Here is a 41,320-nt window from a genome sequence, read left to right on the forward strand (position 1 = left end):
GCCGCTTCAGCGTCTCTTCGTCCGCCTCGTAATTGCCTTCGCCGTGAGCCACCGGCACGCGGATCACCTGGCCGGCATTGTAGCCGCGGGTGAACGGCGTGTCGGAACGCTCGACGCGCATATGCACGTCGCGGCAGATGAACTTCAGCCCGGCATTGCGCATCAGCACGCCCGGTAGCAGCCCCGACTCGCAGAGGATCTGGAAGCCGTTGCAGACGCCGAGCACGAGCCCGCCCTTGGCGGCGAAGTCGCGCACCGCGTCCATCACCGGCGCGCGCGCTGCGATCGCGCCGCAGCGCAGGTAATCGCCATAGGAAAAGCCGCCGGGCACCACCACGAGGTCCGTGCCTTTGGGCAGCGCGGTCTCGGCGTGCCAGACCATCGCGGTCTCATTGCCGGATGCGAGCTTGAGCGCGCGCGCCATGTCGCGCTCGCGGTTGATGCCGGGGAAGACGAGGACGGCTGATTTCATGGAGTTGGTACTTCGTTCAATTCGAGACGTGTCTCTATGCGGTCAAGACGGCCTTCGTGGCGAACCAGCGTCGCGTGAATACCGGAAATCTCCTGGAACACGCCGGTAATTTCCTGGCGGATACCATTCTGAGACGTTCGCGATGCCTGCATTTCCTGCTTCAACTCATCGATCTTGCCGTCGACCTGAGCCAAACGCGCCTGGACCGATTTCATCACTTCGAACATCAGCTCCATCGTCACGTCGGCCATTTGCTCGCCCCTTACGCCTTCAGTTCGATGGCATAATTCTCGATCACGGTATTCGCCAACAACTTGTCGGCGGCGGCCTTCAGCGCCGCTTCCGCCTTGGCCTTGTCGGTCGCGGCGAGCTCGATGTCGAACACCTTGCCCTGGCGAACGCTGGCGACGCCGTCGACGCCGAGCGATTTCAGCGCACCCTCGATCGCCTTGCCCTGCGGATCGAGGATGCCCGACTTCAATGTCACTGTCACACGTGCCTTCACGGTCGTCCCTTCAGCTTAGCTCTTCACCAGCACCGGGCCGCTACCGGCCGGCCGCTCGTTTTCAATCAGAATGCCGAGCCGCTTGGCGACCTCGGTGTAGGCCTCGAGCAGGCCACCCAGATCCCTGCGGAAACGGTCCTTGTCGAGCTTCTCGTTCGACTTGATGTCCCACAGCCGGCAGGAGTCCGGCGAGATCTCGTCGGCGACGATGATCCGCATCATCTCGTTCTCGAACAGCCGTCCGCACTCCATCTTGAAGTCGACGAGGCGGATACCGATGCCGAGGAAGAGGCCGGTCAGGAAGTCGTTGACGCGGATGGCCAGCGCCATGATGTCGTCGATCTCCTGCGGCGTCGCCCAGCCGAAGGCGGTGATGTGCTCTTCCGACACCATGGGGTCGTTGAGCTGGTCGTTCTTGTAATAGAACTCGATGATCGAGCGCGGCAGCTGGGTGCCCTCCTCGATCCCGAGCCGCTGCGACAGCGAGCCGGCGGCGACGTTCCGCACCACCACCTCGAGCGGCACGATCTCGACCTCGCGAATCAGCTGCTCGCGCATGTTGAGGCGGCGGATGAAGTGGGTCGGCACCCCGATGTCGTTGAGGTGCTGAAACAGGTACTCCGAAATCCGGTTGTTGAGGACGCCCTTGCCCTCGATCACCTGGTGTTTCTTGGCGTTGAACGCGGTCGCGTCGTCCTTGAAGTGCTGGATCAGGGTTCCCGGCTCGGGGCCTTCGTAAAGCACCTTGGCCTTGCCTTCATAAATACGGCGTCGACGGCTCATTGGGATGTACCGTGTTTTGTTGAAATCCATGGATTTGGGTGCTCCGGATGACTTGGGGTTACGACCCACGACGGAGCTGCCGCGGAGGCCTGGAACCTGGGCAATCCAATTGGAAACAGAACAAGAACCATGCCTGTTGGCAACCTATCCGATTGGCCCATCCAGCACAATCGATAGTGCCCCCTTGAGGGCACTTATACCGCCCTATCATAAAGGGCCGATTCCGCCAGTTTTGCCTGCGGCTTAACGGCTCGTTGTCTTGCCGATTCCTCCCACCTATCTAGGCAGGCACAGGGGTTGCCGCAACGCGCGGCGGCCCTCATTCAGCAAGGGAATTGGAACTTCAGCCATGAGCGAATTCAACAAGCGCGAGGAAGGTTTCGAGAAGAAGTTCGCCCTCGACGAGGAGCAGAAGTTCAAGGCTGAAGCCCGCCGGAACAAGCTGCTCGGCCTGTGGGCGGCCGAGAAGCTCGGCATCACGGGCGATGCCGCCAGCGCCTATGCCAAGGAAGTGGTCGCCGCCGACTTCGAGGAAGCCGGCGACAATGACGTGCTGCACAAGGTTCTGAAGGACCTCACGGCCAAGGGGCAACCCGCCACCGAGCGCGATATCCGCGCCAAGATGGACGAGCTGCTGGCGGTGGCCGCGGCGCAGGTCAAGGCGGGAAGCTGAGTTCCCGGTACACCCTACCAAGTCGACTTTTACGCGCGCCGGACACCGTTCCGGCGCGACGTGTTTGTGCCCCTCGCCTTGGTGAAGTCGGCACGGAGGATGTCGAGCAGACGGCGTGAGGCGGCGCTGAGGAAGCCGCCGTGCCGTGTCACGGCGACGACCTCGTGGCTTGCGGCGAGATCGCCGACGCGGATCGTCGCGATCCTCGAGCTACCCAATTCCTCCGTCGCATTGCTTTGTGACAGCAGCGCGATCCCGAGCCCGGCCTCGACCAGGCGCTTCTGCGCCGTCAGGCTGTCGACCGGCGTCCAGGCGACCTCGCCGAGCCCGTGCGTCAGGAACAGGGCGAAGACGTGCGAGGCGGTGATTTCGCGGCGTCCCGGCACCTCCGGGAAGGCGATCCAGCGCTCATCCCTGAGATCGGCAAGCTTGCCGACCCGGCGTCCCGCCAGCGGATGGTCCGGCGCGCAGACCACCCCGAGCGGCTCGGCAAACAGCACCTCGCAATCGAGGTCGCGCGAGCGGTCGCGGTCGTAACGCAACCCGATCGTCGCCTCGCCGCGCCGGATCAGGTCGCTGACCTCGGCGCTGGTCGCGGTGCGCAGCGTCAGCGCAACGTCCGGGTGCCGGCGGGCAAAGCGCTTCAATACGTTCGAGAGCCGCTCGCCGGCGAGGGTACCGGTCACCGCCAGCGCCACCGGGCCGGAATTGCCGCGCAGCAGCGCGCGCACCGCGTTCTCGGCATCCTGCGCCGCCGCCACCGCCCGTTCGGCATAGGGCACCATCACCCGCCCGGCATCGCTCAGCCGCGTCTTGCCCGCGATCCGCTCGAACAGGGGCACCCCGAGCTCCTGCTCGAGCAGCGCTATGCGCCGCGAAATCGCCGGCTGCGAGCGGTGCAGCGCCTTGGCGGCATGCGAGATCCCGCCGCGCCGATGCACCACCAGGAACGTGTTGAGCGCGTCGCTGTCCATCGCCCTCCCCATGCAAAAAGCTGATGATATCGAGAGAAATAACAAATTTGTCTGATGGGCGAAACCGCCCTATCGCTGCTTTCAGTCGCTTTTGACAACAGCAGGAGTTCACATGCGCACCCAGGCGGACAAGGCAGCACGGTTTCGCGAGCTGCATCAGCGGCCCGGCACCTTCATCATTCCAAATCCGTGGGACGCCGGAACGGCGAAGCTGCTCGCATCCATGGGCTTCGAGGCGCTGGCGACCACCAGCCTCGGGCTCGCCAACACGCTTGGCCGTTCGACCGTCAGCCTCGACGAGATCATCGAGAATTGCCGGGTGATCGCCGAGGCCACCGACCTGCCCGTCAATGCCGATCTGGAAAAATGCGGCGCCGACATGCCGAAGCTCGCGGCCGAGGCGATCCGCTTCGCCGCCGAGGCCGGCGCGGTCGGCGGCTCGATCGAGGATTCGACCGGCGACCCGCAGCGCCCGATCTACGATTTCACGCTCGCCGTGGAGCGGGTCCAGGCCGCGGTCGAGGCCGCACGGGCGCTGCCCTTCCCGTTCACGCTGACGGCGCGGGCGGAAAACTTCCTGCACGGCCGCAAGGACCTCGACGACACCATCAAGCGGCTACAGGCGTTCGAGGCCGCCGGCGCCGACGTGCTGTATTCGCCGGGCCTCTACGATCTCGCCACCATCAAGACCATGGTGTCATCGATCAACAAGCCGTTCAACCTCGTGATGGGCTTTGCCGATCCGACCCTGACCGTCGAGCAACTCGCCGCCGCCGGCGTCAAGCGCATCAGCGTCGGCGGCGCGATGCAGCGCCACGCGCTGGCTGCGTTCCTGCGCTGTGCCCGCGAGATGAAGGACAACGGCGCATTCAGCTTCGTCCGCGACATGGCGCCGGTGAAGGAGGTCCGCGCGGCATTCGCCGCAGCGAAAGGCGAATAGGAAGCAGCGAATGGCGAATCGGAAAGCATCCATTCGCTATTCGCGCTTCTCTCATCTCCTCGAAATCCGTCTCCCGACAAGTCGCCACTCACGTCGCGGCGTGCCTTGAGCGGCCGCGATTCTCAGTCTGCGCACGACATATATGGTCTCCTCCTCCAGGGTGAGTGAACAGCTTCACACAACCATCGGTGAATCGGACGTAGAACACGACGGGCGCAGGCGTACGATCAGTTCATTCCAATCGATCCTGCGCACGTCGATTCAATCTACACCGATGATCAGAGGCGGCGTCTCGTCGCGATGGGGGATTTCCAAAATGAAGAGCTGGTTGTTTTCCCTGCACAAGGGCGTTGGAAACAGTCCGCAATTTCTTACGAACGTCTTCAACGGCGAGGCCTGGAGCGGCGATGTCCCGATGCCGGGGAACACCTGGATCAGCAACACGCCGGCAGCCGTCGTCTTCAACACCAACCTGTATGTGTTCTATCCGATCAACCAGTCCCTCTATTACAGGGTCTATGACGGCGAGCTGTGGACGGCGGCAGCCCAGGTGCCCAACATGGCCGGCGTCGGCGGCGGCGTGGCGGCCGCCGTGTATGACGGCCTGATCTATCTGCTGTACTCGAATCCCGGCCAGTCCGACCTGATGTACAAGACCTACGACGGCACCAGCTTCGGACCCGAGATCAACACATCCGGAACCAACCATCTCATCTCCGTCGCCTACCAGAACGTCGACACCCCGGCCGCGGTCGTGCGCGGCGACACGCTCTACGTGTTCGGCCGCGGGCCCGGCTATAGCGAACCCGGCAACATGAACCGCTTCTGGTACGCGACCTTCGACCGCAGCACCTGGCGAAGCAATCCGGTTGCCGGCACGGAAGGCCTCAGCAACGGTCCGGGCGCAGCTTCCTACAAGGACTGGATCTACCTGTTCTTCAACGACCCCACGGGTCTCTTCTTCTTCAAGCGGTTCGACGGCATTGGCAGCTGGGGAGCCGACCGCCAGGTCCCCGACACGCCGGGCAATTTCGGCAATGCCGCGCCGGTCGTGTTCAACGACACATTGTACGTCCTGCACCAGGGGCCCAACGGCCAGTTCCTGTACAAGACGACCGACGGCGAGGACAACTGGACCAGCGACACGGCCGTGCCGAACACGGCCGGCCTGAGCTGCGGACCCGCCGCAGTGACCTTCTCGCTCTGACGCGGGGCGAAGCATGCCTGCGCCGCCCCGGATTGCCCGAGGCGGCGCCTTCTAGAATCTGGTATGCTGGCGCCAGCACCGCAAGCCCGGCCGAGCGTTACCAGACCTGACGATTCATCGCAGGTCGCGGCTTGCAGCCAGCCTCAGGCAATGCCAAGAGAGCGGGATGTCCCAAGATCACATTTCCAACGTCCTCGCCGAACGTTACGCCTCGCCCGCCATGCGCGCCATCTGGAGTGGCGAAGGCAAGGTCCGCCTCGAACGCGACTACTGGATCGCCGTGCTGAAGGCCCAGCGCGATCTCGGCATCGCGGTGCCGGATGGCGTGATCGAAAGCTACGAGCGCGTCAAGGACCAGATCAACCTGGCCTCCATCATGAAGCGGGAGCGCGTCACCCGCCACGACGTCAAGGCGCGCATCGAGGAGTTCTGCGAGCTCGCCGGTCACGAGCACCTGCACAAGGGCATGACCAGCCGCGACCTCACCGAGAACGTCGAGCAATTGCAGGTCTACCGCGCGCTGCAGCTCATCGAGACCAAGAGCATCGCCGCACTCATCCGCTTTGCCACGCGCGCGAAGCAATTGCGCGACATCCCGTTCACCGCGCGCACCCATAACGTGGCCGCGCAGGTCACGACGCTCGGCAAGCGCATCGCCATGTCCGGCGAGGAGATGCTGCTGGCGCATCAGAGCCTGGTCAATGTGCTGCAGACCTATCCCGCCCGCGGCCTGAAGGGCGCGGTCGGCACCCGTCTCGATCAGATCACCCTGTTCAACGGAGATGCCGGCAAGGCGCGCGCGCTCGAGCAGCGCGTCCTCGTTCACCTCGGCCTGCCGAAGGCCCTCGATGCCGTCGGCCAGGTCTATCCGCGCAGCCTCGACTTCCGTGCGGTCAGCGTGCTCACCGAGCTCGCCAGCGGGCCCGGCAATTTCGCCAAGACCATCCGCCTGATGGCAGGCCACGAACTCGCCAGCGAAGGTTTTGCCAAGGGCCAGGTCGGCTCCTCCGCGATGCCGCACAAGATGAACAGCCGCTCCTGCGAGCGCATCAACGGCCTGCATGTGATCCTGAAGGGCTATCTCGCGATGGCCGCAGGCCTTGCCGGCGATCAGTGGAACGAAGGCGACGTCTCCTGCTCGGTCGTCCGCCGCGTCATGCTGCCCGATGCCTTCCTCGCCATGGATGGCCTGCTCGAAACTTTGCTCACGGTGCTTGACCAGATGGAGGTGTTCGAAGCCGTCGTCGAGACCGAGCTCAACCGTTATCTGCCTTTCCTGCTGACCACCACGGTGATGATGGAAGCGGTCAAGAAGGGTGCGGGCCGTGAAGGCGCCCACGAGGCGATCAAAGAGCATGCCGTCGCGGCCATCGGCGACCTGCGCACCGGCAAGATCGTGCAGAACGATCTGCTGCAGCGCCTCGCCGCCGACAAGCGTCTTGGCTTGAGCGCAGCCGAGTTGCAGCACGTGCTCGACCAGGGTCGCGCCAACTCCGGCGACGCCGGCGCCCAGGTCGATTTCTTCGCCGAGCAGGTCGAGGCTTTGGCCAAGGCCAAGCCTGAGGCGGCTCGCTACAACCCGGGCACGATCCTGTAGCGATTGGTGAGGTGCGAGTAGCGAATGGGCAGGAATCCATTCGCTACTCGCCATTCGCCCCTCGCCTTACTCTTCCTTGAAGCCGTATTCAGGCACGTTGCCGCTGGCGCCGTAATATTTGTACGGCAGGAACTTGCCGCTCATGGTGATCTTGACGCGGTCGCCCTTCGGATTGGCGACGCGCTCCAGCGCCATGTCGAAGTCGATCGCCGACATGATGCCGTCGCCGAATTCTTCTTCGATCAGCGCCTTCCAGGCCGGGCCGTTGACCATCACCATCTCGTAGAAGCGGTAGATCAGCGGATCGGTCGGCGGCATCGGCGTGCCGGTGCCGCGCATCGGCACCTCGTTGAGCATCGCGATCTCGGCCTTCGACAGCCCGAACAATTCGCCGGCATTCGCCGCCTGCGGCTTTGTCAATTTCATCTGGCCGAGGATCGCGCCCGTGATCAGCACATCGGAATAGCCGCCGACCTTCTCGCAGATGTATTTCCAGCTCCAGCCCTTCTCGCGCTTGATGTCGAGCAGCTTCTCGGTGAGGTCTTCGCGTTTCATCAGGTTTCCTCCTTGGGCTTCAGCGCGCAGCGCTCTGCGCGGGATTGAGTTCGATGGCGCGTGGCGGCGAGACGATCACCGGCTCGCCGACGCCGGGCCGCACCGTCGGCACGTGGCGCGGATCGTGACCGGTCATCTCGGCGGCAAAGCTCTTGCTGCGGCTGACCAGGAAATCGACGATATGGTTGCGCAGCGCATAGTAATAGGGATGGCGGTGCAGGTCGATGCGGCCGCGCTCCTTCGGCAGCGGGTTCTCGACGATCTCGGCCAGCACGGCGCCGGGACCGTTGGTCATCAGGAATATCCTGTCGGCGAGGAAGATCGCCTCATCGACATCATGGGTGATCATGAAGGTGGTCTGCCCGGTCTCCAGGCAGATCCGCCGCACCTCGTCCTGCAGCGTGCCGCGGGTCAACGCATCCAGCGCCGAGAACGGCTCGTCCATCAGCATGATCTTCGGGGTGATCGACAGCGCCCGCGCGATGCCGACGCGCTGTTTCATGCCGCCGGAGAGCTCGGACGGATGCTTGTGCTCGGAGCCGGTGAGCCCGACGAGATCGATGAACTTCTGCGCATGCGCCTTCACCCGCGCACGGTCCCATTTGCGCCATTTCGAGCTGACAGCATAGGCGACATTGCCCGACACGGTGCGCCACGGCAGCAGCGCATGGCTTTGGAAGATCACAGCGCGGTCGAGGCTGGTGCCCTCGATCCCCTGCCCGTCGACGATCACCGTGCCCTCGCTCGGCTCGTCGAGGCCGGCGAGGATGTTCAGCACCGTGGTCTTGCCGCAGCCGGAATGGCCGATCACGCAGCCGAACTCGCCGCGCGCCATCGACAGCCAGAAATTCTCGAACACCGTGGTGACGCCGCCGCCGGCGCCGGGATAGCGCCGCGCAATGCCCTCGATCGAAATGAACTTGTCGGTCATCCGCGGTAGCTCCACGAATGGACTGCGCTCCCTCGCCCCGCTCTTCGCGGGTAGAGGGTTGGGGTGAGGGGCTTCCTCCGCGAGCACGGCGGCAGATAGACTCGCGGAAACTCCCCCTCACCCGATCGCTTCGCGATCGACCTCTCCCCGCAGGCGGGGCGAGGTGAAGTGGCTGCAATGCGGCTGTCGGTCATCGCTACTCCGGAAACGTCACCATGCGCGTGAACCGCGCCAGCACCTGGTCGAGCAGCATGCCGACGAGGCCGATCAAGAGGATTGCGATGATCACATTGGTGATCGACAGGTTATTCCACTCGTTCCAGACGAAATAGCCGATGCCGGTGCCGCCGACGAGCATCTCGGCGGCGACGATCACGAGCCAGGCGATCCCGATCGAGATCCGCATGCCCGTCAGGATCGTCGGCGCCGCCGCCGGCAGGATCACGGTGAAGGCGCGCCTGATGGTGCCGACCTCGAGCGTGCGCGCGACGTTGATCCACTCCTTGCGCACACCCGCGACCCCAAACGCGGTGTTGAGCAGCATCGGCCACACCGAGCAGATGAAAATGACAAAGATCGCCGAGATCGAGGAATCCTTGATCGTGTAGAGCGCGAGCGGCATCCAGGCCAGCGGCGAGATCGGCTTCAGCACCTGGATGAACGGATCAAGCGCCCTGCTGATCAGCGGCGACATGCCGATCATGAAGCCGAGCGGGATCGCGACGACGACCGCGATCAGATAGCCGAGCCCGACGCGCCCGATCGAATAGGCGAGCTGGATGCCGAGCCCCTTGTCGTTCGGGCCATTGTCGTAGAACGGCCGCTTCAGATGCTCCCACAGCTTGGCGCCAACATCGAGCGGTCCGGGCATCGCCGACTTGCCCTGCGTCGCGGTCAGCCCCATCAGCCTGGCGTATTTGGGGCTCATGGCCGCCGTCGTGCCGCTGCTGCGGGTGGCGAGGTGCCAGGCGCCGAGGAAGGCGCAGAGCAGCGCGATCGAGACGATCGCGGCGCGAAGGCGAAGGGAGAAGGTCACGCGCGCTCCCTCCCCGCGTCGTCCCTGCGAAAGCAGGGACCCATAACCACCGGCCCCAATTGTTGCGCTGAGTGTCTCCCCGCGCGCCTAACCGAGAGAGCACGGCGTATGGGTCCCTGCTTTCGCAGGGACGACACCGTGGAGAAAGCCTCGCCCGTCACGACGATTTCCTGATCTTGAAGCTCGCGAGATAATCGTCGGGCTTGGCCGGATCGAAGCTCTTGCCCATCACCGAGAACGACTTGTACGAGGTGGCGGGTGGCGCGAGGCCCATCTCGGCCATCACCTTCTTGGTATCGGTGGCGAGATAGACCTGCTCGGCGACCGCCTTGTAGTCGACGTCGCCCTTGATCTGGCCCCAGCGCTTCATCTGCGTCAGCATCCACACCGCAAAGGACTGCCAGGGGAACGGATCGAAATCGACGCGCTTCGGATCGGTTTTCACGCCACCGAGCCCGTCGGCATAGGTGCCGGTCAGCACCTGCTCCAGCACCGTCACCGGCGCGTTGATGTAGTTGGCCGGCGCAATCGCTTCCGCGATCTGCTTGCGGTTCTCGGCCTTCGCCGCGTAGCCGGTGGCATCCACGATCGCGCGGGTCAGCGCCGCGAAGGAATTCGGCGCCGTCGTGATGAACTCGCGGCTGGCGGCAAAGCTGCAGCAGGGATGGCCGTCCCAGATCTCCTTGGAGAGGATGTGCAGGAAGCCGACCCCGTCATAGATCGCGCGCTGGCAGATATTGTCGGGCGCGAGGAAACCGTCGATGTTGTCGGCGCGCAGATTGGCGACCATCTCAGGCGGCGGCACCGAGCGAAGCTGCACGTCGGTATCCGGATCGAGCCCGTGCTCGGCGAGGTAATAGCGCAGCAGGTAATTGTGCATGGAGTAGTCGAACGGAATGGCGAACTTCATGCCCTTCCAGTCCTTCGGATCGCGCCTGTCCTTGTGCTTCATCGCCAGCGTGATGCCCTGCCCGTTGATGTTCTCGATCGCAGGGACCGTGAACGGGATGGCGTTGGCGCCAAGGCCGAGCGAGATCGCGATCGGCATCGGCGCCAGCATGTGGGCGGCGTCGTATTCCTTGTTGATGGTCTTGTCGCGAATGACCGCCCAGCCGGCGGTCTTCACCACCTCGACGTTGAGGCCCTGCTTGGCATAGAAGCCGAGCGGCGCCGCCATGATGATCGGGGTCGCGCAGGTGATCGGGATGAAGCCGACCTTGAGGTCCTTCTTCTCCGGCGGTCCGGCGTCGGCGAACGCCTCTGTCGCCGTCTTCAGCGGGAAGAACTGTGACAGCGCGGCGAGCGCCGTCGCGGCGCCAACCGATTTCAGGAAAGCGCGGCGCGCGACATCCTGCGGAAACACCGCCCGCATCACCGCCGACGCGACGATGCCTTCGTAACGCTTCTGTTCGCTGAGGTCGGCGACCGGCTCGCAGCGCAACGTGCGCGCGGCCCGCTCATGCTCGGCGGCTGAGCGATGCCAGCCGCAGGCGCAACCCGATCGCGTGAGCACGCGGGCGGCGTCGAAGGGATCATCTGACATGGACATACTGCGCCCCATTGTCGCACCGAAACGCGGAGAGCTCCGCGATCCGGTTCATTGATCGGTGTCCGGCCGCGTTTTGCGCCGCCGGACACCAACAAACATGCAGGTTCTATGCCGCCTTGCCGGTGACGACGGCCGCGGTCGGCAAGCCCTCATCGATCGGCAGCGACGGGTCGCGCGACCACTCGTTCCAGGAGCCGAAGTACATCCGTACGTCCTTCACGCCGGCGTTCTTCAGCGCCAGGAAGGTGTTCGAGGCGCGCGCGCCCTTGAAGCAGTAGAGATAGACCGGCGTGGTCTGCGAGATGCCGACGGTGGCGCATTCCGCCAGGATCTCATCCTTCGACTTGAAGCGCGGGCCCTCGGCGGTCGGCTTCATCATGCGGTACCATTCCAGCCACACCGCGCCGGGAATGCGGCCCTTGCGCGGGCAGAAATCCTTGCCGTAGGGCGAGGAGCTTTCGCCGATCCACTCGTCGACGTCGCGCACATCGAGGATCGCAACGCCGGGCTTGCCGACTGCCGCCAGCATCGCCTTGGCGTCGATCATGATATCGCCGGCCTCCGGTACGATCGCAAAGGCGGCCTTCGCCGGCACCGCAACGTCGGTGGTCACCGGCAGGTCGGCCGCTTTCCAGGCATCGAAGCCGCCATGCAGCACCTTGATCCTGGGATAGCCCAGCATCGTCAGCAGGTAGTAGCCGCGGCAGGACTGACCGAAGCCGGAATTCATCGACTGCTCGTAGATCACCGCGGTCTCCTTGCCGGAGAGACCGGCGGCGCCGAACGCGTCGGCGAACTTGGTCTTGAGCTCGTAGATGCCCTCCGGCGTCGAGGTCGCGAGGAAAGTGAAGACGTCATGCACATTGACGGCACCGGGCAAATGGCCGGCCGCATAGGCATCCGGATTTCGCGTGTCGATGATGACACACGGGTCTTTCTTGACGAGCTCGGCAAGTTCGCCGGCGGTGATCAGAACGTCCGTCATGGCAGCCTCTCCTGTCTGTGGTTGCAGTTGTGGTGGTCCCGAACTTGTTTGAGCATGATCTCCGCGCAAACGCGTTCCGCGTTTGTCGCGAGGGAAAACCGGTTTCCACTTTTCCGGATCATGCTTCAGCCGTCCGCCAGCATCTTGCGCAGCTGCTTGGTGGCGGGCGTGACGATGGCGACGAAATAGGCCTCGCGCAGCCTGCGCTGGGCGCGGTGGCTCATCAGATAGCCGCGCGCGCCGCAATGGAGCATCGCGGCATGTGCGAATGCGACGCTGGCATCGCCGATCCGCAGTCGCAGTGCGACGACGCGGCGCCAATAGCTGTCATCGGCATTGTAGGGATCGCTTGCCAGCGCCATCGCCTCCTTCTCGAACTCGGCATGGAGCTCGCGGAATTGCAGCGGCTGTTGCGGCAGATAGCGGTTGACGTGTCCGAGCGGCGCATGGACCTCGTCCATGATGTTGATGCAATCCTTCATCAGCCCAAGGCCCATGCCGGCCTGCAACAGGATGAAGCCGGCGCGGATTTTCTTGACGAACGGCGCAGCCGGCTCGGCCAGGATCAGTTCGTCCGGCACGAACACGTCGCGAAACTGGACGCCATAGGTGCCGGTGCCGTCCATCGCCAGGAACGGCTTGCAGGGCGTCAGCGTGATCGCGGGATCGGAGCAGTCGGCGAGGAACATCACGGTGCTGCCCAGCTCGCCGCTTGCGATGCTGCCCGGCTCGCCGCTTGCGATGCCGCCCGGCTCGCCCTTGGCGCCCTCGTCCTCGCGCTCGAAGATCGTGCCGAAGTAATGGCCGGGCCCGAGGTTCGACACCCAGGGCAGCGCACCGCGGACGATGTAGCCGCCCTCTACCTTGCGGCCCTTCAGCTTCAGCCGCTCGATGCCGAAGAAGCTCTTCATCGGGTTGGAGAGCCCGGTGCCGCCGAGCGCGCGCCCGCGGGCAAAGCAGTCACCGAAGCGCGCGGCGAGCTTCATGTTGGTGGAATTGGCGACGTACCAGACCAGCGTGTTCTGGCACCACGCCATGAAGGCGGTGGCGCCGCAGACCTCGCCGAGCGCGGCCATCGACTGGATGGCCCAGCGCAGGTCGGCAGGACCCTCTTGCGGCACATGGCTGCTCCAGGCGCCGACCTTGCCGAGCCGGCGCAGGAATTCGCCGGGATAGACCGAGCCGGCATCGACCGCGGCTGCGAGCGGCGCCAGCTCCTGACGGGCAAGGCGGGCAACCTCGTCCGCAATGGTTGGTGCGGGATCTTGAGCTGCGACCCGCGACAAAGCCAGTGAACCCATGGATGATCTCCGCACCTTGAATTGCCGGTCGGGCGCTTACGCGCTGACCTCGAGATTGACGGGACGGGTGAAGGTGTTGGCGACCGGCGACCACTTCTTCACATGCGCCACCAGCGCGTCGATCTCGGCCTGCGAGACCCCCTCGCACTCCATGTCGACCTTGACGCGGACGTCGGTGAAGCCGACCGGCTTCTCGCTGACGTCGCCGGTGCCCCACACCGCGGTGATGTTGAGATCGCCCTCGAGCTCGAGCTCGAGCTTGTTGACGATCCAGCCGCGATGCACGGCGTTGGCGTGCAGGCCGACAGCGAGGCAGGAGCCAAGCGCGGCGAGCGAGGCCTCGGAGGGATTGGGCGCGGTGTCGTCGCCGAGCAGGCCCGGTGGCTCGTCGACGATGTAGGGCGCGAGGTTGCGGATGTAGTTGGCGTGGCGGAACTTGCCCTCGGCCACCGTCTTGCACTTCAAGGTCTTGATCACCTTCGGGTTGGCCTTGCCGTTGGCAATCAGCTGCTCGAGCCCGCCTCTGTCGATCGGCGCGAGGCAGCCGGTCAGTGCGGTTTTCTGGGCGACAGCGGTCATCAGTTTTCTCCCTGGGAGCGATGGAATTGGTCAGGATACCGAACGGTCTGTTTCCTGCACGAAGCGTGCCAGTCCCGCCGCAAACCAAAAGGCGAAATCCCGCAGGCGCTTAAGCGGGGCTGCCTGCGGATTGATCAGTGCCGGCCTGCTCAATCGCCAAGCAAATGGCGCGCGACCGCGATGATTTTCAGCGCATCGATAGGGGCATGAAGATGCGACTTGATGATTCTGCCGCGCTCCGATTTACTGCCGCGCATGGCCAAATCGCTTGCGAAGAAAAAACCTGCCGCGGCGTTCACCGCCGGCGACGATGAATCGGCGCGCGGGCGCTTGCTGAACGCCGCAACCCATCTGTTCTGCAAGAACGGCATCAACGCCACCGGCATCGATGCGATCATCGACGAGGCCGGAACCGCCAAGACCACGCTCTACAAGCTGTTCGGCTCGAAGACCAACCTCGTGCATGCGGTGCTGGAGAGCGAAGGCCGCCAGTGGCGCGAATGGTTCATCGGCGCGATCGAGGCCGGCGGTGGCGATCCGCAGACCAAGCTGTCGCGGATCTTCCCTGCCCTGAAGACCTGGTTCGCCGAGGAGCGCTTCTACGGCTGCCCCTTCATCAACGCGGTCGCCGAGCACGACAAGGACGCCAAGCAGTTCCGCAACATCGCGCTGAAGCACAAGAAGGTGGTGCTGGCGCATATCGAGAAGCTCGCAGGCGAGATGGGCGCGGCCGAGCCGGCCGTGCTGGCGCACCAGCTCGCGCTTCTGATCGACGGTGCCATCGTCGCCGCCATGGTGTCGTGCGATCCGGCTGTCGCCGACACCGCGGGCCTTGCCGCCAGCAATCTGTTCGCACCGGCCAAGGCGAAGAAGCCGAAGCGCGCCGGCGGCGCGGCCGAACAACAGCTCCTCGCCGTGTAACGCAACAGCCGCATCGCGACCTCCCGCGTCGGTATTTCTGCGACGCGATCGCCCACCGGGTTTACCTGCCGTCAATCACGCCGCGCGATCGGGGCCGGCCTTAAACGCCTGTTAGGTCCCGGCCGGGTCAGTTGCGCGGTGAAAGTACGAGGCAAGAACAATGCAGTCCGAAAAAGGACGATACAGCCAGCCGCGCTGGGGCGTGACGCGCTGGCTCGCCGACGCCGGACCGGGCGTACCTGACGACATCCGCGCGGCGCTGATCGGGGATCTCTACGGCTCGCTGCCGGTGTTTGCGGCTGGCGCGGTCAATACGGTCGCAGTCGCAGCCGTGATCGCGATCCGCGAGCCGACCGCGCTGTTCATCACTTGGGTCGTCCTCGAACTCGTCATCTGCCTCTCGCGCCTCGCCGTACTCGTGGTTGCGCATCGCGCCGCGCGCGAGCAGCGGCCGACCCCGACCGATCTGCATCTCTTGCTTGCAGTCGCCTGGAGCACCAGCGTCGGCTTCGGCATCCTGATCAGCCTCGCAAGCGGCGACTGGGTGGTTGCGCTGCTGGCTTCGCTATCGGCGGCGGCGATGGTCGGCGGCATCTGCTTCCGCAATTTCAGCGCCCCGCGCCTTGCCGGCACCATGATCCTGCTCAGCCTCGGCCCGATCGTTCCGGGCGCGGCCCTTGCCGGCGAGCCGCTGCTCTTCATCGTCGTCATGCAGGTGCCGCTGTATCTCACGGCGATGACGGTGGCGGCCTTCCGTCTCAACAAGATGCTGATCGCCACCATGCGCGCCGAGCGCGAGAACGGCCATCTTGCCCATCACGACACCATGACCGGCCTGCGCAATCGCGCCGGCTTCGTCGCGGCGCTGAACACGAAGCTGGCGGCTCCCGCCGGGAATGGCAGGCCCTTTGCGCTGCTGTTCTTCGACCTCGACAATTTCAAGCCGGTCAACGACACCTATGGCCACGCCGCCGGCGACCAGGTGCTGATGCTGACCGCGGAGCGGCTGCGGCGCGCGCTGCCCGAAACCGCGGTAATCGCACGGCTCGGCGGCGACGAGTTCGTGGTGCTGGTCAGCGGCGTCACGGCGGAACAGGCGCTCACGGCCGGCCAGCGCATCATCCAGACCGTCACGATGCCCTATCAGCTCGCGGGCGGCATCTCGGCCGAGGTCGGCGTCAGCGTCGGCATCGCGGTGTCGCCTGAGCACGGCACCGAGGCCGAACAGCTGCTGGCGTCCGCCGACGCCGCGCTGTACGAGGCGAAATCCGAAGGCAAGGCGCGGTGCCGGATGGCTTCCGTCGCGACCAATGTCGCCGCACTGCGCCGCCTCACGCAGCACAGCCCGGCGCCCGCCACCGATCGCAGCGCCGCCTGAGGCGCGGCGCTCGCCGTTACAGGTCGAAATTCGTCGGCAGCATCACGACGTCGCGGATCGTCATGCCGCGCGGCCGGGTCAGCATGAACATCACGACCTCGGCGACTTCGCTGGCCTCCAGCAGGCTTCCGGCCGCCTTGGCCTCCGCAAGCTTCTCGGGCGGCCAGTCCGCCAGCAGCGCGCTGATCACGGGCCCGGGCGAGATCGAGCCGACGCGGATGCCGTGCTTGAACACCTGGCGCCGCACCGTCTGCACGAAGCAGTTGACCGCCCATTTCGACGACGCATAGACCGGCTCCCACGGCGTCGGGAAATGCGCGGCGAGCGAGCTCGTGACGATGATGTCGCCGGTGCCGCGCGCGATCATGTGCGGCAGCACGTCGTGCACGTTCTTCATCACGACGTTGACGTTGAGGTTCAGCATCCGGTCGATCGCCGCGGTGTCGGCATCGACGAGGTCGCCGCCGACATAGATGCCGGCATTGGCGTGCAGGATGTCGAGCTGGCCGGCCTTCTCGAGCACCTTGGGCAGCAAGGTTGCACACTGCGCGGGATCGAGCAGGTCGATCACCAGCGGGACCACCGCATCGCCGTGGTTGCGGGCGAGCGCTTGCAGCGCGACGGCATCGCGGTCGACCATCACCACGCGCGCCCCCGCGGCCAGCATCGCCGCGCTGCTCGCCAGTCCAATCCCCGACGCCGCCCCGGTCACGGCCGCCACCTTGCCTTCCAACACTTTCGCCATCGGTCCACCCTGCTGAGATCACCACGACAGTCGCCGCAGTATAGCAATCCCGGACGGCATGTCGGTAACCGAGGATGGGGGAACGCGGCCTCCGCGGCTGACATCGCGCGAAAATTTCAGATGGTAGCGACTGCACACAAGTCCCAAAGCACCGCTGTGGAATGCTGCGCGCCGACATGCCCGTCAGAGGCTGCCAAACGGCCAATAATGCCAAAACGGCCAACAAGAAGAAGCGGAGGACTACAATGACAAGGAACCGTTCGCCCCGGCTATCGCGCCGTCATCTCATCAAGGGCGCCGCGGCCACGTCAGCCGCGCTGCTGCTCGGCAGGCCCGCGATCGCCAGAGGCAAGACGGAGGGCAAGACCGAGATCGTCATCGGCAACATCGACGCCTATTCGGGACCGGCCGCGGTCTATTCGTCGATCGGCCGCACCCCCGGCGGCTATTTCAAGATGATCAACGAGCAAGGCGGCATCAATGGCCGCATGATCAAGTATATCACCTATGACGATGCCTACAGCCCGGCCAAGACTGTCGAGCAGGCGCGCAAGCTGGTCGAAGGCGACGAGATCGACGTGCTGTTTGCGCCGCTCGGCGCGCCGACCAACGCGGCGATCATGAAGTACATGAACCAGAAGAAGGTCCCGCACCTCTTCATTGCCTCGGGCGCGACCAAGTTCGGCGACTACAAGAATTTCCCCTACACCATGGGTTTCCAGCCCTGCTACCAGATCGAGGGCCGCGCCTTCGCGCAGCATGTGCTGTCGACACAGAACGATCCCAAAATCGGCATCGTCTACCAGAACGACGATTTCGGCCGCGACGTGCTGAAGGGCTTCAAGGACGGACTTGGCGCCAGGACGTCCGCAATCGTGGCGGAGCTGTCCTATGAGACCGCCGACCCGACCATCGACAGCCAGGTGGTCCGCTGCAAATCCGCCGGCGCCAACGTGTTCATGAGCATGACCACACCAAAATTCGCCGCCCAAGGCATCAAGAAGATCGCCGAGCTCGGCTGGCAACCGGCGCACTACATCGGCAACAACGCCTCCTCCGCCGGCTCGACGCTGAAAGCCGCGGGCTTCGACGTCTCCAAGGGGATCATTTCGAGCGCCTACCTGAAGGATCCCGTCGACGCCGCCTGGGACAGCGATCCCGCCATCCAGAAATGGCGCGCGTTCCTCGACAAATATGATCCGGCCGCCGCCAAGAACGACATCTACGCGGTCACCGGCTATCTCACCAGCCAGATCCTGGTCCAGGTGCTCAAGCAGTGCGGCGACGACGTCTCGTCCGAAAGCATCATCAAGCAGGCGGCCAACCTGAAGGATTTCGAATCCGACATGCTGCTGCCCGGCATCCGGATCAACACCTCGCCATCAGACTATTATCCGCTCGAGCAGCTGCAACTGGTGCGTTTCAGCGGCGAGCGCTACGAGCCGATGGGACCGGTGATCGACGGCGGGATCTCGAAGGCGTGATCGTCCCGGGCGTGCACCGCTGGCGCGAACTGCGCCGGTAGACTTCATCGAAGCCGCGCGCCGAAGCGCGCGGCGGTATCGTCCGTCCGGATGCCCCTGCTACTTCGGCGGCGGCTTGGGCATCGCCGACAGCAAGCGAATTTTGAGCTTGCCTCCCTCGGTCACGTAAGTTGCTGTCCAGATGCCCGCTGTCTCGATAGGCGCGCCGCTTTGGTTCTTGCCCGAGATGCGATACCCGCCGATGGCGAGCGCCATGTCCGAGCCCAATGGCCATGCCTGGTCCACCGTTATTTCCTCATGGTCGAACCCGGCCTTGAAGGCGCCTTGATAAAACTCCGCAATGTCGGAGCGCGGCCCCGCGGGATTGACGTGGACGCCACCGGCCGCGAACAGCGCGGCAATTCCCGCACCATCCTGCTTGTTGAAACTCGCCGCATATTCGGAAGCAATCGCTTCGGCCTTCTGCTTTGGATCACCGTCGGCGGCCATTGCAGACAGCGAAAAGGCAGTCACGAACAGGCATGAGAAGTACGTCCGCAGCATCGCAATTCCTCCCTGAAAAATGTCCGTAAAAATCGCCCGACCCGGGACGAGGACGACAATAAGACATCAACTACGGATTGTAGGCAATCGTTTCAGGCGTTGCGGCGCAACAGGCGGGCTTGCCTGCCCGACGTATCCAGCCGACGGATTCTGAGGTAGCGTGTAGCGACCTCGAACGTGGCGAGCCATCATGCTCACGCTCTATTCCTATCCGCCGTTGTTCGGCGTTGCCGACAACAATGGCTATGGTCTGAAGGTATTCGCTTTTCTGAAGCTCGCCGGCGTGCCGTTCCGGCACGAGCACATCTTCGATGCATCGAAGGCGCCGCGCAAGCAATTGCCCTATGTCGTCGACGGCGACGACACTGTCGGCGACAGCGAGACCATCCTCGCCTATGTCACCGGAAAATATGACGTGACGCTGGATGCCGCGCTGACGCCGGCGCAGCGCACGACCAACCTCCTCGTCACGCGGACGCTCGACGATCTCTACTGGGTGATGTCCTATTCGCGCTGGCAGGACGCGCGCTATTGGCCCCAATTCCGCGACGCGCTCAAGCGCGAGCATCCAGCCCTCACCGACGACGGCTTGATGAAGGCCAAGGAGTTCAACGCCCAGCGCTATTATTACCAGGGTATCGGCCGCTTCGAGCCCGACGCCGCGATGGCCCGCGGGCTCGCCGATCTCGCTGCACTGGCGAGCCTGATCCCGAGCCGTGGCTATGTGCATGGCGACAGGCCGACGACCATCGATGCCGGCATCTATGGCTTCGTGGCCAACATCTACTTCTACGACATCGAGACGCCGTTGAAGCAATTCGTGGTCTCGCACGACGCGCTAGCGCAACATTGCCGCGCCATCCACGCGACAGTGAGTACGTGAGCCGGAGCGAACTCAACCTCTAACTCGCAATAGTGACGTTCGCGGCCGTGAGCGAACAGGCCGTCGCTCCGTCCCCCAGGTGGAAATATCTGCGCTGGCGTGTCGCAGCCGGCCTCTCGCCAATAGATCGATTTCGGGGGTAGTATCCCGTCCTTGCGCTAACTGCGGAGCCGGTCATGGCTTCAAAACTGTCTTCGGGCATTATCGCGTTAGTCCTCGTTGGAGCAGCAGTGCTTTTGGTTGCAGGTCCGCCACCTGCATGGGGCCTGCTGTTGCTCGGCGCCTTCGCACTGGCGGCGCTCTATATTTTTGCGAGAATGAGGTCGCGCTACGATCCGCTCGATCCACGCTTCGGTAGCTGCATCCCTCCGATTTCCAAGCCGAAGGGCGGCGGCAATGAATCCACCACCTGAGCGCCGTCCAGCATCGATCAGATGCGGATCGCGCGAAGACGTCCTGATGGCCTAGAGCCGAGATGCAAAGCACGTCGGCTGCAATTCGCTAATGCCCGGTACGGAGATTTCAGCCTCGCGTTCGATCCGGAATTTTGTGCAGTTTGTTTCAGCCGACACACCGTCGAATTTTTAGCACCAGGAGATTGATCAAATGCAGACGCCCACGCCAAACCCACGGGGAGCAGAGTTCTGGAACAGCACCATGGGGCACTCATGGGTTTCGCAGCAAGCCGTGATCAGCGATGTCTTCACGTCGGTCACCAACGTCAGCCTGGGTGCCGCGGCGGCAAAGCCGGGTGAGCGTGTCATCGATATCGGATGCGGCACCGGTGACACGCTGTTGGCGTTCGCCAAGGTTGTTGGTCCGTCGGGTGCTGTGGTGGGTGTCGATATCTCGGTCCCGATGCTGGATCTGGCCAGGCATCGTGTCGCCGAGGCGGGATTTGGCAACGTGACCTGTGCGCTGGCCGACGCAACGATCTACGGCTTCGAACCGCGCTGGGCGGATCTGGTGTATTCGCGTTTTGGCCTGATGTTCTTCGATGACCCGGTCAAGGCCTTCACCAACATCCGCGGCGGCATGAGAGCGGGCGGGCGGCTGGTGTTCGTCTGTTTTCGCACCATGCCGGAGTCGCCGTGGTTTCGCGTACCGATCGAGGCGGCCCGAGCGCACGTGCCGCCACAGCCGCCGCTCGATCCATTGGCGCCCGGGATGTTTTCGTTCGCGCGCGAGGATCGCGTTCGCGGCATCCTGACCGAGGCCGGGTTTCACGAGATTGCGCTCAAGGCCACCGACGTGCCGATCCATGGCGGCGACATCACGCAAAGCATGGCCTTCATCACGCAGGCCGGCCCGCTGCCTGCGCTGCTCGAGAATGCCACGGACGATCAACGTCATCGCGCCATGGAAGCGGTACGCAACGCGCTCGCCGCAAGCCTCGGAGCGGATGGGCGCGACCTGCATGTGGGTCTGTGGCTCGTGTCGGCACGAGCCTAGCGAGATGCTGCCTGCTGGATCGTGAAGACAGATACCACGCCATCCGCGCCGCGCGGCGCCTTCTGTAATCAGAGCGGCGAAACGAGATGCAAAGCTCGGCGAAGCGAGGCGCGAGAACGTGGATGTATGACTCAACGATCGCGCAACACATTCGGTGTCGTCCCTGCGAAAGCATGCGAAAGCAGGGACCCATAACCATAAATGCTGATTGTCTTGCGACGGTGGAACGACGAATCTCTTCAACAACATGAGCCGCGGCGTATGGGTCCCGGCCTTCGCCGGGACGACACGTGGAGGGAGCTACGCGCCCGAATCCACGCGAACGACGCGGACGGAACGGCAGCGTAAGCTACCGCTCCTGCCGCAGCCCCGCCTCCAGCCGCAACAGCTCGGCGTCGAGGTCGCGCTCGACATCGGCCACCTGCATGTCGACCACCCGATAGTCGCGCGCCTCGAGCCAGGCTCTGCGCTTGGCACGGTCGGCACCGATGGCCTCGCTCTCGTTCGGGTTGACCAGCTCGATCGCAAGCCGGTGCACGAAGGAGACAAAGTCGGGGATGTGGCGGCCGACCGGGGTCTGGCGCTTGAACTGACCGGCGAAGCGGCGGTCCCGCGTCAGCGCCTGCCACAGGGTCCGTTCGGCGTCGGTCGGGTTGCGGCGGAGCAGCCGGGCGAGGCCGCGCACCGTGCTGCTGCTGTCGGCGGTCGCGCCGCCCTGCCCCTGCTCGGCGAGCAGCGCCCGCAACCGCGTCGCCTGGGCGCCGTCGAGCACGCCGCCCTTTGCCGGGCCCTTGCGGCCCTCGGCGATCGCCATCACCACGCCGTGCAGCGTGTGCATGTCCTGCTTGGTCGGATCCATCCTCGTGAAGATGTTGCGCAGGTTTACCAGCATGGTGTCGCGCTTCTCCGCCGGCCGCAGGAACTCGACCTTGTCGAGCTCGGCGACGAGGTTGTCGAAGAACGCCTGCATCTGGTGCTGGGAGGCCGGCTCGGACCGCTCGGGCATCGCGAACGGCAGCGTGCCCGCGGTCGAGAGCTTGAACCACTCGTAGCCCATCAACAGCACCGCCTGCGCCAGATTGAGCGAGGCGAAGCCTGGGTTGACCGGGAAGGTGATGATGCGGTTGGCGAGCGCGACCTCCTCATTGGTCAGGCCGGCGCGCTCGCGCCCGAACAGGATGCCGGCGCCGCCGCCCGACGCGACATGGCCGACGATCTCACCCGCCGCGCCCTCCGGCCCGACCACCGGCTTGGCCTGGTCATGGGCCCGGGCGGTGGTCGCAAACACCAGCGTGAGATCGGCGATCGCCTGCTCGACGTTGTCGAACAGCTCGACGGAACCGATGATGTGGTCGGCGCCTGCGGCCGCGCGCTGGGCGGCAATGTTCGGCCAGCCGTCGCGCGGGTTGACGATGCGCATCCTCGACAGCGCGAAGTTGCCCATCGCGCGCGCGGCCATGCCGATGTTCTCGCCAAGCTGCGGTTCGACCAGGATGACGACGGGACCGGCAAGGTCGTGCCCTGCCTTGGTCTTGTCGGTGCCGGACATCTCACTTCACTTTCTGATTCAACGTCTGAAGATTTTGAATCAGCTTCTGAGGACGCTGATTCAAAATCTCATGCAGGGGTCCAGGACCGCACCGACCAGCTTTGCACCGGTTTTGCGCGGGACCATTTTCTCCAAGCAGATAACAGGGTTAGCGGCGTTTGCGAATCCTCAATCGGAATCCCAATCGCAAGAAGCGAAGGCTGCCGCTTTGCGCGCACTTGGCCTTCGGATAGGCTATCAACCACAACCAAAGCGAAGCTGTAAAGGCACGCTTGAGACGCCGGTTTCAACGGCGAGGCACCTTGGGGGGACGACGATGCGGGGCAGATGGACGCTGGCGATTTTGGGCCTGATCTTGATCGTGGCGGGGGGCCTGCTCGCCCACTTCACGCAGACCGCCGGCAGCATCCGGATCGAGGATGTCCGCTTCAACGGCGCCAAGGGCAACACCATGAGTGCCCTGCTCTATGTCCCGCCGAACGCGACCGCGCAGATTCCGGCGCCCGGCATCCTCGCCGTTCACGGCTACATCAATTCTCGCGAGACCCAGGACGGCTTCGCCATCGAGTTCGCCCGCCGTGGCTATGTCGTGCTGGCGCTCGACCAGACCGGCCATGGCTACAGCGACCCGCCCTCCTTCGCCAACGGTTTTGGCGGACCTGACGGCCTTGCCTATCTCCGCAGCCTCCAATTCGTCGACAAGGAGAATATCGGGCTCGAGGGCCATTCGATGGGCGGCTGGACCGTGCTGGCCGCCGCCGCAGCTCAGCCCAACGACTACAAGTCGATGGTGCTGGAGGGCTCGTCCACCGGCAAGCCGTTCGCGGCCGAGGGCACCACGTCGTGGCCGCGCAACACCGCGCTGGTGTTCGCCCAGTATGAGGAATTCCCCGACCTGATGTGGGGCGTCCAGCTGGCCCGCGACGTCACCACGAGCCCAAAGCTCTGGGCGCTGTTCGGCACCCAAGGCGCGGTCGAGCCGGGCAAGGTCTATGGCGATCCAGCCAACGGCACCGCGCGGGCGCTGTACACCCCGGCGATGACCCATCCGGCGGAGCACATCTCGCATGAAACGATCGGCTACAGCCTGGACTGGTTCGCCAAGACGTTGAAGGGCGGCACCCCGCGCCCGGTCGACGATCAGATCTGGTTCCGCAAGGAGATCGGCACGCTCATCGCCCTCATCGGTTTCATTGCCCTTGTCATCGGGACGTTCGACGGGCTGCTGGAAGCCAAGACGTTCTCCCGCCTCCGGCTGCCGGCGGTTGCCGACGGCACCATGCCACCGCATGAGGCTGCCAAGGGCCGGCGCTGGACCACGGCGTTCATCCTGTCCGCCTTCATCCCGGCGCTGACCTATTATCCGGCCTTCGCGCTGGGCGGCACCTTCGTGGCCCCCAGCGCATTCCTGCCGCAGGGCATCACCAACCAGATCCTGGTCTGGGCCATCATCAACGGCCTGATCACGCTCGCCCTGATGCGGTTCGCCCCGAACCGCGCCAGCCGGACCGGCCTCGTCGGTCAATCCGTCGTGATCGCGCTGGCTTCGGTCGCGGTCGGCTACGCCGCGCTGTGGCTTGCCGACCTCGCCTTCAAGATCGACTTCCGCTTCTGGATCGTCGCACTCAAATTGATGAGCGCGAAGCAATTCCTCATCTTCCTGATCTATCTGATTCCGTTCACGGCGTTTTTCGTCGTGGCGCTGCACGTGCTGCACCGGAATTTCTCGACCATGGATGCGCCGCGCGGGGCGCTGTACCTGACCAACATCCTGGCGCTGACGTTCGGTTTCATCGTGTTGCTGGTGCTGCAATACGGCACGCTGTGGCTGACGGGAAAGCTGTTCAACCCGGTCCCGGACCCCGGTTTCGTGCCGCTCTCGACCATCGTCGCGATCCAGTTCGTGCCCCTGCTCGCGATCGTCGCCGTGATCGCGACGTTCACCTGGCGGCGGACCGGATCGAGCCTGCCGGGCGCCCTGATCGCGGGCCTGTTCGTGACCTGGTACATCGTGGCCGGGACCGCGACGCAGGCGGCGTTTTAGATGGTTTTCAAGCGAAGCGGGCACCGGTTCGCGTGAAGAAAACCCGTCAAGAACAAGGGCCGAGAGGCGCTATTCTGGTCCGTCCAGAATGGCGGTTCTCGGTGAAAAGATGGGCTGAAAGTGCATACCGGTGCGCTTTCGCCCGCCCCCGGGCGGTGCTATAGCGCAGGCGTATTTTCCACCCCCGCCGTCAAAAGCGCGCCGTTCCCAAGAGGGCCTCCCCGTCATGGCAAAAATCAAGGTATCCAACCCCGTCGTCGAGCTCGATGGCGACGAGATGACCCGGATCATCTGGCAGTACATCAAGGACAAGCTGATCAACCCGTTCCTGGATGTCGAACTGCTCTATTTCGATCTGGGCATGGAATACCGCGATGAGACCAACGACCAGGTGACCATCGACGCCGCCGAAGCCATCAAGAAGGTCGGCGTCGGCGTCAAATGCGCCACCATCACTCCCGACGAGGCCCGGGTGAAGGAGTTCGGCCTGAAGCAGATGTGGAAGTCGCCGAACGGCACCATCCGCAACATCCTCGGCGGCTGCATCTTCCGCGAGCCGATCATCTGCAAGAACGTGCCGCGCCTGGTTCCCGGCTGGACCAAGCCGATCATCATCGGCCGCCATGCCTATGGCGACCAGTACCGCGCCACCGACATCAAGTTCCCCGGCAAGGGCACGCTGTCGCTGAAGTTCGTCGGCGAGGACGGCACCGTCATCGAGAAGGAAGTGTTCAAGGCGCCCGGCGCCGGCGTCGCGATGGAGATGTACAATCTCGACGACTCCATCACCGATTTCGCCCGCGCCTCGTTCAACTACGGCCTGATGCGCAACTACCCCGTCTATCTGTCGACCAAGAACACGATTCTGAAGGTCTATGACGGCCGCTTCAAGGACATCTTCCAGGACGTGTTCGACCGCGAGTTCAAGAAGGAATTCGACGCCAAGGGCCTGACCTACGAGCACCGCCTGATCGACGACATGGTGGCCTCGGCGCTGAAATGGTCCGGCGGTTATGTCTGGGCCTGCAAGAACTATGACGGCGACGTGCAGTCCGACACCGTGGCCCAGGGCTACGGCTCGCTCGGCCTGATGACCTCGGTGCTGCTCACCCCGGACGGCAAGACCGTGGAAGCCGAGGCCGCCCACGGCACCGTGACCCGCCACTACCGCGAGCACCAGAAGGGCAAGGAGACCTCGACCAACTCGATCGCGTCGATCTTCGCCTGGACCCGTGGCCTCGCCCATCGCGCCAAGCTCGACAACAACGAGGCGCTGGCCAAGTTCGCCACCACCCTGGAGAAGGTCTGCGTCGCCACCGTCGAAGAGGGCTATATGACCAAGGACCTCGCGCTCCTGGTCGGTGCCGACCAGCGCTGGCTCTCGACCACCGGATTCCTCGACAAGGTGTCCGACAACCTCGTGAAGGCGATCGCGGCCTGAGGCCGTCATCCTGGGAAGACAGGTGCGAGCATGACCATGGCCCTTGTCAGAGCCGTCGTGCTCGCATCGTTCTCGCTAACCGCGTCGGCGGCATTCGCTGCCGATCCCCTGCCCGACGCCGTCGCGGCGCCTGGCGAGTCCAAGATCCTCACCGTCCATGCCGAGGGCGTGCAGGTCTATGAGTGCAAGCCGGTCAGCGACGGCAAGCTCGCCTGGTCGTTCCGCGAACCGATCGCGACCCTGATCGCCGACGGTCGCACGGTCGGCCGGCATTATGCGGGTCCGAACTGGGAGCATGTCGACGGCAGTGTCGTGACCGCCCGCACCGCCGGCAGCGCACCCGGCACCACCGCCGCCGATATTCCCTGGCTGAAGCTCGAGGTGATCGCCCACCGCGGCAACGGCCTGCTCTCCGGCGTCGCAACCGTGCAGCGGATCAACACCTCGGGCGGCGAGCTCAGCGGCGCCTGCGACAAATCAGGCGCGCTGAAAGGCGCGGCCTACTCGGCGGATTACGTGTTCCTGCGGCGGGACTAAGCGTTTTCGAGCGAAGTGGATACCGGTTCGCGTGAAGAAACGCGCCAAACGAAGAATCGAGAGCCTCGTTCCGATTCAATCGGAATGAGATTCTAGTCGCGGATGCCGCCGTCGGTCTCGCGCGGCGCCTGGGCGATCTCCGCGGCGGCCAGGTCGCCGCCGGCCGCAAGCGGATCGGCAAGCCGCGCCTCCGCGGTCTCCCGGACATGGGCGGCGAGCGCCGGCATGCGCTCGATCAGGGCATGGAAGTCCTGCGCATCGAGCACCAGCAGCTTGGTCTTGCGCGTCGCCGTCACCGTGCCGGAGCGGCTGGTCCGCCGCAGCAGCGCGATCTCGCCGAAGAACGCGCCGTCGGAAAGCCGCACAAGCTGGCTCGGCAGGTCGATCTCGACCTCGCCCGCGGTGATGAAATACATCGATGACGCCGCATCGCCGCGCCGCACCAAGACCTCGCCGGCCTCGATGGTCTGCGACCGCAGCAAGCGCATGATGTCGGAAATATCGGCAGCGCCAAGATGTGAGAACAGCGGCACCCGCGCCAGCATGCCCCAGGTCACGACGAAGTCGCGGCGCCGGACCTCGTCGGCGAACGCGGTCGAGATGATCGCGACCGGCAGCGCGATCATCGCGAAGCCGACCACGATCGCGACCACCGTGACGGTCCGGCCGAGCGGCGTAATCGGGACGACGTCGCCGTAACCGACGGTGCCGAGCGTCACGATCGCCCACCACATCGCCTGCGGCATGGTGCCGAACTTGTCCGGCTGCACCCTGTGCTCGATGGCATAGAGCAGCGAGGCAAACAGCAGCACGGCGCCGGTCAGGATCACCACGCAGCCGAACAGCGTGCGCCGCTCGGCATGTAGCGCCGCCAGCAGCGAGCGCATCGCGGTCGAATAGCGCACCAGCTTGAGGAACGGCAGCATGCCGAACAGCAGCAGCGCGGTCTTGTCGCCGATCGCAAGCGCGACGGCCGACGGCAGGAAGGCCAGCAGGTCGATCACGCCGAGCGCCGAGAAGGCGTATTCCAGCCGCGCCCGCGCCGGCGTCATGTCGCGCAGCGAGTGGCCGACCACGCTCCAGAGCCGCGCGGCATATTCCAGCGCGAAGGCGATGACCGCCGCGATCTCGATGGTCGTCAGCAGCCAGCTGAACTGCGCGTCGATCTCGGGCACGGAGGCCAGGATCGCCGCCAGCACATCGACGGCGATGATGGCGACGATGACCCGGGCAAACCGCAAGCCGCCCGAATGCGGCAGATCATCGCGTTCGAGCAGCTCGTAGAGACGGTCGCGCAGCCCGGGATCGCCGATCGTGGGCTTGAGCGGAGCCGTCGCCACGATCAGCCTCTCCGTCAGGCGCCGGCCGATGCCTGTTGGGTCATGGCCTGTTCGATCGCCGACAGCGCGGCGTCGGCCTTGGCGCCGTCGGGCCCGCCGGCCTGCGCCATGTCGGGCCGGCCGCCGCCGCCCTTGCCGCCGAGCACCTCGGAGCCCTTGCGCACGAGCTCGACCGCGTTGAACCGCGCGGTCAGATCGGCAGTGACGCCGACCACGATGCCGGCCTTGCCGTCCTCGGTGACGCCAACGATCGCGACCACGCCCGAGCCGATTTGCTTCTTGCCGTCGTCGACGAGACTCTTGAGATCCTTGGTCTCGACGCCCTCGACCGCGCGCGCCAGCAGCTTGACATTGCCGACCTCACGAACGGCCGAGGCGGCGCCGTTCGACGCACTGCCGCCGCCCATCGCGAGCTTCTTGCGGGCGTCAGACAGATCGCGCTCGAGCTTCTTGCGCTCTTCCATCAGCGCGGCGATGCGCGCCGGCACGTCGTCGATCGTGGTGCGCAACTCCAGCGCCGCGGTCTTGGCCAGCGCGATGGTGTCGTTGGCGTGCTTGCGCGCGTGACGTCCGGTCAGCGCCTCGATGCGGCGGACGCCGGACGCCACCGCGCCCTCGCTGGTCACCGAGATCAGGCCGATGTCGCCGGTGCGGCGCACATGAGTGCCGCCGCAGAGCTCGACCGACCAGCCAAGCGCGTTCTGGCCGTGATCGCGGGCGCCCTTGCCCATCGACACGACGCGAACCTCGTCGCCGTATTTCTCGCCGAACAGCGCGCGGGCGCCGGCCTCGCGGGCATCGTCGACGCCCATGACGCGGGTCGTGACCTCGTCATTCTCCAGCACGACATCGTTGGCGATGTCCTCGATCCGGGCGAGCTCTTCCGGTGTGATCTGCTTCGGATGCACGAAGTCGAAGCGCAGCCGGTCGGGCGTGACCAGCGAGCCGCGCTGCGCAATGTGATCGCCGAGCACCTGGCGCAGCGCCTCGTGCAACAGATGCGTCGCCGAGTGGTTGGCACGGATCGACGAACGCCTGGCGTGGTCGACCTCGAGCTGCAGCGCAGTGCCGATGGTCAGCGTGCCCTGCTCCACGGTGCCGAGATGCACGAACAGATCGCCGGCCTTCTTCTGCGTGTCGGTGACGCGGAACTTGACGCCCTCGCCGGTGAGCACGCCGAGGTCGCCGACCTGGCCGCCCGACTCGCCGTAGAACGGGGTCTGGTTCAGCACGATCGCGCCGCTCTCGCCGGCCTTGAGGCTTTCGACCTCCGCGCCGTCCTTGATCAGCGCCGTCACCGCGCCTTCCGCGCTCTCGGTCTCGTAGCCGAGGAATTCGGTCGCTCCGAGCTTCTCGCGCAGCGGGAACCAGATCGCCTCGCTCGCCGCCTCGCCCGAACCTGCCCAGGAGGCACGCGCCTTCACGCGCTGCCGCTCCATCGCGTCGGTGAACGACGCCTGGTCGACGCTGATGCCGCGCGACTTCAGCGCGTCCTGCGTCAGATCGAGCGGGAAGCCGTAGGTGTCGTACAGCGTGAACGCGGTGTCGCCGTCGAACATGTCGCCCTTCTTGAGGCCGGCACTCTTCTCGTCGAGGATCGACAGGCCGCGCGCCAGCGTCTTGCGGAAGCGCGTCTCCTCCAGCCGCAGCGTCTCCTCGATCAGCTTCTCCGCACGGACCAGATCCGGATAGGCCTGGCCCATCTCGCGGACCAGCGCCCAGACCAGGCGATGCATCAGCGGCTCGCTCGCGCCCAAAAGCTGTGCATGGCGCATCGCGCGGCGCATGATCCGGCGCAGCACGTAGCCGCGGCCCTCGTTCGACGGCAGCACGCCGTCGGTGATCAGGAACGCGGACGAGCGCAGATGGTCCGCGATCACCCGATACGACCCAACGTTCTGCTCGTTCGGACCGTGCCCGAGGGTAGACGCGGCGGCATCGATCAGATTGCGGAACAGATCGGTCTCGAACACGCTCTCGACGCCCTGCAGGATGCAGGCCATGCGCTCGAGCCCCATGCCGGTGTCGATCGAGGGACGCGGCAGCGCCACGCGCTCCTCCTTCGTCACCTGCTCGTACTGCATGAACACCAGGTTCCAGAATTCGAGGAAGCGATCGCCATCCTCATCCGGGCTGCCCGGAGGGCCGCCCCAGATGTGCTCGCCGCGGTCGATGAAGATTTCGGAGCACGGTCCGCACGGGCCGGTGTCGCCCATCGCCCAGAAATTGTCCGAGGTCGGGATGCGGATGATGCGGTCGTCCGAGAAGCCCGCGATCTTCTTCCAGTAGCCGGCCGCCTCGTCGTCGGTGTGGTAGACGGTGACCAGCAGCTTGTCCTTCTTCAGCCCGAAATCCTTGGTGATCAGATTCCAGGCGAGCTCGATCGCGCGCTCCTTGAAGTAATCGCCGAACGAGAAGTTGCCGAGCATCTCGAAGAAGGTGAGATGGCGCGCGGTGTAGCCGACATTGTCGAGGTCGTTATGCTTGCCGCCGGCGCGCACGCACTTCTGCGACGTCGTGGCGCGCTGATAGCCGCGCTTCTCGACGCCGGTGAAGACGTTCTTGAACTGCACCATGCCGGCATTGGTGAACATCAAGGTCGGGTCGTTGCGCGGAACCAGCGGCGACGAGGCCACGATCTCGTGCCCGTTCTCCTTGAAGAAGTTCAGAAATGTCGACCTGATGTCGTTGACGCTGCTCATGTTCATCCAATCGGAAAAAGGGGCCGGCCAGCCGCAAAAAGGCGTCATTTTCCGGCCGAACGCTTTTAGACATTGCCAGCTGCGGTGTCCAGAAACTGTGCAGGCGGATCATGGGCTTGCCGCGGCAGCACAAAGCCCATTGGATAGTTGCTGCAGCTGCGTTGACAGTCTTGGTGGCGCCGTGTTTTCTACCTACCTATACCTAGTCACGTCGGGAGAGACCGGCCTTATCGCCGGCGCCGAAGGAGCAACCGCCCCGGAAACTCTCAGGCAAAAGGACCGCGTGACGTCTGACATCTGGAAAGAGACGCTGGGGTTCGCCCCGATGCGTCCGCCGACGGGATAATACTCTCAGGCACAGCGACAGATGGGGCTTTCTGCAGGTTTCTCAAGGGGAAATAGGTCCCCGGCGGGAACCGCGAGGGCCCTGTGATGCTTGCGCGCGAAACCTCCCCGCTGAAACAGACCCCGCTGCACGCGCTGCATCTGGCGCGCGGCGCCAAGATGGTGCCGTTCGCCGGCTATGACATGCCGGTGCAATACGCGGCCGGCGTGCTGAAGGAGCATCTGCACACCCGCAAGGAAGCCGGTCTGTTCGATGTGTCGCACATGGGCCAGCTCGTGCTGAAGGCCAAATCCGGCAAGGTCGCGGATGCCGCGCTCGCGCTGGAAAAACTGGTGCCGCAGGACATCGTCGGTATCGCGCCGGGACGGCAGCGCTACGCGCAATTCACCAACAATGACGGTGGCCTGCTCGACGACCTGATGGTGGCGAATTTCGGCGATCACCTGTTCCTGGTGGTCAACGCCGCTTGCAAGGCCGAGGACGAGGCGCATCTGCGCGCGAATCTCTCCGACGCCTGCGAGATCATCTCGCTGGCCGACCGCGCGCTGATCGCGCTGCAGGGCCCTAAAGCCGAATCGGCGCTGGCGAAACTTTGTGCAGATGTCGGTTCGATGAAATTCATGGATGCCGGTGCGCGCCGGCTCAGTGACGTCGACTGCTTCGTCTCGCGCTCCGGCTATACCGGCGAGGACGGCTTTGAGATTTCCGTGCCCGCGGACAAGGTGGAAGCCCTGGTCACCGCGCTGCTCGACAATCCCGACGTGTTGCCGATCGGGCTCGGCGCGCGCGACAGCCTGCGGCTCGAAGCCGGGCTGTGCCTCTATGGCCATGACATCGACACCACGACGACACCGGTCGAAGGCGCGCTGGAATGGTCGGTGCAGAAGGTTCGCCGCAGCGGCGGCGCCCGCGCCGGCGGCTTCCCCGGCGCCGACAAAATTCTCGCGCAATTCGCAGATGGCGCTGCGCGCCGACGGGTCGGCCTGAAGCCTGACGGCCGCGCACCGGTGCGCGAAGGCGCCGCGCTGTTCGCCGATGCCGGCTCGACCGAGCAGATCGGCAAGGTGACCTCGGGCGGCTTCGGCCCGAGCCTCAATGCGCCGGTTGCGATGGGCTACCTGCCCACGGCCCTTTCCGCCGTCGGCACCACCGTTTTCGCCGAAGTGCGCGGCCAGCGGCTGCCGCTGAAAGTCGCCGCTACGCCCTTCGTCCCCAATACCTACAAACGCTGAACGCCAAAGGATCGACCCCATGACGACGCTGTACACGTCCGACCACGAATGGCTCCGCATCGAGGGCGACGTCGCCACGATCGGGATCACCGACTATGCGCAGTCGCAGCTCGGCGACGTCGTGTTCGTCGAACTGCCCAAGGTCGGCCGCAGCCTGAAGAAGGCCGAGGCCGCCGCTGTCGTCGAATCCGTCAAGGCCGCCTCCGACGTTTACGCGCCGATCTCCGGCGAGGTGGTCGAGGTCAACGACGCGCTCGCCGCCGAGCCCGCGCTGGTCAATTCCGACGCCGGCGGCAAGGCCTGGTTCTTCAAGCTGAAGATTGCCGACAAGGGCGAGCTCGGCGGCCTGATGGACGAGGCCGCCTACGCCGCGCACACCGCCTAAAGGATCACTCCGAGGATCACGTCATGAACGCGCCCTTCAAGCCGATCAACGAAGCCGCCACCGATTTCGTCCGCCGCCACATCGGACCGTCGCCGCGCGACGTCAACGCGATGCTGGAGACGGTCGGCGCCGCGAGCCTGCAGGCGCTGATGAACGAGACGCTGCCGGCGTCGATCCGGCAGAAGGCGCCGCTCGATCTCGGCCGGGCGCTGAGCGAGACCGAGGCGCTCGCGCATATGAGCGAGCTCGCCGCGCAGAACCAGATGTTCACCTCGCTGATCGGCCAGGGCTATTCCGGCACCATCCTGCCCGCGGTGATCCAGCGCAACATTCTGGAGAACCCGGCCTGGTACACCGCCTATACGCCGTACCAGCCGGAGATCAGCCAGGGCCGGCTCGAGGCCCTGTTCAACTTCCAGACCATGATCTGCGATCTCACCGGGCTCGACGTCGCCAACGCCTCGCTGCTCGACGAAGCGACGGCAGCGGCGGAAGCGATGGCGCTCGCCGAGCGCCACTCGCAGGTCAAGGCGAAGGTGTTCTTCGTCGACAAGGAGGTGCATCCGCAGACGGTGGCGGTGATGCGCACGCGCGCCGCGCCGCTGGGCTGGGCGCTGGTGGTCGGCGATCCCCTGACCGAGCTCGACAACGCCGATGTGCTCGGCGCGCTGCTGCAATATCCGGGAACGTCGGGCGCAGTACGCGACCTCAAGCCTGCCATCGCGTCGCTGCGCGCCAAGGGCGCGCTTGCGATCGTCGCGGCGGACCTGCTGTCGCTGACGCTGCTCGCCTCGCCCGGCGAGCTCGGCGCCGACATCGCGATCGGTTCGGCGCAGCGGTTCGGCGTGCCGATGGGGTATGGCGGACCGCACGCCGCCTATATGGCGGTGCGCGACACGCTGAAGCGCTCGCTGCCCGGCCGCATCGTCGGCCTCTCGGTGGATTCGCGTGGGCAGCCCGCCTATCGCCTCGCGCTGCAGACCCGCGAGCAGCATATCCGCCGCGAGAAGGCGACCTCGAACATCTGCACCGCGCAGGTGCTGCTCGCCGTGATCGCCTCGATGTATGCGGTCTATCACGGTCCCGAGGGCCTGACCCATATCGCACGCAGCGTGCATCGCCGCGCCACCGTGCTTGCCGCCGGCCTGCGCAAGCTCGGCTTTGCGCCGACCACCGAAGCGTTCTTCGATACCGTGACCGTCGAGACAGGTAGCAAGCAGATCGAGCTCGTCACCCGCGCGCAGGCGGAGCGGATCAATCTGCGCATCGGCGCGACCACGCTCGGCATCGCGCTCGACGAGACCTCGACGCCGGAGACGGTCGAGGCGGTGTGGCGCGTGTTCGGCGGCAAGCTCAGCTATGCCGAGATCGAGGCCGGTGCGCACGAGGCGCTGCCGAAGGAGCTGCGGCGCACCAGCGCCTTCCTCAGCCATCCGGTGTTCAATACGCATCGTTCCGAGACCGAGCTGCTGCGCTACATGCGCAAGCTCAGCGATCGTGACCTCGCGCTCGACCGCGCGATGATCCCGCTCGGCTCCTGCACGATGAAGCTCAACGCCACCACCGAAATGATCCCGCTGACCTGGCCGGCGTTCGGCAATCTGCATCCGTTCGCGCCGGCGGATCAGGCCAAGGGCTATCACGCGCTGTTCAAGCGGCTGGAGCAATGGCTGTGCGACATCACCGGCTATGACGCAGTCTCGCTGCAGCCGAATTCCGGCGCGCAGGGCGAATATGCCGGGCTGCTGGCGATCCGCGGCTATCACCTCGCGCGCGGCGAGCCGCACCGCAAGGTGTGCCTGATCCCCTCCTCCGCGCACGGCACCAATCCGGCCTCGGCTGCGATGGTCGGCATGGAGGTCGTGGTCGTCGCGTGCGATGCTCGCGGCGACGTCGACGTCAATGATCTTCGCGCCAAGGCGGAGAAGCACTCCGCCAACCTTGCCGCGGTCATGATCACCTATCCGTCGACCCACGGCGTGTTCGAGGAGCATATCCGCGAGATCTGCGACATCGTGCATGCCCATGGCGGCCAGGTCTATCTCGACGGCGCCAACATGAACGCGCAGGTCGGACTGTCGCGGCCCGGCGACTACGGCGCCGATGTCAGCCATCTCAATTTGCACAAGACCTTCTGCATTCCGCATGGCGGCGGCGGCCCCGGCATGGGCCCGATCGGCGTGAAGGCGCATCTTGCGCCCTATCTGCCGGGCCATCCCGCAACCGACGGAGCGACGGCGCACGCCATCGGCGCGGTATCGGCTGCGCCGTTCGGCTCGGCGTCGATCCTGACCATCTCCTACATCTACATCCTGATGATGGGCGGCGAAGGCCTGACGCGCGCCACCGAGATCGCGATCCTCAACGCCAACTACATCGCCGCACGGCTGCAGCCGCACTTTCCGGTGCTGTACCGCAACGAGCGCGGCCGCGTTGCGCATGAGTGCATCGTCGATCCGCGGCCGCTGAAGACGACCAGCGGCGTCACCGTCGACGACATCGCAAAACGCCTGATCGACTACGGCTTCCACGCGCCGACCATGAGCTTCCCGGTGGCGGGCACGCTGATGATCGAACCGACGGAATCGGAATCGAAGTTCGAGATCGACCGGTTCTGCGACGCCATGATCGCGATCCGCGACGAAATCGCGGAGATCGAGAAGGGCCGCTGGAAGGTCGAGGCCTCGCCGCTGCGCCACGCGCCGCATACCGTACACGACATCGCCGACGATGCCTGGAACCGGGCCTACACCCGCGCCGAAGGCTGCTTCCCGGAGGGCGTGTCACGGTCCGACAAATACTGGAGCCCGGTCGGCCGCGTCGACAACGTCTACGGCGACCGCAACCTGGTGTGCTCGTGCCCGCCGGTCGAGGATTACGCGCAGGCGGCGGAGTAAAGCGCACCATTGTTGCAGCTACGTCGTGCTGCGTCTCTGACGCGTGATTCACTCGGTGTCATTCCGGGGCTCGCGAAGCGAGAACCCGGAATCTCGATCCACGACTTCCGGATTCCGGATTCGCGACTTCGTCGCGCCCCGGAATGACGGACTGGCCCGCCCGCGGCAGGAGGAAACATGCGCGAGGAATTCTGGTTCCATTTCCCGTTTCGCGTCCGCTATTCGGAGGTCGACGCGCAGGCCGTGGTGTTCAACGCCCACTACCTCACCTATTTCGACACCGCCATCACCGAATATTTCCGGGCGCTCGGCTACGACTATCTCGGCGAGGTGGCGCGGACCGGCATCGACTTCCACACCGTGAAATCGGTCGTCGAGTACAAGGCTCCGATCCGGTTCGACGAGGACATCGAGGTCTGCGTGCGGGTCGCCAAGATCGGCCGCTCCTCGATCAATCTTGCGCTCGCGATCTTCGCCAAAGGCTCCGATGACCTGCGCGCCACCGGCGAGATCATCTGGGTCGCGACCGACCAGAAGACGCATCAATCGGTCGCGGTGACCGAGGATTTGCGGGCGCTGATCGCGAGCCGGGAAAAGGCGCTGGCGTAGAGATCAGAACGTCGCGTGCTGGCGTCGCTCGAACAAGCCTTACGGAGCGACGAGAGTGCGGCTCTCGGCGTCCCAGCGCCACAGCCGCTCATTGGTCAGTTCGGTGCCGCCCCACCAGCGATGGATCGTGTTGTACTGGCTGAAGTCGAGCTCGCGATCCGACACTTCCTGGCCGAAATCGGTGAGCGACAGCCGACTGTGCAGGAGTCGGTTGTTTCGGGCCTTCAGATCGTCGGGCGCTTCGATCTCCGCGGGGAATCCGGTCAGAACCGGTGATGGACAATAGGCGAGCCGGTCCAGGATCAGCTCCGCTTCCTGAAAATCGAACACGCCGCGTTCCCGGTTCAGCTCGTTTGAAAGGACCTGTGGGCTTGTCTCGCCGTCGGCGACGAGATCCAGCATTCGCAGTTCGGACGCGCCGAGGCCGGTGTCTTGCCCGGGTAGCTCCTCCAGCAACGCAATCAGCGCCGCGCGGAGCTGCGGGATGGCCGACAGATCCTGCATGAGAAGGTCGAAACAGGGCTCGGGCGTCGGAGCGCGATAGGCATTCCAGGCGCGACCGGCCAATTCCAGCCGATCATCGGTCACCGCAAGTGCAGGCAATCGCCATTTCGCCAAGCTCTCGCCTCGGTACCTGCCGATCTCGACATCGGTCTGGACCAGCTTGAGCTTCGCTACGATGTGGCGGTGCGGGCGGAGCACGTCGAGCAACCAGGCCAGCACCAACTGGTCATTCGGCTGGGGATCAGCCCATAGCTCGACGCTATCGCAACGCTCGCACAACTCGACAAGCCCAATGTCCCGACCGATCGAGCCGGTCCATCTTGAACTGGCGAAGTCGAGCCAGTGCGTGTCGAAATCGACATGCTTTGCGGAACGCGGTTCCAGCAGGGTCGTGAGGTCATCCGACGAGGGCATTTTCCCCCAAACGAAGCGCGGCCTCAACCCGACGACGATGTCCGCCCTTCCCGCCTGCCTCAGGCGATAGCTCGCGAGTTCACTTGTCGCCAGGATCAGACTTGTCACGATGCTCTCCGGCTACGCGCGATGGCATCAGCACCGCAAGCTGAGGATCAACTGCTTTACAAAAGACACACAAAACCAAACGGGCGCCGAAGACGTCGGCAACTCAACGTCCTCAGCGCCCGCTTGCAGCGAAGTCATGTGATGATTTGAGCATGATCTCCGGACAAACGCTTCGCGTTTGTCGCGAGGGAAAACCGCTTCGCACTTTTCCGGATCATGCCGGAGACTTACTCCTCCGTCGGCTCCTCGCCCTCGGCGTCGCGTTCGGGCGTGCCGGCGAGGATCTGCTCGGAGATCAGGCCGGAGTTCTGCCGGATCGCGGCTTCGATCTTGGCGGTGATGTCGGGATTCGACTTCAGGAATGCCTTGGAATTCTCGCGACCCTGGCCGAGCCGCTGGCTGTCATAGGAGAACCAGGCGCCGGACTTCTCGACGATGCCGGCCTTGACGCCGAGGTCGAGGATCTCGCCCATCTTGGAGACGCCCTCGCCATACATGATGTCGAACTCGACCTGCTTGAAGGGCGGCGCCAGCTTGTTCTTCACCACCTTGACGCGGGTGGTGTTGCCGACGACTTCGTCGCGCTCCTTGATAGCGCCGATGCGGCGGATGTCGAGACGAACCGAGGCATAAAACTTCAGCGCGTTGCCGCCGGTGGTGGTCTCCGGCGAGCCGTACATCACGCCGATCTTCATGCGGATCTGGTTGATGAAGATTACCATGGTGTGGGACTTGTTGATCGAGGCGGTCAGCTTGCGCAGCGCCTGGCTCATCAGGCGGGCCTGCAGACCCGGTAGCGCATCGCCCATCTCGCCCTCGAGCTCGGCCTTCGGCACCAGCGCTGCAACCGAATCGACCACCAGCACGTCGACCGCGCCGGAGCGCACCAGCGTGTCGCAAATCTCCAGCGCCTGCTCGCCGGTGTCCGGCTGCGAGATCAAGAGCTCGTCGATGTTGACGCCGAGCTTGCGCGCATAGACCGGGTCGAGCGCGTGTTCAGCGTCGATGAAGGCGCAGATGCCGCCCTTCTTCTGGCCTTCCGCCACGGTGTGCAGCGCCAGCGTGGTCTTGCCCGAGGATTCCGGCCCGTAGATTTCGACGACGCGTCCCTTCGGCAGACCGCCAACGCCGAGCGCAATATCGAGCCCGAGCGACCCCGACGACACCGTCTCGACATCCATCGAACGGTCGTTCTTGCCGAGCTTCATCACCGAGCCCTTGCCGAACTGGCGCTCGATCTGGGAGAGCGCGGCTGAGAGGGCCTTGGACTTGTCCATGGAGGATCCTTCGACGATACGCAGTGCGGTGGCGGACATTTGGGATGTGCTCCTTATGGCGGGGATTCGCTAGCGGGAAAACGGGCGACGAGATCGGGTGGAATGCGTTGTTGATTGGAACCTCGTACCACGTTTGTTCTAAGTTCGCAATATGTTCTTTCAAACAGACCGGTACTGGCCTGTTTCCATCCCTAGTGGCCTGCTTTGAAATTTCGAGTGGCCTAGTTTGGATTTAATCCTGTGGCAACCAAGGGTTGGCCGATGTTCTCGGTAGGACTACTGAGTCGCCAATCCGATGTTCTGCACATAGCAATACTTATGGTCCGCCAAGTGTTCTCCCTCCACAGAGGAGAAGTGTTACCGGGGTTCTCCGTTGGTGAACGGAGTTCCTTAATAACTCAGCAACCAAAGACGTTCGGGTGTATTGTCCCTTCATCACCGGCCGAGGCTCTGCCCGTAGGCGTCGGTGGCTGAGAGACCGGCTAGCGCTCCCGCCTGCATAACAGGGAGCGCGGCTATGGCCGAACAGCGCAACTATCGTCCCGACCAATTGTGGTTTGAAAAGCTCGCCGTTTACGCACGCGAGCTAATCCAGCACTCGCTCAAACTCCTCAACGAGTCGGTGCCGGATACGTTTGCGGGTCGCAAAACCCACGAGCCCTTTCCACAAGAGGAAAGCAGATACGGGCTCGACGAGAGAAAATCGGACTTAACCTAAGAGAGGGCGGGAATTGAGATGCGGCGCTAAAAGTGCGGATGATTGATCCAATGTTCGCCCGTTCTCAGGTTGCTATCGAAGAGAGCCACAGGCTCCGCAATCAACGAAAAGCGCTCGCAGACCAGCGGGACGCGCAGTTGGCCGAGCTGCGACGATCCATCTACGACAGCGCCAGCGCCCGCGTGGAGATCAAGGCTCATCGAGACAACAGCGAGTGAGGCACCTTGTGTGCAGCAAATGCGAAGATTTGGACACGCGCATTGAGCAGTTCCGACGCTTCACCGCGCAACTGCTCGATCTCCTCACGCTGGAGCGATTAAACGCGTCAATCGCGCAAATGGAAGCTGAGAAGAAAAAGCTTCACCCGACGCAAGAGTAAGGCCGCCTCAGTTGGCGGCCTCTTTCATTTCGTATTGTTCGGCCAAGAAAGCCCTTCTGTTCCGGCTGGCTCGCTTCGGTAGATCATTTTGAAGATGCTGGCGGCGGTATCGAGCCAGAGTTTCCGTTTGTCCTCTGGCCAGACTTCTCCTGCCTTCGGCAATTCCTTCAAGAGGCCTTGCACGAATGGATGTAGACCCGGCGGTTCATTTCCATCATTGCCACTGTCCCGGCGCTTCTCCTCCTCGCGCCTTTCGGGCGGCGGTTCATCGCGCTGTACAATTCCCGGCTTAACAAAGCGCCCCGTCGCTGAATCAATAAAGCCTGCGTACTGCGCCGACTTCATAAATGTCTGCCTAGCCCTGTCTTTTTGTTTGGGCGAGACGCCCAACTCATGCCGTCCGTCTTTAAGTCCCCGTATCCTAGTTTGATTTTTGGGGTGTACTTGTTCGGATTAAGCGAACGGAAACCGTAGCTTGGCCGGTGTTCTCAGTAGGACTACCGAGGCGACCCATCGGATGTTCTATCCCCGTCCCGCCTTTGACCGAGATCAGGGAATTTAATCTTGAGAGAACGAACCGGGGGCAACGGAACGTGATACGATAGCATCATCACCGGCCAAGGCTTTGCCCGTAGGCGTCGGTGGCTGAGAGACGAGACCAACAGCGCTCCCGCCTGCATAGGAAGGGAGCGCGGCCATGCCGAACCATTCCACAATAGTGCACCGCGAGATGCAGCTTCGCCATCTGGAGCAAGCCGAGCGGCATATTGCCCAAGGCGAACGACACATTGCCGAGCAAGAGGGACTGATCGAGCACCTTGCCAATCACGGGCACGATCTAGCGGAAGCGAAGAAGCTTCTGGATAACTTCTACTCATGCCAGGTTTTGCACGTTCAGCACCGCGACCGAATCCGCAGAGAGCTGGGAGAGTAGGGCCACCTCAGTAGGGCCACCTCAGTTGACGGCCTATTCTCATCTAGCGCACGATTAATTTCCTAGCGTGGCACAAACTGCACTTTGTTTTGGTGGTCATCCCGAGTTAGATTCCAACCTCACGCAGAGGTTGTGTCATGACCAGTGACCTGCTTTTTAGAGCGAGCATTGTGGTGCTGGGGCTGTGCCCCATTGCTATCGCTGCGATTGCAATATTCATGTGAGAAAGCGGCCGCCTCACTTGGCGGCCTCTTTCATTACGGGCCCTTCCCGTCGAATCGCTGCGACATATGACGTGAATCCGGTCGCGTGAATGAGGTGCTGAAGGGCTCTCTGCGTATTTCGCAAAAACGGGACAGCGGTTTCGCTAACTGACGGACAGCAGTTTCGCTAAATCGCGGACAGCGTGGC

40 protein-coding genes and 1 riboswitch (1 of these 41 cut by a window edge) are annotated in these 41,320 nt (G+C 64.3%); of the genes, 20 read left to right on the forward strand and 20 right to left on the reverse strand.

Annotated elements, in window-relative coordinates:
* The 4 genes in view from purQ to purC are tightly spaced (at most 15 nt apart) and all read right to left on the reverse strand, a layout consistent with a single transcriptional unit that may run on beyond the window.
* Positions 1-472 carry the 5' portion of a phosphoribosylformylglycinamidine synthase subunit PurQ gene (purQ, locus tag Q2M23_RS26270; protein ID WP_057018388.1) on the reverse strand. It extends 230 nt beyond the left edge of the window, so the window shows 472 of its 702 coding nt (coding positions 1-472); it begins with the start codon at positions 470-472; its stop codon lies beyond the left edge, outside the window.
* The gene (locus tag Q2M23_RS26275) at positions 469-723 is read right to left on the reverse strand and encodes a hypothetical protein (protein WP_057018387.1); all 255 of its coding nucleotides are present in this window, start codon (positions 721-723) and stop codon (positions 469-471) included. The genes purQ and Q2M23_RS26275 overlap by 4 nt, the downstream gene beginning before the upstream one ends.
* 11 nt (positions 724-734) lie before the next feature.
* Entirely contained in the window at positions 735-977 is a 243-nt protein-coding gene (gene purS / locus Q2M23_RS26280) for a phosphoribosylformylglycinamidine synthase subunit PurS (RefSeq protein WP_057018386.1), read from the reverse strand.
* A gap of 15 nt (positions 978-992) precedes the next feature.
* The gene (purC, locus tag Q2M23_RS26285) at positions 993-1,760 is read right to left on the reverse strand and encodes a phosphoribosylaminoimidazolesuccinocarboxamide synthase (RefSeq protein ID WP_016843454.1); all 768 of its coding nucleotides are present in this window, start codon (positions 1,758-1,760) and stop codon (positions 993-995) included.
* 349 nt (positions 1,761-2,109) lie between these two features.
* Between purC and Q2M23_RS26290 the strand changes: the two genes are divergently transcribed.
* Positions 2,110-2,433, forward strand: coding sequence for a DUF1476 domain-containing protein (locus Q2M23_RS26290; protein ID WP_050387668.1), 324 nt, complete (start codon positions 2,110-2,112; stop codon positions 2,431-2,433).
* A 29-nt stretch (positions 2,434-2,462) separates the two neighbouring features.
* Here the strand turns inward: Q2M23_RS26290 and Q2M23_RS26295 are convergent, their stop codons facing one another.
* Positions 2,463-3,407: a LysR family transcriptional regulator gene (locus tag Q2M23_RS26295; protein ID WP_316397547.1), complete on the reverse strand. Its 945-nt coding sequence runs from the start codon at positions 3,405-3,407 to the stop codon at positions 2,463-2,465.
* Between the two features lie 112 nt (positions 3,408-3,519).
* Between Q2M23_RS26295 and Q2M23_RS26300 the strand changes: the two genes are divergently transcribed.
* From Q2M23_RS26300 to purB, 3 genes are all read left to right on the forward strand, one after another.
* Positions 3,520-4,347, forward strand: coding sequence for an isocitrate lyase/phosphoenolpyruvate mutase family protein (locus Q2M23_RS26300; RefSeq protein WP_316397548.1), 828 nt, complete (start codon positions 3,520-3,522; stop codon positions 4,345-4,347).
* 316 nt (positions 4,348-4,663) lie between these two features.
* Positions 4,664-5,554 (forward strand): hypothetical protein, encoded by an 891-nt coding sequence (locus Q2M23_RS26305; RefSeq protein ID WP_316397549.1) that lies wholly within the window; start codon positions 4,664-4,666, stop codon positions 5,552-5,554.
* Between the two features lie 166 nt (positions 5,555-5,720).
* Entirely contained in the window at positions 5,721-7,151 is a 1,431-nt protein-coding gene (gene purB, locus Q2M23_RS26310; RefSeq protein ID WP_076828436.1) for an adenylosuccinate lyase, read from the forward strand.
* A gap of 66 nt (positions 7,152-7,217) precedes the next feature.
* Here purB and cynS read toward each other — a convergent pair whose 3' ends face one another.
* The 7 genes from cynS to Q2M23_RS26345 all read right to left on the reverse strand — a co-directional run bounded on the left by cynS (position 7,218) and on the right by Q2M23_RS26345 (position 14,087).
* Positions 7,218-7,706 carry a cyanase gene (gene cynS, locus Q2M23_RS26315; RefSeq protein ID WP_316397550.1) on the reverse strand — a complete coding sequence of 163 codons (489 nt, stop codon included), beginning with the start codon at positions 7,704-7,706 and terminating at the stop codon, positions 7,218-7,220.
* Positions 7,707-7,725: 19 nt separating this feature from the next.
* A complete protein-coding gene (locus Q2M23_RS26320; RefSeq protein ID WP_316397551.1) occupies positions 7,726-8,637 on the reverse strand; it encodes an ABC transporter ATP-binding protein in 912 nt (303 codons plus the stop codon).
* A gap of 196 nt (positions 8,638-8,833) precedes the next feature.
* Positions 8,834-9,673 carry a nitrate ABC transporter permease gene (gene ntrB, locus Q2M23_RS26325; RefSeq protein WP_316397552.1) on the reverse strand — a complete coding sequence of 280 codons (840 nt, stop codon included), beginning with the start codon at positions 9,671-9,673 and terminating at the stop codon, positions 8,834-8,836.
* 157 nt (positions 9,674-9,830) lie between these two features.
* Positions 9,831-11,222, reverse strand: a complete 1,392-nt coding sequence (locus Q2M23_RS26330; protein WP_316397553.1) for a CmpA/NrtA family ABC transporter substrate-binding protein — start codon at positions 11,220-11,222, stop codon at positions 9,831-9,833.
* A gap of 106 nt (positions 11,223-11,328) precedes the next feature.
* Positions 11,329-12,207: a sulfurtransferase gene (locus Q2M23_RS26335; RefSeq protein ID WP_316397554.1), complete on the reverse strand. Its 879-nt coding sequence runs from the start codon at positions 12,205-12,207 to the stop codon at positions 11,329-11,331.
* A 125-nt stretch (positions 12,208-12,332) separates the two neighbouring features.
* The gene (locus tag Q2M23_RS26340; protein WP_316397555.1) at positions 12,333-13,508 is read right to left on the reverse strand and encodes an acyl-CoA dehydrogenase family protein; all 1,176 of its coding nucleotides are present in this window, start codon (positions 13,506-13,508) and stop codon (positions 12,333-12,335) included.
* Positions 13,509-13,544: 36 nt separating this feature from the next.
* The gene (locus Q2M23_RS26345) at positions 13,545-14,087 is read right to left on the reverse strand and encodes an OsmC family protein (protein WP_038385944.1); all 543 of its coding nucleotides are present in this window, start codon (positions 14,085-14,087) and stop codon (positions 13,545-13,547) included.
* 255 nt (positions 14,088-14,342) lie between these two features.
* Between Q2M23_RS26345 and Q2M23_RS26350 the strand changes: the two genes are divergently transcribed.
* Both Q2M23_RS26350 and Q2M23_RS26355 read left to right on the forward strand, forming a co-directional pair.
* Positions 14,343-15,008 (forward strand): TetR/AcrR family transcriptional regulator, encoded by a 666-nt coding sequence (locus Q2M23_RS26350; protein ID WP_168854940.1) that lies wholly within the window; start codon positions 14,343-14,345, stop codon positions 15,006-15,008.
* Between the two features lie 160 nt (positions 15,009-15,168).
* A complete protein-coding gene (locus Q2M23_RS26355; RefSeq protein WP_316397556.1) occupies positions 15,169-16,386 on the forward strand; it encodes a GGDEF domain-containing protein in 1,218 nt (405 codons plus the stop codon).
* 16 nt (positions 16,387-16,402) lie between these two features.
* On the opposite strand, the gene Q2M23_RS26360 is transcribed toward Q2M23_RS26355, so the two are convergent.
* Positions 16,403-17,131 (reverse strand): SDR family oxidoreductase, encoded by a 729-nt coding sequence (locus Q2M23_RS26360; protein WP_316397557.1) that lies wholly within the window; start codon positions 17,129-17,131, stop codon positions 16,403-16,405.
* A gap of 245 nt (positions 17,132-17,376) precedes the next feature.
* On the opposite strand from Q2M23_RS26360, the gene Q2M23_RS26365 reads away from it, so the two are divergent.
* Positions 17,377-18,615, forward strand: a complete 1,239-nt coding sequence (locus Q2M23_RS26365; RefSeq protein ID WP_141340025.1) for an ABC transporter substrate-binding protein — start codon at positions 17,377-17,379, stop codon at positions 18,613-18,615.
* Positions 18,616-18,714: 99 nt separating this feature from the next.
* On the opposite strand, the gene Q2M23_RS26370 is transcribed toward Q2M23_RS26365, so the two are convergent.
* A complete protein-coding gene (locus Q2M23_RS26370) occupies positions 18,715-19,158 on the reverse strand; it encodes a nuclear transport factor 2 family protein (protein WP_316397558.1) in 444 nt (147 codons plus the stop codon).
* A 190-nt stretch (positions 19,159-19,348) separates the two neighbouring features.
* Between Q2M23_RS26370 and Q2M23_RS26375 the strand changes: the two genes are divergently transcribed.
* The 3 genes from Q2M23_RS26375 to Q2M23_RS26385 all read left to right on the forward strand — a co-directional run bounded on the left by Q2M23_RS26375 (position 19,349) and on the right by Q2M23_RS26385 (position 21,493).
* The gene (locus Q2M23_RS26375; RefSeq protein ID WP_316397559.1) at positions 19,349-20,041 is read left to right on the forward strand and encodes a glutathione S-transferase family protein; all 693 of its coding nucleotides are present in this window, start codon (positions 19,349-19,351) and stop codon (positions 20,039-20,041) included.
* Between the two features lie 176 nt (positions 20,042-20,217).
* Positions 20,218-20,454: a hypothetical protein gene (locus Q2M23_RS26380; RefSeq protein WP_253607924.1), complete on the forward strand. Its 237-nt coding sequence runs from the start codon at positions 20,218-20,220 to the stop codon at positions 20,452-20,454.
* 193 nt (positions 20,455-20,647) lie between these two features.
* Positions 20,648-21,493, forward strand: coding sequence for a class I SAM-dependent methyltransferase (locus Q2M23_RS26385; protein WP_316397560.1), 846 nt, complete (start codon positions 20,648-20,650; stop codon positions 21,491-21,493).
* A gap of 349 nt (positions 21,494-21,842) precedes the next feature.
* Here Q2M23_RS26385 and Q2M23_RS26390 read toward each other — a convergent pair whose 3' ends face one another.
* On the reverse strand, positions 21,843-23,042 hold the full coding sequence (locus Q2M23_RS26390) for a TrmJ/YjtD family RNA methyltransferase (RefSeq protein WP_316397561.1): 1,200 nt from the start codon (positions 23,040-23,042) through the stop codon (positions 21,843-21,845).
* Between the two features lie 316 nt (positions 23,043-23,358).
* Between Q2M23_RS26390 and Q2M23_RS26395 the strand changes: the two genes are divergently transcribed.
* From Q2M23_RS26395 to Q2M23_RS26405, 3 genes are all read left to right on the forward strand, one after another.
* On the forward strand, positions 23,359-25,086 hold the full coding sequence (locus Q2M23_RS26395) for an alpha/beta hydrolase family protein (RefSeq protein WP_316397562.1): 1,728 nt from the start codon (positions 23,359-23,361) through the stop codon (positions 25,084-25,086).
* Between the two features lie 226 nt (positions 25,087-25,312).
* On the forward strand, positions 25,313-26,527 hold the full coding sequence (locus tag Q2M23_RS26400; RefSeq protein ID WP_016848511.1) for an NADP-dependent isocitrate dehydrogenase: 1,215 nt from the start codon (positions 25,313-25,315) through the stop codon (positions 26,525-26,527).
* A 30-nt stretch (positions 26,528-26,557) separates the two neighbouring features.
* Positions 26,558-27,064: a DUF3455 domain-containing protein gene (locus Q2M23_RS26405; protein ID WP_410469768.1), complete on the forward strand. Its 507-nt coding sequence runs from the start codon at positions 26,558-26,560 to the stop codon at positions 27,062-27,064.
* 92 nt (positions 27,065-27,156) lie between these two features.
* Here the strand turns inward: Q2M23_RS26405 and Q2M23_RS26410 are convergent, their stop codons facing one another.
* A complete protein-coding gene (locus Q2M23_RS26410; protein WP_316397574.1) occupies positions 27,157-28,407 on the reverse strand; it encodes a cyclic nucleotide-gated ion channel in 1,251 nt (416 codons plus the stop codon).
* Positions 28,408-28,418: 11 nt separating this feature from the next.
* Positions 28,419-31,106, reverse strand: coding sequence for an alanine--tRNA ligase (alaS, locus tag Q2M23_RS26415; RefSeq protein ID WP_316397564.1), 2,688 nt, complete (start codon positions 31,104-31,106; stop codon positions 28,419-28,421).
* A 202-nt stretch (positions 31,107-31,308) separates the two neighbouring features.
* Positions 31,309-31,397: riboswitch (glycine riboswitch) on the forward strand.
* 141 nt (positions 31,398-31,538) lie between these two features.
* Between alaS and gcvT the strand changes: the two genes are divergently transcribed.
* The 4 genes from gcvT (at position 31,539) to Q2M23_RS26435 (ending at position 36,575) form a co-directional block, all read left to right on the forward strand.
* Entirely contained in the window at positions 31,539-32,684 is a 1,146-nt protein-coding gene (gene gcvT / locus Q2M23_RS26420) for a glycine cleavage system aminomethyltransferase GcvT (RefSeq protein ID WP_316397565.1), read from the forward strand.
* Between the two features lie 19 nt (positions 32,685-32,703).
* Complete coding sequence (gene gcvH, locus Q2M23_RS26425; protein ID WP_057018368.1) at positions 32,704-33,069, forward strand: glycine cleavage system protein GcvH; 366 nt, start codon at positions 32,704-32,706, stop codon at positions 33,067-33,069.
* A 23-nt stretch (positions 33,070-33,092) separates the two neighbouring features.
* Entirely contained in the window at positions 33,093-35,966 is a 2,874-nt protein-coding gene (gene gcvP / locus Q2M23_RS26430) for an aminomethyl-transferring glycine dehydrogenase (RefSeq protein ID WP_316397566.1), read from the forward strand.
* 177 nt (positions 35,967-36,143) lie between these two features.
* Positions 36,144-36,575 carry an acyl-CoA thioesterase gene (locus Q2M23_RS26435; RefSeq protein ID WP_225164343.1) on the forward strand — a complete coding sequence of 144 codons (432 nt, stop codon included), beginning with the start codon at positions 36,144-36,146 and terminating at the stop codon, positions 36,573-36,575.
* A gap of 39 nt (positions 36,576-36,614) precedes the next feature.
* Here Q2M23_RS26435 and Q2M23_RS26440 read toward each other — a convergent pair whose 3' ends face one another.
* Together Q2M23_RS26440 and recA are read right to left on the reverse strand one after the other, a co-directional pair.
* Positions 36,615-37,601, reverse strand: coding sequence for a hypothetical protein (locus Q2M23_RS26440; RefSeq protein WP_316397567.1), 987 nt, complete (start codon positions 37,599-37,601; stop codon positions 36,615-36,617).
* 227 nt (positions 37,602-37,828) lie between these two features.
* Positions 37,829-38,917 (reverse strand): recombinase RecA, encoded by a 1,089-nt coding sequence (recA, locus tag Q2M23_RS26445; RefSeq protein WP_092090369.1) that lies wholly within the window; start codon positions 38,915-38,917, stop codon positions 37,829-37,831.
* Between the two features lie 478 nt (positions 38,918-39,395).
* On the opposite strand from recA, the gene Q2M23_RS26450 reads away from it, so the two are divergent.
* Together Q2M23_RS26450 and Q2M23_RS26455 are read left to right on the forward strand one after the other, a co-directional pair.
* The gene (locus tag Q2M23_RS26450) at positions 39,396-39,596 is read left to right on the forward strand and encodes a hypothetical protein (RefSeq protein ID WP_316397568.1); all 201 of its coding nucleotides are present in this window, start codon (positions 39,396-39,398) and stop codon (positions 39,594-39,596) included.
* Between the two features lie 50 nt (positions 39,597-39,646).
* Entirely contained in the window at positions 39,647-39,814 is a 168-nt protein-coding gene (locus Q2M23_RS26455) for a hypothetical protein (RefSeq protein ID WP_316397569.1), read from the forward strand.
* A 185-nt stretch (positions 39,815-39,999) separates the two neighbouring features.
* Here the strand turns inward: Q2M23_RS26455 and Q2M23_RS26460 are convergent, their stop codons facing one another.
* A complete protein-coding gene (locus tag Q2M23_RS26460) occupies positions 40,000-40,320 on the reverse strand; it encodes a hypothetical protein (protein ID WP_316397570.1) in 321 nt (106 codons plus the stop codon).
* Between the two features lie 352 nt (positions 40,321-40,672).
* Between Q2M23_RS26460 and Q2M23_RS26465 the strand changes: the two genes are divergently transcribed.
* Positions 40,673-40,909 (forward strand): hypothetical protein, encoded by a 237-nt coding sequence (locus Q2M23_RS26465; protein WP_316397571.1) that lies wholly within the window; start codon positions 40,673-40,675, stop codon positions 40,907-40,909.
* Positions 40,910-41,320: the final 411 nt, after the last annotated feature.

It is taken from the genome of Bradyrhizobium sp. 33ap4, from assembly GCF_032654765.1.
GTDB lineage: Bacteria > Pseudomonadota > Alphaproteobacteria > Rhizobiales > Xanthobacteraceae > Bradyrhizobium > Bradyrhizobium australafricanum.

Excerpts from the sequence above, each read along its gene's own strand:
- gcvP (WP_316397566.1), top strand. The coding sequence starts at position 33,093 with ATGAACGCGCCCTTCAAGCCGATCAACGAAGCCGCCACCGATTTCGTC.
- Q2M23_RS26305 (WP_316397549.1), top strand. The coding sequence starts at position 4,664 with ATGAAGAGCTGGTTGTTTTCCCTGCACAAGGGCGTTGGAAACAGTCCG.
- Q2M23_RS26350 (WP_168854940.1), top strand. The coding sequence starts at position 14,343 with ATGGCCAAATCGCTTGCGAAGAAAAAACCTGCCGCGGCGTTCACCGCC.
- Q2M23_RS26465 (WP_316397571.1), top strand. The coding sequence starts at position 40,673 with ATGCCGAACCATTCCACAATAGTGCACCGCGAGATGCAGCTTCGCCAT.
- Q2M23_RS26450 (WP_316397568.1), top strand. The coding sequence starts at position 39,396 with ATGGCCGAACAGCGCAACTATCGTCCCGACCAATTGTGGTTTGAAAAG.
- Q2M23_RS26335 (WP_316397554.1), bottom strand. The coding sequence starts at position 12,207 with ATGACGGACGTTCTGATCACCGCCGGCGAACTTGCCGAGCTCGTCAAG.
- Q2M23_RS26380 (WP_253607924.1), top strand. The coding sequence starts at position 20,218 with ATGGCTTCAAAACTGTCTTCGGGCATTATCGCGTTAGTCCTCGTTGGA.
- Q2M23_RS26295 (WP_316397547.1), bottom strand. The coding sequence starts at position 3,407 with ATGGACAGCGACGCGCTCAACACGTTCCTGGTGGTGCATCGGCGCGGC.
- Q2M23_RS26455 (WP_316397569.1), top strand. The coding sequence starts at position 39,647 with ATGTTCGCCCGTTCTCAGGTTGCTATCGAAGAGAGCCACAGGCTCCGC.
- Q2M23_RS26355 (WP_316397556.1), top strand. The coding sequence starts at position 15,169 with ATGCAGTCCGAAAAAGGACGATACAGCCAGCCGCGCTGGGGCGTGACG.
- gcvH (WP_057018368.1), top strand. The coding sequence starts at position 32,704 with ATGACGACGCTGTACACGTCCGACCACGAATGGCTCCGCATCGAGGGC.
- purB (WP_076828436.1), top strand. The coding sequence starts at position 5,721 with ATGTCCCAAGATCACATTTCCAACGTCCTCGCCGAACGTTACGCCTCG.
- Q2M23_RS26320 (WP_316397551.1), bottom strand. The coding sequence starts at position 8,637 with ATGACCGACAAGTTCATTTCGATCGAGGGCATTGCGCGGCGCTATCCC.
- Q2M23_RS26435 (WP_225164343.1), top strand. The coding sequence starts at position 36,144 with ATGCGCGAGGAATTCTGGTTCCATTTCCCGTTTCGCGTCCGCTATTCG.
- Q2M23_RS26345 (WP_038385944.1), bottom strand. The coding sequence starts at position 14,087 with ATGACCGCTGTCGCCCAGAAAACCGCACTGACCGGCTGCCTCGCGCCG.
- Q2M23_RS26290 (WP_050387668.1), top strand. The coding sequence starts at position 2,110 with ATGAGCGAATTCAACAAGCGCGAGGAAGGTTTCGAGAAGAAGTTCGCC.
- Q2M23_RS26390 (WP_316397561.1), bottom strand. The coding sequence starts at position 23,042 with ATGTCCGGCACCGACAAGACCAAGGCAGGGCACGACCTTGCCGGTCCC.
- Q2M23_RS26460 (WP_316397570.1), bottom strand. The coding sequence starts at position 40,320 with ATGAAGTCGGCGCAGTACGCAGGCTTTATTGATTCAGCGACGGGGCGC.
- alaS (WP_316397564.1), bottom strand. The coding sequence starts at position 31,106 with ATGAGCAGCGTCAACGACATCAGGTCGACATTTCTGAACTTCTTCAAG.
- recA (WP_092090369.1), bottom strand. The coding sequence starts at position 38,917 with ATGTCCGCCACCGCACTGCGTATCGTCGAAGGATCCTCCATGGACAAG.
- Q2M23_RS26360 (WP_316397557.1), bottom strand. The coding sequence starts at position 17,131 with ATGGCGAAAGTGTTGGAAGGCAAGGTGGCGGCCGTGACCGGGGCGGCG.
- gcvT (WP_316397565.1), top strand. The coding sequence starts at position 31,539 with ATGCTTGCGCGCGAAACCTCCCCGCTGAAACAGACCCCGCTGCACGCG.
- cynS (WP_316397550.1), bottom strand. The coding sequence starts at position 7,706 with ATGAAACGCGAAGACCTCACCGAGAAGCTGCTCGACATCAAGCGCGAG.
- Q2M23_RS26400 (WP_016848511.1), top strand. The coding sequence starts at position 25,313 with ATGGCAAAAATCAAGGTATCCAACCCCGTCGTCGAGCTCGATGGCGAC.
- Q2M23_RS26385 (WP_316397560.1), top strand. The coding sequence starts at position 20,648 with ATGCAGACGCCCACGCCAAACCCACGGGGAGCAGAGTTCTGGAACAGC.
- Q2M23_RS26375 (WP_316397559.1), top strand. The coding sequence starts at position 19,349 with ATGCTCACGCTCTATTCCTATCCGCCGTTGTTCGGCGTTGCCGACAAC.
- Q2M23_RS26395 (WP_316397562.1), top strand. The coding sequence starts at position 23,359 with ATGCGGGGCAGATGGACGCTGGCGATTTTGGGCCTGATCTTGATCGTG.
- purC (WP_016843454.1), bottom strand. The coding sequence starts at position 1,760 with ATGAGCCGTCGACGCCGTATTTATGAAGGCAAGGCCAAGGTGCTTTAC.
- Q2M23_RS26300 (WP_316397548.1), top strand. The coding sequence starts at position 3,520 with ATGCGCACCCAGGCGGACAAGGCAGCACGGTTTCGCGAGCTGCATCAG.
- Q2M23_RS26405 (WP_410469768.1), top strand. The coding sequence starts at position 26,558 with ATGACCATGGCCCTTGTCAGAGCCGTCGTGCTCGCATCGTTCTCGCTA.
- Q2M23_RS26365 (WP_141340025.1), top strand. The coding sequence starts at position 17,377 with ATGACAAGGAACCGTTCGCCCCGGCTATCGCGCCGTCATCTCATCAAG.
- Q2M23_RS26370 (WP_316397558.1), bottom strand. The coding sequence starts at position 19,158 with ATGCTGCGGACGTACTTCTCATGCCTGTTCGTGACTGCCTTTTCGCTG.
- Q2M23_RS26330 (WP_316397553.1), bottom strand. The coding sequence starts at position 11,222 with ATGTCCATGTCAGATGATCCCTTCGACGCCGCCCGCGTGCTCACGCGA.
- Q2M23_RS26275 (WP_057018387.1), bottom strand. The coding sequence starts at position 723 with ATGGCCGACGTGACGATGGAGCTGATGTTCGAAGTGATGAAATCGGTC.
- Q2M23_RS26340 (WP_316397555.1), bottom strand. The coding sequence starts at position 13,508 with ATGGGTTCACTGGCTTTGTCGCGGGTCGCAGCTCAAGATCCCGCACCA.